32 protein-coding genes and 3 pseudogenes are annotated in these 44,743 nt (G+C 69.9%); 17 read left to right on the forward strand and 18 right to left on the reverse strand.

Annotated features, from left to right (window positions below; genetic code table 11):
• Window positions 1–195 precede the first annotated feature (195 nt).
• Window positions 196–333, reverse strand: a complete 138-nt coding sequence (locus AADR41_RS22750) for a hypothetical protein (RefSeq protein WP_342283230.1) — start codon at window positions 331–333, stop codon at window positions 196–198.
• A 234-nt stretch (window positions 334–567) separates the two neighbouring features.
• Here AADR41_RS22750 and AADR41_RS22755 point away from each other — a divergent pair, with 234 nt between their 5' ends.
• The gene (locus tag AADR41_RS22755) at window positions 568–843 is read left to right on the forward strand and encodes an ankyrin repeat domain-containing protein (RefSeq protein ID WP_342283231.1); all 276 of its coding nucleotides are present in this window, start codon (window positions 568–570) and stop codon (window positions 841–843) included.
• 106 nt (window positions 844–949) lie between these two features.
• Window positions 950–1,288, forward strand: coding sequence for a hypothetical protein (locus tag AADR41_RS22760; protein ID WP_342283232.1), 339 nt, complete (start codon window positions 950–952; stop codon window positions 1,286–1,288).
• A 411-nt stretch (window positions 1,289–1,699) separates the two neighbouring features.
• Here AADR41_RS22760 and AADR41_RS22765 read toward each other — a convergent pair whose 3' ends face one another.
• From AADR41_RS22765 to AADR41_RS22800, 8 genes are all read right to left on the reverse strand, one after another.
• Window positions 1,700–1,855 carry a hypothetical protein gene (locus AADR41_RS22765; RefSeq protein ID WP_342283233.1) on the reverse strand — a complete coding sequence of 52 codons (156 nt, stop codon included), beginning with the start codon at window positions 1,853–1,855 and terminating at the stop codon, window positions 1,700–1,702.
• A gap of 55 nt (window positions 1,856–1,910) precedes the next feature.
• The gene (locus tag AADR41_RS22770; RefSeq protein ID WP_342283234.1) at window positions 1,911–3,167 is read right to left on the reverse strand and encodes a cytochrome P450 family protein; all 1,257 of its coding nucleotides are present in this window, start codon (window positions 3,165–3,167) and stop codon (window positions 1,911–1,913) included.
• Window positions 3,168–3,255: 88 nt separating this feature from the next.
• Window positions 3,256–3,819: a restriction endonuclease gene (locus AADR41_RS22775; protein WP_342283235.1), complete on the reverse strand. Its 564-nt coding sequence runs from the start codon at window positions 3,817–3,819 to the stop codon at window positions 3,256–3,258.
• A 485-nt stretch (window positions 3,820–4,304) separates the two neighbouring features.
• The gene (locus tag AADR41_RS22780) at window positions 4,305–4,943 is read right to left on the reverse strand and encodes a hypothetical protein (protein ID WP_342283236.1); all 639 of its coding nucleotides are present in this window, start codon (window positions 4,941–4,943) and stop codon (window positions 4,305–4,307) included.
• Between the two features lie 397 nt (window positions 4,944–5,340).
• A complete protein-coding gene (locus tag AADR41_RS22785; protein ID WP_342283237.1) occupies window positions 5,341–8,274 on the reverse strand; it encodes a helix-turn-helix transcriptional regulator in 2,934 nt (977 codons plus the stop codon).
• Between the two features lie 179 nt (window positions 8,275–8,453).
• Window positions 8,454–8,726: a hypothetical protein gene (locus tag AADR41_RS22790; protein ID WP_342283238.1), complete on the reverse strand. Its 273-nt coding sequence runs from the start codon at window positions 8,724–8,726 to the stop codon at window positions 8,454–8,456.
• 143 nt (window positions 8,727–8,869) lie between these two features.
• Window positions 8,870–9,706: an alpha/beta hydrolase gene (locus tag AADR41_RS22795; protein ID WP_342283239.1), complete on the reverse strand. Its 837-nt coding sequence runs from the start codon at window positions 9,704–9,706 to the stop codon at window positions 8,870–8,872.
• Window positions 9,707–9,945: 239 nt separating this feature from the next.
• Window positions 9,946–10,842 carry an AraC family transcriptional regulator gene (locus tag AADR41_RS22800; RefSeq protein WP_342283240.1) on the reverse strand — a complete coding sequence of 299 codons (897 nt, stop codon included), beginning with the start codon at window positions 10,840–10,842 and terminating at the stop codon, window positions 9,946–9,948.
• A gap of 67 nt (window positions 10,843–10,909) precedes the next feature.
• On the opposite strand from AADR41_RS22800, the pseudogene AADR41_RS22805 reads away from it, so the two are divergent.
• Both AADR41_RS22805 and AADR41_RS22810 read left to right on the forward strand, forming a co-directional pair.
• Window positions 10,910–11,727, forward strand: a pseudogene (locus tag AADR41_RS22805) (IS5 family transposase).
• 78 nt (window positions 11,728–11,805) lie between these two features.
• Window positions 11,806–12,614, forward strand: a protein-coding gene (locus AADR41_RS22810) for an IS5 family transposase (protein ID WP_342283241.1) whose coding sequence is annotated in 2 segments (ribosomal slippage) — window positions 11,806–12,145 and window positions 12,145–12,614 — 810 coding nt in all. Because the reading frame shifts where the segments join, the coding sequence is not laid out codon by codon here.
• A gap of 5 nt (window positions 12,615–12,619) precedes the next feature.
• Here the strand turns inward: AADR41_RS22810 and AADR41_RS22815 are convergent.
• The 3 genes from AADR41_RS22815 to AADR41_RS22825 all read right to left on the reverse strand — a co-directional run bounded on the left by AADR41_RS22815 (window position 12,620) and on the right by AADR41_RS22825 (window position 14,571).
• Window positions 12,620–13,021, reverse strand: coding sequence for a DUF6896 domain-containing protein (locus tag AADR41_RS22815; RefSeq protein ID WP_342283242.1), 402 nt, complete (start codon window positions 13,019–13,021; stop codon window positions 12,620–12,622).
• 435 nt (window positions 13,022–13,456) lie between these two features.
• Window positions 13,457–14,041 carry a hypothetical protein gene (locus AADR41_RS22820; protein ID WP_342283243.1) on the reverse strand — a complete coding sequence of 195 codons (585 nt, stop codon included), beginning with the start codon at window positions 14,039–14,041 and terminating at the stop codon, window positions 13,457–13,459.
• A 62-nt stretch (window positions 14,042–14,103) separates the two neighbouring features.
• Complete coding sequence (locus AADR41_RS22825) at window positions 14,104–14,571, reverse strand: hypothetical protein (RefSeq protein WP_342283244.1); 468 nt, start codon at window positions 14,569–14,571, stop codon at window positions 14,104–14,106.
• Window positions 14,572–14,976: 405 nt separating this feature from the next.
• Here AADR41_RS22825 and AADR41_RS22830 point away from each other — a divergent pair, with 405 nt between their 5' ends.
• From AADR41_RS22830 to AADR41_RS22850, 5 genes are all read left to right on the forward strand, one after another.
• Window positions 14,977–16,479 carry an ankyrin repeat domain-containing protein gene (locus tag AADR41_RS22830; RefSeq protein WP_342283245.1) on the forward strand — a complete coding sequence of 501 codons (1,503 nt, stop codon included), beginning with the start codon at window positions 14,977–14,979 and terminating at the stop codon, window positions 16,477–16,479.
• 119 nt (window positions 16,480–16,598) lie between these two features.
• Window positions 16,599–18,938, forward strand: a complete 2,340-nt coding sequence (locus tag AADR41_RS22835; protein ID WP_342283246.1) for a leucine-rich repeat domain-containing protein — start codon at window positions 16,599–16,601, stop codon at window positions 18,936–18,938.
• Window positions 18,935–20,092: a hypothetical protein gene (locus AADR41_RS22840; protein ID WP_342283247.1), complete on the forward strand. Its 1,158-nt coding sequence runs from the start codon at window positions 18,935–18,937 to the stop codon at window positions 20,090–20,092. Before AADR41_RS22835 ends, AADR41_RS22840 begins: the two co-directional genes overlap by 4 nt.
• Window positions 20,093–20,197: 105 nt before the next feature.
• Window positions 20,198–21,064, forward strand: coding sequence for a DUF4132 domain-containing protein (locus tag AADR41_RS22845; protein WP_342283248.1), 867 nt, complete (start codon window positions 20,198–20,200; stop codon window positions 21,062–21,064).
• Window positions 21,061–25,947: a DNA-binding protein gene (locus tag AADR41_RS22850; RefSeq protein ID WP_342283249.1), complete on the forward strand. Its 4,887-nt coding sequence runs from the start codon at window positions 21,061–21,063 to the stop codon at window positions 25,945–25,947. The genes AADR41_RS22845 and AADR41_RS22850 overlap by 4 nt, the downstream gene beginning before the upstream one ends.
• 305 nt (window positions 25,948–26,252) lie before the next feature.
• Here AADR41_RS22850 and AADR41_RS22855 read toward each other — a convergent pair whose 3' ends face one another.
• The gene (locus AADR41_RS22855) at window positions 26,253–26,774 is read right to left on the reverse strand and encodes an NUDIX hydrolase (protein WP_342283250.1); all 522 of its coding nucleotides are present in this window, start codon (window positions 26,772–26,774) and stop codon (window positions 26,253–26,255) included.
• A gap of 207 nt (window positions 26,775–26,981) precedes the next feature.
• Between AADR41_RS22855 and AADR41_RS22860 the strand changes: the two genes are divergently transcribed.
• The 4 genes from AADR41_RS22860 (at window position 26,982) to AADR41_RS22875 (ending at window position 29,110) form a co-directional block, all read left to right on the forward strand.
• Complete coding sequence (locus tag AADR41_RS22860) at window positions 26,982–27,608, forward strand: hypothetical protein (protein ID WP_342283251.1); 627 nt, start codon at window positions 26,982–26,984, stop codon at window positions 27,606–27,608.
• A complete protein-coding gene (locus AADR41_RS22865) occupies window positions 27,605–28,051 on the forward strand; it encodes a hypothetical protein (RefSeq protein WP_342283252.1) in 447 nt (148 codons plus the stop codon). The genes AADR41_RS22860 and AADR41_RS22865 overlap by 4 nt, the downstream gene beginning before the upstream one ends.
• 72 nt (window positions 28,052–28,123) lie before the next feature.
• A complete protein-coding gene (locus AADR41_RS22870; protein ID WP_342283253.1) occupies window positions 28,124–28,627 on the forward strand; it encodes a phosphotransferase family protein in 504 nt (167 codons plus the stop codon).
• A gap of 30 nt (window positions 28,628–28,657) precedes the next feature.
• Window positions 28,658–29,110, forward strand: coding sequence for a hypothetical protein (locus AADR41_RS22875; RefSeq protein WP_342283254.1), 453 nt, complete (start codon window positions 28,658–28,660; stop codon window positions 29,108–29,110).
• Between the two features lie 262 nt (window positions 29,111–29,372).
• On the opposite strand, the gene AADR41_RS22880 is transcribed toward AADR41_RS22875, so the two are convergent.
• Together AADR41_RS22880 and AADR41_RS22885 are read right to left on the reverse strand one after the other, a co-directional pair.
• Entirely contained in the window at window positions 29,373–34,778 is a 5,406-nt protein-coding gene (locus AADR41_RS22880) for a tetratricopeptide repeat protein (protein ID WP_342283255.1), read from the reverse strand.
• The gene (locus AADR41_RS22885; RefSeq protein ID WP_342283256.1) at window positions 34,775–35,563 is read right to left on the reverse strand and encodes a hypothetical protein; all 789 of its coding nucleotides are present in this window, start codon (window positions 35,561–35,563) and stop codon (window positions 34,775–34,777) included. The genes AADR41_RS22880 and AADR41_RS22885 overlap by 4 nt, the downstream gene beginning before the upstream one ends.
• Before the next feature lie 320 nt (window positions 35,564–35,883).
• Between AADR41_RS22885 and AADR41_RS22890 the strand changes: the two genes are divergently transcribed.
• A complete protein-coding gene (locus AADR41_RS22890) occupies window positions 35,884–36,417 on the forward strand; it encodes a Pycsar system effector family protein (RefSeq protein ID WP_342283257.1) in 534 nt (177 codons plus the stop codon).
• Between the two features lie 20 nt (window positions 36,418–36,437).
• Here AADR41_RS22890 and AADR41_RS22895 read toward each other — a convergent pair whose 3' ends face one another.
• Together AADR41_RS22895 and AADR41_RS22900 are read right to left on the reverse strand one after the other, a co-directional pair.
• Window positions 36,438–37,136, reverse strand: a complete 699-nt coding sequence (locus AADR41_RS22895; RefSeq protein WP_342283258.1) for a Crp/Fnr family transcriptional regulator — start codon at window positions 37,134–37,136, stop codon at window positions 36,438–36,440.
• 98 nt (window positions 37,137–37,234) lie between these two features.
• Window positions 37,235–39,898 carry a leucine-rich repeat domain-containing protein gene (locus AADR41_RS22900; RefSeq protein ID WP_342283259.1) on the reverse strand — a complete coding sequence of 888 codons (2,664 nt, stop codon included), beginning with the start codon at window positions 39,896–39,898 and terminating at the stop codon, window positions 37,235–37,237.
• A 237-nt stretch (window positions 39,899–40,135) separates the two neighbouring features.
• Between AADR41_RS22900 and AADR41_RS22905 the strand changes: the two are divergent.
• The 3 genes and pseudogenes from AADR41_RS22905 to AADR41_RS22915 form a co-directional block, all read left to right on the forward strand.
• Window positions 40,136–40,890, forward strand: a pseudogene (locus AADR41_RS22905) (transposase); the annotation flags it as partial.
• A 198-nt stretch (window positions 40,891–41,088) separates the two neighbouring features.
• Window positions 41,089–42,255 (forward strand): IS630 family transposase, encoded by a 1,167-nt coding sequence (locus AADR41_RS22910; RefSeq protein WP_342283260.1) that lies wholly within the window; start codon window positions 41,089–41,091, stop codon window positions 42,253–42,255.
• Window positions 42,256–42,421: 166 nt separating this feature from the next.
• Window positions 42,422–43,261 (forward strand): annotated as a pseudogene (locus tag AADR41_RS22915) (IS5 family transposase).
• A gap of 8 nt (window positions 43,262–43,269) precedes the next feature.
• On the opposite strand, the gene AADR41_RS22920 reads toward AADR41_RS22915, so the two are convergent.
• Window positions 43,270–44,217, reverse strand: a complete 948-nt coding sequence (locus AADR41_RS22920; protein ID WP_342283261.1) for an SMI1/KNR4 family protein — start codon at window positions 44,215–44,217, stop codon at window positions 43,270–43,272.
• Window positions 44,218–44,743 lie beyond the last annotated feature (526 nt).

The raw sequence follows: 44,743 nt of genomic DNA on the forward strand, positions 1-44,743 counted from the left end.
ATTCCTGGTGGAACAGCGTGCGGCGTCAGATGCGGTGCATCGCAAGGCGGAGGGACGTCCACATACTGGATGTATGTGGACGTTCCGACAACGCGGCGAGGTGCCGTAGCTGACGTCGCACGCCCGCCAGGAATTGCGGGACAGCCCTTAGAGATCAACGAAGCCACACGTGGTCCTGGCGACGCAGCGGCGAATTCACGGTTTCCACCGATCAAGCTCACGGAGTCGATCGGCGCCTGGCGCGTGCATCATCTCCGTCGGCCACTCGCGGCCGGGAAACTGTTCGAGGGTCTCCGGGATCGGTCTGGCCCGGCCTTCTTCGTCGAGCTGCACGGCTTCCTTCTCCTTCGTGGTGTGGCGGGTCCTGCGGTGCCGGGCCCGTCCGAGCATGGCGCCGTCCCTCCCCTGCGCGTCTCGACCGGCGCCGGTGTCAGTAGAACTACGCAATCGGCCACGGAACCTCCCTGCTCATGACCAAACGGCCTGGTCACATGTACTACGTTCTGTCAGGTCCGGCTTCCGGCCTGCCGGGGTCCGTTGTCAGTGCGCCGTCCAGGAGTCCTCACCATGAGCGATGTCATGAGCGAATCCCTTTTTGCTGCTGTCGCGCCTGATCGTGGCGGTGACCCCGCCGAGGGTGCCGCACTGGTTCGTTCACTGATCGCCGACGGGGCGGATGTCTCGGCGCACGACGAGCAGGGCGCCACCACGTTGCACCGGGCGGTGAAGGCCCCGTACGGCGCCGAGGACCCGCTGCCTTACCTTGCGGTGATACGGGCGCTGCTGGAGTTCGGTAGGAAAAGGATATGCAGAGTTCCATTGAACTTCTGCATGCATACGTGAATAACCATCACGTTAATCACCGCATCCGTCCGGCAAAGAAGGCCAGCAGCGATGGCCTCCGGCAGAACTAGTTAACGTTTCCCTACTCGAAATACAGGAGAAATTGATGCTCAAGCGAACCATGGTGACCCTCACGACAGCCGTCCTCGGGTTGTCCGCTCTGACTGCTGCCCCCGCTCAAGCAGCCCCCATGGCCCAGGCCGATCCGCCCACCGGCTGTGTCACCTGGATCGAGTGGATCCATGACGGCAACAGCCACTACTACGGACTGGGCAAGGTGCAGTGCGACACTGGCACCTACCAGGCCAAGGTGGTCTGCCACGACCTGCAGTCGGGCGTGGGGTACGTCGCGTACGGCAACTACACCGTCGAGGCACCCGAGGTGGCTGCGGTCGCCTGCGGCCCCGGCAACATCGCGAAGAGCGTCCACGTCGTACCTGCGTAGCGGCATCCCGGACCTGCCGCTGCCGAAGGGCGGAGCGTCCACGCGAGCCGGCCCTCTGCCTGTGGGATTCGCAAGCCGTGCCGCCAATCACGCGGCGGCGGCCGCAAGTTGGGTTCCGGAACCCCGCCGAGCACCCTCTGCGGCCGAGAGAGGGGGCCGGGAAATGAAATCAGAGACGGAACGAAGGCTTGGGCGCGGTGGTCGGGCAATTCGAGACCGACAACGGCGGTGAGGACGCGCCCGCCCCGAGGCCCGGCCCGCCCTCCGGCTGGCTGGCTGGCTGGCTGGCTGAACCCGAGCCGCACGTCGCGCACCACCACGGCGCCCTCCGAGCTGGAGGGCGCCGTCGCCGTTCCTGGCCGGTGACGTTTCCGTGCCAGCAGCACCAGGTGAACCGGCCCGTTCCAGATTTCACGGTGCTGCGTTGCGCACGCGCATGCCCAGTGGGCGGTCTGCGGGCTGGTGGTGGTGTTTTCCGCCGAGCAGCCAGTGTGTGATAGGCGCGGTCGACGGTGCGGTGCCTTCGGCTGGGCTGTCCACGTCGATGTCGGGTGCGGTGGCGTTCACTGTGCGGCTCCTTGGGGGCATGTGTCAGCGGTGGCCATGGTGTTGGGGTGGTGGTTCATGGGCGGGCCTGGTTCAGGTGGGTGGGGAGGGTTTGGACGGAGTTGGAGATCAGGGATGGCACGGGCACGAGGGATTCGGGGTTGGTGGCGAGTGAGAGTCCGGGGTACGCGCTGAACAGGGCTTCGAGAGCGATCGCGGCTTCCATGCGTGCCAGGGGTGCGCCAAGGCAGACGTGGGGGCCACCGCCGAAGGCCAGGTGCCGGGACTGGGTTCGGGTGAGGTCGAACCGGTCGGCGTCCTGGCCGTGCTGGGCGGTGTCGCGGCCGGCCGCGCTGTAGGGGGCGAGGATGGCGTCGCCAGCGGGTACGGTCACGCCGCCTATGTCCAGGTCCTCGCGTGGGTAGCGGGCTAGGAAGTTTCCGATGGGGGCGTCCCAGCGCAGAGTTTCCTCGACGACGACGGCCCAGACTGAGGGGGCGGAGCTCAGCGCGAGATCGAGTTGGCCGGGGTGGGTGAGCAGGGCGCGCAGCGCGTTGGTGATGAGGCTGAGGGTGGTTTCGTGGCCGGCGGCGACCATCAGCCAGAGGGTGCCGGTCAGCTCTGCGTCGCTGAGGATGCCGGAGTTGTCCCTCTGGGCGGCGATCAGGGCGCTGGTGAGGTCGTCGCCCGGTGTGCGGCGCTTGTGTGCGACGGCCTTGTCGAGGAGTTCGTAGATGAGGTGTTGTGTCGAGAGGACTTCTTCAGGCTCTGCGGTGGAGTCGAAGATGGATCGGACCAGGCGCCGTAGCTGGGGCCGGAGCGGGCCGGGGACTCCGATGATGTCGCAGATGACGTTCATCGGCAGCGGGTAGGCCAGGTGCTCACGCAGGTCGACCGAGCCGTCCGGGCCGGTGCGCTCGGGCAATGCCTGGACGAGGCTGCGGGCGAGTTCGGTCACTTGCGGGCGCATGGCCCGGACACGTTCGGGGGTGAGGACCTGGGTGACGACGCGGCGCAGGCGGCGATGGTCGTCGCCGTCGGCCGTCACCATGTTGGTGATTTTGACCATGCCGGTCAGCGGCCAGTCCTCGGGAATCCGGTTGGTGCGGATGTCCGTCCACCGGTGCCAGTCCTTGCTGACCCGCGGATCAGTCACCAATTCTGTGACGAGCTGGTGCGTGGTGACGGCCCAGGCTTCCACGTCGCCGGGCAGGATCACCTTCACGACCGGGCCGAGCTCTCGCAGCCGTGCGGCTTCGCCCTGGTGGTCGGCGCCGGTCGGGTCCAGGCGCAGGACCGGGACATGCTGGGCAGTACGTTGTTGTGCCGTCATGAGCTACCTCCGGTACGCGGTGCGAGAGCGGGCGGGCTGGGCTATCGAACGGACGGGTCCAGGGCGGTGTCGCTGGTCGGCGTGAACGTCACGGGCAGGGGCGTGAGCCGGCTGCCCACGCTGCGAGGGTGTGGCGGTCGACGACGTGGAGGCGCTGCTGTTTGGCGAAGGTGACGGCTGGGGCTGTGACGCGGCCGTTGGTGACGATTACGGCGATGTCGGCGCCGTGGACCTGGCGGGCGGTGCCGTTGAGGACCTGGAGGTCCGTGGTGCCGACGGCGGAGCCGGCGAGGCCGTTGCGGCGGTGTTTGCACTGGATCACCCAGGGCCGTCCGTAGGGGTCGGTGGCTTTCACGTCGGCGCCCAGGCCGCCGGCGCCCCCGACGCGGAGCGCGTCCTGGCAGCCGTCACGGTGCATCAGGTCCCGTACCGCGTCCTCGAACCGGGAGTGGTGCAGGCCGTCGAGCTGGGCCAGCCCGTAGCGCTGGCCCTGCGTACGGACCGCTTCCCACCGTGCCCGCTGCTGCTTCTGGTGGAGCCAGACGCCGCCGGCCAGCACCGCGAGCACAGCGGTGACGGCCAGGATCCACCAGTGGGCCAGCAGCCAGTTGACCGCGGCAACCAGCAGGGCGACGGCCAGGACCGCGGCCATGAGGAGACCGACCAGTTTCTCGTCCCGGCGCTGCCGCCTGGCGGGGCTGCGAGTGCGCCGCCGTACCGGTCGGCGCCTGGTCGCCGCGGGCCGCCGCCTACGGGGGCTCACCGGCCGGCCTGCGTAACGCCGCTCGCCAGCTGCCCCAGGAAGCTCAGAATGCCCTGGCCCACCGGCCGGCGTGGGAGCCAGCAGGACACCCAGCGCCAGGACAATGACCACGGTCAACTTCTCGTCGAGACGGCTGCGGGAATGTGTCCGCCGGCGCAGCCGCAAGACGACGATGACTGCGAGCAGTTGCACCGCCACATTGATGGTCAGCAACATCAGACCCCCCATCAACCAGCCATCACCACGCAGGGTAGGCAGCGCGCTACCCCTTGGCCTTCTTGTGTAGCGGCGTCTCGGTGACGTTGGTGCCGGGTTACCGACGAATGGCACAAAGCCATCGGGCCTGGCCAAATCCCGCACGGCCGACTAACCAGTCAGCATGCGCAGGGAGACCTGTCGACACCGGCGGTGGTGACCAGCATCCGTACCACCTCGTCACCACCGCTGCCCTGGGCGAGGCAGTCCTCGGCCGCCCGGTCGGCCCACTCCCGCTCGTCGGGGAACACGAAGGACAGCGCCACCTTCACCGGCACCGGCGCCGCGTCGAACGCGGCCTCCGCGACCGCGCGCGCCGCACGGTGGTCCGCCCCGTCGGCCACCGCGAGCACGCCCCGCAGCAGCCGCCAACTCGATTCGCACTCGGCCACCTGGAACGAGGCATGTGCGGTGGTCTCGATGAGCCAGGTCCCGCTCCGCTCCAACCGCGGGTCGTAGTGGATTTCGTGCTGGTTGTGGGCCAGTTCATGCAGCCGCAGCATCGCGCGCAGCGTCCATATGACACCCTCGGCCGCCAGCCAGAACGGCACCGCGTCCCACGTCGCCTGCAACTGCAGCTCCGCCATGGACACTTCCACGTCCAGGTCGAGCACGTCCGGACGCTCACCGCTGCGGTACAGCGCCACCGCGCGCAGCCCGAGCGCGGCCATCGAAGGCGCCGCGTGCCGCACCCCCTTCTCCACCTGGTGGGCCGCGTACTCCCAGCCTCTGAAAGCGTCGTGACGGGCTCTTGTCACGCGCCTCGGCGAAGCAGCCCGCGGCGTCGAACGGCGGCACCGCCGCCAGTCGGCACGGCCCCCGCCCGAGCCGCTCGGTCAGATGGCCCGGATTAACCCGCGCCCGCGTGGAATACACCTTGCCGCGCTGCTCCTCGGTCCACACCACGTCACCGGCCACACGTTCCTCCCACAGCAATCCGCAGCAATCGAACTGGTTTCCCGCACCCGCACCCGCACCCGCACCCGCACCCGCACCGACAGTCTGGTCCGATGGCACTCCGACGTCCCGTCGCCCGTCCCCTGTCGAGCGAGGCTCAGTGAAACTACGCAACTCGACCCGCACTCCACGGCACGAAGGCCCTCCGGGACGCTCGGCCGAGGAGCGTCCCGGTACGCGTCCGGCCGACGGCACTGGTTAGGAGGGCGGCGGCGTGCCCGGTGCCGTAACCGTGTGGCGGGCCACCAGGGTGGCGAGGGCCGCGCGGGACGGGACGCCCGTCTTGCGGTAGACGCGGGCGATGTGGCTCTCGACCGTGCGCGGACTGAGGCAGAGCCGGGAGGCCACGGCCTGGTTGGTGAGACCCTCTGCGACCAGTTCCGCTATCTCCCGTTCCCGCGAGGTCAGCTGGGCCAGCCCGGCGGCCGGTCCGGACGGCTCCACCGACCCGTCCGTGTCACCCAGCACCTCCGGGCGCTGCTGGTCGGCCAGGGCGACCAGCAGCGTGGCCCCGCCCTCGGCGGCCTGCCGACGGGCACGGCGCCACATGACGGCCGCGCCGGCGCCGTCACCGGCGGCCCTGGTGAACACGGCGCCGAACAGCAGGCTCTGGGCCTCCCGGAGGGTCGCCCCGGACAGCGCGCTCTCCCGGGCGGCTTCGGTGAACGCCCGTGCCGCCGCGGCCGGGTTCCCGCGGTGCGCCTCGATCCGGCCGAGGGCGCGCAGCGCCGCTGCCCGGCGGGTCGGCAGGTCGATCCGTTCGGCCTCCTTCAGGGCGCGCTCGGCCGCGTTCTCGGCCTCCTCCGTCTCACCCACGGCCAAGGCGGCGGCGACAAGCATTTCCAGGAACTCGGGCAGCAGCGAGGGCTGCGATCGGGGCAGGTCCCTGCCGCCGCCCGCGTCCAGCAGGACGTCCCGTGCGCGGTGCGGGTCACCGGCGCCCATCGCGGCGAAGGCGAGCAGGGACCGTGCCAGCGTCGACCACCAGCTCTCGCCCGTGCCTTCCATCGCGGCCGCCGCTTCCTCGGCTGCGGGAAGCGTCTCCGGATCGCCCGGCGGGCGGGCCTGTATGAGGAACAGGGACCTTATCGCGAGGGTGAAGCCGAGCAGTTCGGTGCTGCCCAGGGACCGGGCGATGGCCGCGGCCTCGTCGGCCAGCTCCAGGGCCGTGGTGACCCGGCAGGTCAGGAAGTGGGCGTATGCCTTGCTCAGCAGGAGCTGCGACAGGACGTAGAACCGGCCGGTCCGCCGGGCGATCTCCGCACCGCGGTCGCTGTGCCGCTCGGCGTCCGTGTATCTGTCGAGCATCACCTCGGTCCAGGCCAGTCTGACCAGGGGCTCGCACAGCCCGGCGAGGTCGCCGTCGGTGAGCGCGTCCGCCAGCCCGGCCGCGGTACGGGTGAGCTTGTAGGCTTCGGCGATGTCGCCCTCGTACGCCTCGCTCATGGCGGCCAGGGTGAGGGCACTCATCTCGCCGAGTCCGTCGCCCAGCGTGCGGGCGCTCTCAAGCGTGCGGGTGAGTTCTTCGCGCACTTCGGGGAAGCGGGCGACGAACTGGGCGCGGCAGCACCATTCGATGACGAGTCCGATCCGCTGGGACGGCGAGGGGCCGGGCACCCGGTCAAGTTCGCGGCGGAGCAGGGCATCGGCCTCGGCGTAGCGTCCGAGTTGGCGCTCCATGACCGCGCACTGCACGACGGCTGAGGTACGGAGGGCGTCCACGCCGTCGGCGTCCTGTCCCGGCGTGTGGATCACCTGGTGGAAGAGGTCCCGGCTTTCCTTGAGCGCCCCGGTGGTGCCGAGCGCTCCGGCACGCATAAGCATCAGTTCCCGGCGCCGGTCGAGGTGTTCGGAGGTGTCGGGGAGGATGCCGAGGACGACCTGAAGCCAGTGGGCGGAAGCGGCGGGAGCGGTCAGGGCGGTCTGCTCGGCGGCCTTCGTCAGTACGGCGGCGGCCTGCGGATCCCAGCCGGTCAGTGACTGCTCGATGTGGTGTGCCTGCTCGATGGGGGGCGCGCCCGCGCGGGCCAGTTCGGCCGCCGCCCTGCGGTGGAGCTCCTGCCGCCGCCAGGGATCGGTGCTGTCGTGGACCAGCGCCCGGATCAGCGGGTGGCGCAGTGCCAGACGGCGTCCGTCCTGGTCCGTACGGATCAGATCGCGGCGCATCACCCCGCGCAGGGCCTCGACGACGTCGGGGACCGGCGAGCCGGTGAGAGCGGCGATGAGGTCGGCCGTGGCGTGGTCGCCGAGTACGGCGGCGGCTTCTACGGTGCCGCGCTCAATTGGGTCCAGAGGGGCGAGCTCGTCGAGCAGCAGTGCTTCCAGGCCCGCGGGCGGACCACCGTCCCGGACCGGGGGCCCGGGCAGCCGGGCGGTGCGATGGGCCGTCAGGAGCGCCAGGAAGTACAGCGGGTTGCCCTCGCTCGCGGCGTACATCTCGGCCGCCAGCTGCTGCGGCAGGTCGCGGGCCAGTTCTTCGACGCATTCCCGTTCGTCGAGCGGGCCGAGAGAGATCCGCAGCACCGCGCCGGTGTCGGCCCCGCGCGCCAGCGCCGTGGTGAGCGCCGCCGGGGCCTGGCGGTCGCGGCGCGACACGAGGAGCAGGAAGGGGGCCTTCACGGGGTGCCGCACGAGGTGGTCGACGAGTTCCAGGGACGCCGGGTCCGCCCAGTGCAGGTCGTCGAGGACCACGACGAGCCGCGCGCCCCGGATGCGGCGCAGTGCGTCCGCGGTGGCCCGGTAGAGGCCGAAACGGTCCCTGTTCCACGGCTCGCCCGAGGGCTCGGCCCTCCCCCGCAGCACCGGAGGGAGCTCCCGCAGCGACGGGAACACTCTGAGCACCCGCTGGTCGAGGTCGGCGAACCCGTCGGCGAACGGCTGGAACGGACTGTGCCGTTCGAACTCGGTAGCCCGGCCGCGCAACACGGCCGCCCCGCGGCGGCGGGCGAGCGTACTGAACTCCGCCAGCAACCGGCTCTTGCCGATACCGGCCTCACCGGTGATGTCGACGAGGGCCGGACCACCGGCTCCCATGTGCTGCAGGGCCGCGTCGAGCCGGCGGAACTCGGCTGACCTGCTGACGAACGGCACGCTGTTCGTGCGCCTGCCCGGTCCCCTGTACAACTCAACCACCACGATCTCCCTCGGAACGCCGCCACAGCACGCCAGGGCCCCGGTGGCTACGGCACGGCGCTGGGCGACTGTCGCCGTCAGACAGCGTTCTACAGCACGAGTACGACAACGCTGTCCCTTCGTGGCGGGCCCGGCCCAAGCCGGTCAGGGCGCATGGTGACCGACGTACGGGCAGCGCGTCACACTGCTGACCAGTCGGAGGTCGCTGCTGAGATCAGCGGCCGTGAGGTGAGCGGCCACCGCTGCAGCAGGACCGCCGAAGGATCCACCGACAGTGCAGGCGGGCCAGAAGCCGCAGGGCCGCCGACGAGTCTTCTTCCGGCAATCCGCATCAGCCGGAGGAGCAACTGGGCGTCCAGGGCGAGTTCCTGGCCGTCGCGCCGCACCGGCGATGCCGCCGGCAGCCGCCGCAGCGGGCGGGGCGAGGCGAAGACGGCCCGGAGGGCGGACATGGAAAGGGATCGACATCATGCTTCGGGCTCCGACGCTGGGGCATGCCTGACCGGTCGACCGAGCGCATCCGGGCGCGGATCAGCCGCGACCGGTACGGCGATGCGGTGTGAAGAGAGGGGATGCCCTCAGAGGCGGGAAGGGGTCAGTTCTGGTCGAGGCCGCCAGGGATGGGGGCGAGGGCCCAGTCGAGGGCGAGGTCAGCGACGGCTTCCCAGCCAGGCTCGCCGCAGGTGTAGTGACTACGGCCATCGAAGAGCTTGTACGCGGTGATCGCCTTGGAGCGCTTGGCGTTCTTCTCGTAGTTCTCGCGCTGGACGGCGGGCGGCAGGATGTTGTCGTTGCCGCCGGAGATGAACAGGAGCGGTGCGCGGTCGTCGTTGGCGAAGTCGTAGGTCGTCGTCGCGTTCGGAGTGAAGTTCGCGAACCCGCCCTGGAAGAGGATGCGGCCCGAGACCGGCACGGAATAGCGGTCGTAGACGGCCTTCGACTCCTCCACTGTGAGGTTGTTCGTGAAGGCGTAGTGGAATTCCTTCTCGGTGATCGGCACCGCGCGGCTCTTGTTGGCCGGGTTGTGCAGGACCGGGAAGGTCGCCTTGATCTCACTGAAGGGCAGCGCCTTCACACCCTTCACGGCGGCGCCGTCGATGGACACGCCGGCCGAGCCGTACCCGGCATCAAGGAGGAGCTGGACGAAGGCCCCGCCGAACGAGTGGCCCATGACGACCGGCTTCGTGTCGAGCGCGTCGATGACCTGCTTCAGCTGGTCGAAGACCTCGGTCACACCCAGGCCCGCCAGCGGGGAGGGGTCGTCGCGAAGGGCCTGGACGCCGGCGGTACCAGGCTGGATGCCGGGATAACCGGGGGTGATCACCTTGAGCCCGCGCTGCTCGTAGCGGGTGACCCAGTTCTCCCACGACAGCGGGGTCATCCAGAGGCCGTGGATGAGGACGACGGTGTCCGTGGCCGCTTCTCGTTCCATGAGTCTCACCCTGTTCTCTCCAGCCCAGGGGACTGTGCCCGCTGCCCGCCGGTTCGTCGCTCCGCCGCGCGCTCCTGCGCCGCGGCCCGTCGGCCTTCCGCCGACACAAAAACGCTATTCCGGCGGTGAAGGAACAGGAATGATCGACTCGCTTCCCTTCTATGCCCAAACGCTCGGCCGGTCCTTTCCCGACGCTCAGCTGGGTCGCGGTCGGCGGCCGACGCAATACCACCGGCCCTTCATCCAGGCCAGGCGCTACCGTTTCGGGCGGCGCGCCAATCCCGCGGGGCGGTGCCGTACTCGCGGGCGAAAGCCCTGGAGAACGCCGCCTCGGATTCGTACCCCAAGGCCCTGCCGATCGCTCCCACCGGCTCCGTGGTGGTCGCGATCCGGTCGGCCGCGCGCGCCAGGCGCAGCCGGGCCAGGTAGCGGGCGGGCGGATCTCCGGCCAGCCGTGTGAAGCGCGCCGCGAAAGCGGCCCGGGACAGCGAGGCGAGGCCAGCCAGTTCCTCCACGGACCAGGGCTGCTCGGGGTGGCGGTGGATGGCCCACAGGGCGGGCCCGAGGGACCTGTCGAGCGCCGCGGTCAGCCACCCCGGGCTGCCGCCGGCCCCGTCGGTGTCGGACCAGGCCCTCAGCGCCTTGATGAACAGCAGGTCCAGGAGCCTGGACGCCATCGCCCGCGACCCGGCGCTCGGATCGGCGATCTCGGCCGCGAGCAGCCCGGCGCTGAGCGGCAGCCACTCCAGACCGGGTTCGGAGCCTCGCAGTACGATCACCCGCGGCAGCGCCGCGAGCAGCGGGGAGGCCGCGCTCTCCTCGACGAGGAACCGGCCGCTCATCCAGGAGCCGTCTCGCTCGACCACTCTCAACCGGTGCTCGGCACCGGTCGCCAGCAATGCCATGTCCCCCTTCCCGAGCCGCAGTCGCGCCCCCGCGTCGACGACCAGCTCGACCGGCCCCTCCTCGACGAGGTGCACCACTCTCTCTCCTGCCCCGTGCCGGACGTCGGCCCCGCCCACCGCGCCTACCACGGTCAGTCCTTCGCCACGCAGGTGGATCAGATCGAGCACGTCGGACAGCGCGTCGACGGACGCGTCGAGCGGAGCGGCATGGTTATCGACCGGATCACTCATCTTTAAGAGGTCCTAACAGAAGCTATTGATCATGTGACTGTCGGCTTGGTTGCTCGTTGGTCCGTTCGTGGCGAAGAGGAACTCCCGACCGTGGATCGTTTCGGACGAACTGTGGTTGCTGATCGAGCCGTTGTTGCCGGTTTCGGCGCCGAAGCTGGCGGCGGGGCGGCCTCGGGTGCCTGACCGGCAGGCTCTGTGCGGGATTCTGTTCGTGCTCCACACCGGGATCCAGTGAGAATACCTGCCCCAGGAGCTCGGGTTCGGGTCCGGCATGACGTGCTGGCGGCGGCTTGCCGCGTGGAACGAGTCCGGTGTCTGGCACCGGCTTCATGCGGTCCTGCTGACGAAGCTGCGCTTGGCAAAGCAGCTGGACTGGTCGAGGGCGGTGATCGACTCCAGCCATGTCCGGGCCGCTCGACGCGGCCCAAAAGCGGGCCCAGCCCGGTCGACCGAGCACGTCCGGGCAGCAAGCACCACGTCCTCGTCGACGGGCAGGGCATCCCGCTCGCGGTGTCGTTGACCGGCGGAAACCGCAACGATGTTACCCAGCTGATGCCCCTGCCGGCGAAGGTCCCGTCCGTCGCCGGCCTGGTCGGCCGGCCGAGACGGCGACCGGACACGCTGCTGGCCGACCGCGGCTACGACCACGACAAGTACCGCCGTCTCGTCTGGGCCCAGGGCATCAAACCGGTCATCGCCCGCCGCGGTGTCCCGCACGGATCCGGTCTCGGCGTTCATCGCTGGGTCGTCGAACGCACCATCTCCTGGCTTCACGGCTTCCGACGCCTACGTGTCCGCTGGGAGCGACGCGACGACATCCATGAAGCCTTCCTCGGCCTCGCCACCTGCCTCATCACCCACCGACACGTCCAACGCCTTTGTTAGGACCTCTAACTGATCGTTTCAGAATGAGTTGAGCTGCGGGTCTTGTGCTCGACGATCTTGGTCGGCAGGGTGTCTGGGGTGCGTGCTGATCTTGTTCCTGACGACCTGTGGGAGCGGGTGGCTCCGCTGCTGCCGCCTGCTCCCGAACGGCGCCGTCGCCACCCCGGGCGGCTGCGCGTTCCCGACCGAGTGGCACTCGCCGGCGTCATGTACGTGCTGCGGACCGGTGTCGCGTGGCGCGATCTCCCCGCAGAGACCGTGGGCTGCTCCGGTGTGACGGCCTGGCGCCGACTGCGGGACTGGACCGAGGCCGGCGTCTGGCCACGCCTGCACGCCGCGCTGCTGGCCGAGCTTCGCCGCGCCGGCCTGCTGGACCTGGACGACTGCTCCGTGGACGGATCGCATGTCCGGGCCCTCAAAGGGGGGATCGCGTCGGGCCGTCACCCGTCGACCGTGCCCGCCCCGGCTCCAAGCGCCATCTGATCGTCGACCGGCACGGAACCCCGCTCGCCGTCACGCTCACCGGCGGCAACCGGCACGACGTCACCCAGCTCCTGCCGCTGCTGGACGCCATCCCATCGATCCGGGGGCTGCGGGGACGCCCCCGCCGCAAACCCCGGCGTCTGTACGCCGACCGGGGCTACGACTTCGACAAGTACCGCCGCCTGCTGTGGAAGCGCGGCATCAAACCCCTGATCGCCCGACGCGGCGTCGCCCACGGCTCCGGACTGGGCAAGGTGCGCTGGGTGGTCGAGCGCGCCTTCGCCTGGCTGCACCAGTTCAAACGGCTCCGCACCCGCTACGAACGACGCGCCGATCTGCACCAGGGTCTGCTCGAACTGGCCTGCAGCCTCATATGCCTCCGCCGCCTACGAACCTCATCCTGAAACGATCAGTTGGCTACGCTGAACCACCCCGGCCGCACCTCGGTCAGAAGCGGTTGCAGCGACCTCACTGCGGACCGCAGGTCGTCATCCGTGACGTCAACAGACTCCGGCAGGCTCAGCCCATACCAGCGCAGCCGCCAGAGGTCGAAGACTTCGCTCCCGTCGGCTGCGAAGTCCACATCGACCTCAGTGCCGTTGTCGCTGACGAAGCGGCAGCCTGCCCCGTGAACCGTGTAGGAGTATGTGCCGATGTGATCACTCCGGCTGATCCGGCGCGAACGGGCCAGGCCGAGGACATCTGCCAGTCGCTCAAGCGAGGGGATCGCCACCCTCATGGCCTCGTCAATCGCGTTCAGAGCGTGGACGTAACCGAGCACGAGGTCTCGTGCAGCCCCCACCCGTTCCATACGGCGTCATCCCCCTGAGCCCGTGGCTGAAGGGATTGTCCCATGGGGCCGCCAGCGTCTACGCAGGACGGCATTCTGAAACGATCAGTAAGTGGCCCTATCCGTAGGAGGTGCTTCCGCCCCTATCTATCAAGGAAGGGTCCGGCGCGGGGCCGGGAGGCACACCGGGACGCTCGGGACGCCGACACACGCTCGGCCCCGAAGGCGGAACAGGCTGGGCTGCGGACGGCCCGGACTTCGGGCCGTTCTCTGACCGAAGAGCCGCAAGGGGCTCCCCGACCGGTTTCAGCCGGACGGATCTATAAGAGGCCACGCGGATAAAAGCTTCAAGGTCTGCGGGCCGGCGTCCGCAGACAGGCCCAGCACGCCTCGGACGTCGCCGTTGCGGGCCAGACCGATCAGGCGTTCCAGCAACTGCCGGTCGAGGCCGTAGCCTCATCGCGCCCACCGGTGCAGGTACGCGGGCAACTCCACCTCGGATCCGGCCGCGGCCGCCACGACGCCCCGGAGCAGATGGGCCACGCCGAAGTCCTCGCCATCTGGGTCCGCGCAGGCGGCGGCGACGGGTTCGAGGGCGGGCAGCAGTCCCGGCAACTGCTGGACGCTCCAGGTGTGCCAGGCCGGCAGCTGGGTGCCGCCGGCCTCGGCGTCCTGTGCGCGATGGGCGACGAGGACCGGGCAGTGCTGATGGGCCACGGCCAGCCAGGCGTCTATGTCCTCGTTGAACCGCCGTACCCGCGAGGACGCGGCGAAGAACCAACTCGATCCCTCGTCGAAGTCGTCGTCTCCTTGGTCGGCAGGATAGTGCTCGGCAATGTGTATGTGCACGAACTGGTCACTTCCCACCTGCAGCCGTCGGCCGCCCTTCCAGGAAGGCTCCAGCGGTGGTGGCACCCGGGCCTCAATGGCGGCTCTCTCGTCGGCGGAGGGCTCGCGAGCGAACAGGACCTGGACTTCGGCCCATTCGAAGTAGGCGGCGTCACCCACGCCGAAGAACGGGAAGGAGTACGGAACGCTCATACGGGATCACTCTCGGGGCAGGGTGGGTAGGTGAGGGGCGCGCCGGCCGTCGGCCGGGACGGTCAGGTGGTGTACATCATCACGCCGAGACCGGCGTCGGCGGCCCTGGCGTAGAACGCGGTGAGTTCCTTGAGTTCGGCGGCGATGAGCCCGGGGACCTCGCCGGGCGGGGAGATCTCCTGCTCGTCCACCAGTTCGTCGAAATCGGCTTGTTCGACGACGACTTCGACGGCTGCCAGGTCAACGGCCGCGAGGCTTGCGGCGATCTCTGCCGCCTGCTCCGGCACGACCACCCCGAAAGCCGCGTTCTCCAAGGTCGGGCAGGCGACGCTTTCGGCGCCGTCCAGCGCGGCGTACAGCGGGTGAGGGGGCGAGTTCGGGTAGGTCTCGCCGGTGAGGAAGTTGAGCGAGAGGCCGAAGTGGGTGCGGAAGGACTCGGCCTTGTCGAGACCGTCGATGCTGCCGGGATTCTCCTTGAGGCCGCGGATCTCCTCGCCACTCACCATGTGCAGCCGGGTCGACTGTGCCATCGAGATTGCCTTTTCTGCCTTCGCCCGAAACGTGCGGGGCGGTAGGGATATCAGGGCATCACCTGGTTGCCGTCAGCGCCCCTGCCGGCAGTTGGTATGACGTGGCGAGCGTAAGCGCGCCAACGGGACATGGCCGGGGCGCGGCGCCCTGCGCCGACCGATCGCCCTTCCCGTACAGGCCCCAGTCCCTCCCCGGTCCCGACCTCGGCCCATGGGGCCGAGTACGTGGGGATTCCCCCACTACGTCCGGCGCCGGTGTCAGTAGAACTACGCAATCGGCTACGGAAACTCGCGGAACCGGCCTGATCGCGGCCTACGGCCGACTTTGATGTGCTCTACGTGGTGAAGGGCCGGTTGCCCGGCAGACCCGGCCCACTGTCAGAGGTACGTCCTACGGTCCTCACTGTGAGTGAATCGATGAGTGAATCCCTTTTTGCTGCTGTCACCCCTGCCCATGGCGGCGACGCCTCGGAGCGGGCAGCCCTGGTCCGTTCCCTGATCGCGGACGGGGCGGATGTCTCGGCGCGCGACGAGCAGGGCGTCACCCCGCTGCACCGGTCGGTGAAGGCCCCGTACAGCGCCGCCGACCCGCTGCCTTCCCTTGAGGTGATACGGGCGCTGCTGGAGTGCGGCGCGGATGTGCACGCCCTCGACAACCGCGGTGCCACCCCCGCCGAGTGGGCCGTGGCCTTGAACGACTCCGATCCGGCGGCCTGGGCGGAGCGCTCCGTGGAGGTGCTGGCGCTGCTCGTCGAGCACGGCGCCCGGCTGGACGGCCCGCTCGGTACCACCGGCGGGTCGTTCGCCCACCACAGCTGCGTGGCCGCGCCGCTCTACGCCTTCCTGCTCGACCACGGCGCACCGACCGACGCGGTCAACGATCGCGGAAACACTCCGCTGCACGCGACGGTCGGCTCGGCGCGACCGGGGCTGGTGAAGCTGCTGCTGGAGCGCGGCGCCGACAACGCCGCGGTCGACGGCCTCGGCCGGACTCCCCTGGGGATCGCGTTACGTCTGCCGGAGTACAGCATGGAGCAGCGGCAGGCACGGTCGGAGATCGTGACTCTGCTGGAGACTGCGGGTGCCCGGGCGCATGTGCGGTATCCCGTGGTGGAGGGCGGGCCGCTGCCCATCGACATGGAGGCGCTGCGGCAAGCGGCCGGGGTGATGCGGGCCGAGCTGGCCGAGGTGTGCGAGGCTGCTGGGATCCCCGACGACAGCGGCCGGCTCGCTGAGCTCGTGGAGCCGGACTTCGACAGCTACCAGGATCTGGCCTCCGCACTGCGCCACAACTGTCACCCTGATCTGCTGCCCTCGGTGCCCCGACTGTGCATCAGGGTGCTCGGCGAGTCCGGTACGACGCGAACGCTGACCGGTGACCAGCGGCTGGACACGCCGTTCTTCCACCACGGCGATCTGGTGGTGAAGGGCGGCGACTTGGACGTGGGGGCCCCCTTCGTGGTCACCGGCTCGCTGACGGTCGAAGGCGTACTGGCCGACTGCGGCCCGGATTCGGTGGTGGCCATCGGCGGCGGGGTGACGGCCCGAGGAGTGTTCACCGACGGCGAGATGTCCGTCGACGGCGACATCGGGGCCGACGTCGTCTACGGCTACTACAACGACCAGACGCTCCAGGCGGGCACCATCCGCGCCCGCCTGGTCATCGAGGACGAGCACGCGACGATCGCCTCGGTGGAAGCGGAGCTCCACTTCGACCTGGACGACTTCCAGCAGGGGTACGGCGACGGCGTCCAGGAGCAGTTGCGCGAGCTGCTGGTGGACGAGGTCTTCGCCGTTGACGAGGACGAGGACGAGGGCAAGGAAATGATGGACCCGCATCTGCTGTTCGCCCGGCTCCGCGAGGGTCTGCCGGTCTTCCGCACGGCTGCGCAAGCCGAGGCCCACTGAGCGCATGTACCCGTCGGCCCGGCGGCCCTCGCCCCAGCCGACCGCGCAGCACACCGCGCCTCGCGCTTCCCCCACCGAATCCGCCTTACCGGGCACTTCACCCCACGGAGCAACCACAGATGGCCGATGAAGAACCCCAGAGCAGCCCGTCAGTACCCCCCGCCCTCACCACGGTGCACTCACCGGCGGGGTACCGCGTCATCAGCGCCGAGGAGGCGGAGGAGCGGTTCCGGGTCTCCGCCGATGTCGGCTACCCGTACGCCGACTTCGCCGACGAGCAGGAGATCCGCCTGTACGAGGGCGGTCTGCACGTCGCGGGTCATCTGGAGCCGGAGGGCGGCAGCGACTGGGTGCCGTACAACACCGTCGTGGACGGTGATCTGACCGTCGACGGTGACCTGGTCTGGTGGGACGACCTCGGCAGCAACTTCTTCCTGGTCACCGGGGCTCTGCGGGCGCGCAACGTGCTGCTGTCCGGCTGCCCCGACGTGGTGGTGCGTGGTGACCTGGAGGTGGCGGGCGGCGTCTGCGGCTCGTACGGGGAAGACGGCGGTGTGCTCGTGGTGTGCGGGCGGACCCGCGCCCGGATCATCATCAGCATGTTGTACTTCGGCATGACTTTCGCCGAGCAGCCGCAGGCACTGCTCGTCGCCGATCCCTATCGCACCAACTCCCCGGTGGACTTCACCGAAGAGGAGCTGGACACCGTCCTGCTGCCCGAACTCCTCGACGACCGCGGCACGGCCGACGCGCGGAAGATCGAGGAGGCCTTGCGCGAGGGACGGCAGGTGCTGCGCGCCGGGGTCCGGCCGAGCCATCTGGCCGCCCTGGAGGAGCTGGACGCCCTGCTGGCCCGGGCGGAGGAAGTGACCGAACTCGACCTGTCCGAACGCAAGCTGAGGCACTTCCCCGAGCAGCTCCTCTCCTTCCCGAACCTGCGGGTCCTCTCCCTGGCGGGCAACGCCGAGCTCAAGACAATCGACCCGCGCATCGGCGAGCTGGCCGCCCTCGAAGAACTCCACCTGGCCGGGACGGGGCTGACCGGGCTGCCCGAGTCCATCGGCCGGCTGCGGAAACTGCGGCTGCTGGACATCTCCGACAACGCCTTCACGGCCCTGCCAGAGTCCCTTGGTGACCTGGACCGTCTGGAGGTGTTGCGCGCCGCGCATCTGACGTGCCCGCTCCCCGACGCGCTCGCCCGGCTGCGCACGCTGCGCGAGCTGGACCTGTCCCGCCAGCGCCAGGGCCGCTACTACTGCGACACTCTGGTCGACTTCCCCCCGATCGTCACCCGCCTGACCGGACTGAGGAAGCTCGACCTGTCGTATGTCTGGCTGTCCTCCGTCCCCGACGAGCTGCTGAACCTGACCGAACTGGAGGAGCTCGACCTCACCGGCTCCCTGTCCGCCCGGCTGGCGCGGCTGCCCGACCTGGCCCGGCTGCCACGCCTGCGCGTCCTGCGCATGAACGGCAGCGCCCCGGGCTCCAACCAGCCCCCTCCCAGCCGGGACCTGCTCTCCGGCATCTGGGACATCACCACCCTCGAACACCTGGAGATCGACCGCTGGGGCAAGGAAACGTTCGACGGCCGGAAGGCACGCACCGCCTTCCGCGCGCTGCCCGACGACGCGTTCACCCACCTGTCGAACCTGCGGCACATCGACCTGTCGTTCAACGAACTCACCACCCTTCCCGAGTCGTTCTTCGGACTGCGCCGGCTCAAGTTCGCGGGCCTGCGGTACACCAAGCTCGACCGGCCCACGCTGGAGCGTCTGCGCGAGACGTTTCCCCGGACCCGGCTCGACCTGCGGGACACCGGCACCAAGGAGGTCATCCACGACCCGAACTGGCAGGCCGTGCACGCCCTGGTCAGGACCGGCGCCGAGAAGCAGGCCGCACAGGACCACGCGGCGGCCGTCACCGACTTCGAGGAAGCCGTCGCGCTCTGCGCCCCCGGCACGTGCTACTCCGACTACGACCAGCTCTACGCCCACTACGGCCTGGTCGACGCCCTCGACCGGCTCGTCGACAACGCCCCGGACGCCGACCGCACCGAACCGACCGCCAAACTCATCCGGTACGCCGAGCAGACACTCGCCCTGATACCCGGCACGATCTGGCACTTCACCGACGAGGGCGCCTTCCAGGAAGAGGTCAAACGCCGCACCGGCAACGCCCTGGCCTGGCATCTGCTGCACAGCGGCGAACCCGAGCGCGCGCTCGCCGCCGCCGGGCAGGCCCTGTCGGTCGCCTCCGCCCCGGAGTACGACTTCGTCCGCGACACCCAGGTCCGCGTCCTGCTCGCCCTCGGCCGCACCGACGACGCCTACCGGGTGGCCGACCGAGTCCTCACCCGCGACCCGTCCTTCGGCGACTTCACCGACATCGCGGCCCTGTCCGAATTCCAGTCGTGGCGGCAGGCCCAGCGCACCCACCGGGCCCTCGAAGGCGGCCGATGAACCCCGGACCCGCCACACCGCCTGACATCCGGCCCCTCGACGAACTCGACCAGGTGCCCTGGGCCGAACTCAAGGACTGCTACGGCCCGGCGGCCGACGTCCCGGCCTGGCTGCGCGACCTGACCTCCCGTGACGAGGACGTCCGGACACGGGCATGGGGCCACATGGAGTCGCGCCTCTACCACCAGGGCGACGTCTACGAGGCGACCCCCCACGCCGTCCCCTTCCTGCTGCACCTGCTCGCGGACGAGGCGACGCCCGGCCGGAAGAAGCTCCTGTGGTACCTGTCCGCCCTGGTCACAGGTGCGGACGACAGGCAGTGGTTCCCGGACGGGTACGACACCGCCCAGACCGACGGGTGGCCGGTCGAGACCGCCGTGTACGAAGCCGTCCGGGCCGGGGTGCCGGCCGTCGTCGTACCGCTGCTGGACCACGACGACCCCGAGACGGCGGGTCTCGCGGCCATGCTCGCGGCCTGGTTCCCCGCCCACGCCCCGCTCACCCTGCCCGCGCTGCGCCAGCTGTGCGCGCGGCCGCTGCCGCGCCCTCAGCGAGCGACCGGGCTCATCGCACTGGGCCTGCTGGCAGGCGCCGCGGGAGACCGCTCCGACACGGCCCTGCTGGAGCGGACCCTGGCGAACGGCGACGAACCCGACCGCTGGGCGGCGGCCGTGGCCCTGGCACGCATCACCGCGCCCGACATCCCGCCCTCGGCCATCAGTGCCCTGACCGCCGAGCTGGGCGTGATCTGCACGGGCCCCGACGAGTACGAGATGACCGCCACCAGGACGCACTTCTGCTACAGCGACGTAAATGGGCTGATCCTGCGGACCCTGGACCGTCTCCCCCGAGGACGCCGGAAGGCCGCCCGGGACTGTCTCGTACGGACGCTGCTGCGGATCGAACAGCAGGACTCCGAGCTTTCGGAAGCGGCGGACTGGGCCACGACTCTGGCCTGTTTCGCCCTCACCAGACAGGTGAGCGGTCAGGTGAGCGGTGCCGCGGCGCTGACGCCGTTTCAGCGTGCCGTGCTCCAGGCGCTGCTCGGCGGCGACCGGATCTGGGAGTCGGGGGACCTCGGCATCCTCCTGTCGGAGGAGTACGGGCTCCCTGACACCCCGGACGCACTGGGGGCGTGGCTGGGCTCCCCGTGACAGGGCCGGTGCGCACGGCGCACCGGTGGAACGACGACCGCGATTTCTGCGGCATCGGACGCGGTGCGCGATGGATGGGTTCGTGAAGATGGAGGGTGGACGGACATGGGTTGGCTGACGGCGGGCGAAGGATATGAAGTGGCCCTGGTGGAGGGCAAGGTGGCCGCGCGGGCCACGACGGGGCGGTCGGCGGGAAAGCAGTTGAAGTCCCTGCCCAAGGCGCTCAAGGACCATCCCGAGGTGGACCGGCTGCGGCGCTTCGCCGAGTGGCTGGACCGGCACACCACCGCGTGCCTGGCGCAGGTGGACACCTGGATGGTGTCGTCGCTGCCGGTGCCGACGGTGCTGCTGGCGCGGGTGTGGCCCGACGAGGCGTGGCAGGTGGCGCTGCGCGACCTGGTGGTCGTCGGTGACGACCCGGACGAGCCGGGCTTCCTGCGCGACGCCACCGATACCGGTGAGCTGCGGATCGTCACCCTGGACGGCGAGACCGTACGGATCTCCCCGGAGACCGTGACCCTGCCGCACCCGGTGCTGCTGCCCGACCTGGAGGAGATACGGGAGTTCGCCGCCGAGCTGGGCGTGGTGCAGAAGGTCGAGCAGATCCACCGGGCGACCTGGCTCAAGCCGGACGCCCTCGCTGAAAAGGCCACCGAGGTGAAGGACTTCGCCGGGGGGAAGTTCTCCTCCCGGTACGGCCTGGCGGCGCGGGCCACTTCGCTTGGCTACCGGGTCTCCGGCGGCTACGCCACCAGCCGGGTGCGCGACGAGGCGCGGACCGTGGAGGCGTCGGTGTGGATCGGGGAGCCGTACTGGGACGGCGAGACCGAGACCGGCGCGCTGAACTGGCACGACGAGGAGGGCCGGGCGCTGCCGCTGCGCGAGGTCGGTCCCGTCGCCTGGTCGGAGGGTATGCGGATGGCCGCCGCCCTGTACGCCGGCCGTGTGATCGAGGAAGGCGCGGACGCGTGAGCGGGTCGACTGCGGCCGGTGAACTGCTCGCGGCCGGTGCGGTGTTGCCGCCGGGCACCGAGGGGGGTGAGCGTGCGGTTCCGCTGACCGCCCGCGCGTACCGGCATCCGGGTCTTGAGGCCCGTACGGTGGTGCGGCTGGTGCCCGGCGAGCTGGGCGCGGCGGAGGACCTGGCGGCCGGCTTCCTGGGGCTGGCGCCGGCGGGTGAACCCGAGGTCGTCGGACTGGGGCTGCGGCAGGCGCTCGGCTTCCCTGAGTGGGTGCTGGTGCACCATCCGCAGGACGGTCACCATGCGCTGGCCGTCGTACCCGAGTTGGAGCGCGCCGCCCGGCAGGCGAAGTCCAAGCCGAAGGCGGCTCTGGACGCGTGCAAGGAGCTGGCCGGGCGGCTGGCCGCGTCCGTCCCGTACTTCCTGCCGACCTTCTACGAGCAGGCCGGGCGGGTCTTCCTCGGCGTGGACAACGCCACGTACGCGGCGCAGATGTTCAACCGGGCCCGGAAGGCGGAGGCCGAGCACGGGCTGGTGGTGGACGAGGACCGGCTGGACGCGGTCTGCCTTGAGTTCGCGCTGGCCGGTGTGCTGCCGTTGAAGGCGCTTTCGGAGTATGCGAAGCAACTGGCTGCCCGGGTCCCGGCCGAGGAGGCGCTGCGGCGGTTCGTCCGGTTGTGTGTGCGGCGTACGGCGGGTGGTTTGCCGCCTTCGGGTGCGATGGCGGCCGATCTGCGGCGGCTGGCCAAGGCCGCGGGACAGGACGCGGGGGCGGTGGAGCAGGAGTACCTGGCCGAGCTGCTGGAGCTGCCGGGCACGATGCGGGCCGCCACCGCCTGGTGGAAGGCGCACCGCCCGGCCCTGGTCGCCCTCGCCCGGCGGGACGCCGCGGTGCGCGGCACCCTGCTGAACGCCATGCCGCAGGGCGACGAGGAACTGCTGGACCTGTGGCTGGAAATCCTTGAGGACTCCAGTGCCGCGGCCGGCCTGGGCGACGGTGAGGTGCCCGAGCAGGAGCGGCCCGCCGACGGTACGGCGGGCTGGTTCCGGCGCTTCCTCGCCGGGCGGGGGTCGGGCTGGCGGGGTTGGACGCCGCTGCCGCGCCTGTGCGCGCTGACGGAGCGGATCGCCGACCGGTTGCGGGCGGAAGTCACCGCTTCCGGTGAGGCGCTGAGGGCGCACCCGGACCTGGACCTGCTGGACCTGCTGCTCGCCCTCAGGATCCCGGTCGCCGACCCCGAACCGGACGCGATGCTGGGCCTGAAACGCTGGGCGGGCGGCGAAGCACAGCGCGACCTGCTGGCCCTGGCGGCCGACACCCGGTTCCGCCCTGCCTTCCGCCGCGCGGTCGAGCAGCTCAGCAACCAGTACGACCGCGACATGGTGCTGATGCTGGCCCAGTCGCCCGGCGGGCGGCCGATGCTCGCCGAGTGGGTCCGCGACGTTGCCCGGCGCACCGTCGACGCGAGCCTGCCGGAGTTCCCCGCCGCTGTGAGACGCCTGTCGTGGCTGCCTGGCGAGGCACTGGCCCTGGCCCCGGACGAGGTGCGTCAGGCGGTCGGGACCGACCGCGGCGGCGCGCTCGCCCGCACGCTGCGAGCGGGACTGATCGACGAGTTGGGCTGGCCCGCCTGGGAGCAGACGGTCACCGAGCTCGCCACGAACAAGACAGACCGCGACAACCTGGTTGTCGCGGACGCCTGGCCGTACCTGATCGTCTCCAACCTCACGCAGGCCCGGGTGCTCGGCGCCGACGGCACCGTGCTCACCCACGACCTGCGGATTCCCGCCGGGGAGATCGACCGATGGAACACACCTGGCTTCCACTACGCGGACGGCGAGCTGCTCGTCCACTGGAAGTCGCCCCGCGGCCTGTGCGGGTATTGGCACACCGCCGCCGACCGCATACAGCTCCTTCAGGGCGGCGAACCCCACGGATCGTCGGTCCGGTGGCCGCACATCCTCAGCAGCCCGACCCTGCCGTTGCCCGGCGGCGGGCGGACCACCGGTGAGGGGGTGCTGCACCGGGGCGACACGACCCTGCCCGGCAACCGGGCGGTGATCAGCGACGGCACGTCGTACTGGGTCTGGCAACAGGTGGGCGACAGTGGCTGGTACGAGTACGATCCGGCCACCGGGGAGTACGGCCGCAGGGCCATGCCCGGCTTCCTCACCGACGCCGTCCGCGACGCGCCCGCGGACAGTACCTACGTCGACGGCTGGCTGCTGCCCGCGTTCACCGACGAGCCGGCCCCGGTGGGCGTGCCGGTGGGCGGCCTGCTGGGCTGGCGCGTGGTGTGCCTGCCGGACGGGTCGCTGCGCGGCGAGGACCTGGCCGGGCGCTCGATGACCGTGCCGGGCGGCTCCGACGGCCCCGGCACACCGGCCCGCGCCCTGACCCTGCCCGGCGACGACCGGGCCCGGGCACTGGTGCTGCGCTGGTCGACGATCCGCCTGATCGACCCGGACGGCGTCATCACCGCCGAGTTCGAACTGGGTGGCGAGCCCGGGCTCGACGCGGCGGGTACCACGCTGCTGCCGCCACTGCGCTACTGGCACTGCCTGCGCCCCCGCGACCCGGAGGGCTCGGCCGTCCTGCGCCGGATCGACCGCGACACCGCAGCGGCGCTGCTGAAGGTGGCGGACGCCGCCGGTGAGCACGAGGGCCTGCACGGGGTGGTAGGCGAGCTGCTGCCCGGCATCACCGACACCGCACTGGTCACCGGGGTGGCCGGGGTGGTGCGCCGCGCCGCCGAGCAGCAGGCCACGCTGGGCAGGGTGGCCGCCCGGCTCGCCGAGACGCTGGGGGACGAGAGCCCCCAGGACGAGCCGGCCGGCCCCTCCGACGAGCTGCTCGTCGACGCACTGAGCGGCCTCGCCGACGGGTCCTACTGGCCGGACGGCAACAGCGCCTTCCACAGCCTGATGACCATCGGCCAGGCAGTACGCGGCGACCTGCAGCCCGCCCCGCAGACGGGATCCGCCGTGCGCACCCACCTCGACGGGCACCGCCTGCCGGACGGCAGGCCCCAGTGGGACAGGCTGCTCGACCAGTGCGCGGCCGTGGCCTTCCGGGCGGCAGCCCCGACCACGCGGCCCGAGCACCGGGACGCCCTGCACCAACTGCTCCGCGAACTCGACGCTCTGGGGCTGGCCGCAGCCGCCGAAACCCCCCGGTGGCGCCGGTTCACGCTGCACCTCGACGCGAGCCACCTGACCAAGCCCGGCGGTGAGCCGCGCGACGGTACCTGGCTGGGGCTGCTGCCACTGGACGGCGGCGCCTTCCTCGCCGTCGTGGACAAGGAGGACTTCGACGAGAAGCACGGCTGCTCCTTCACTGCGCTGTTCCACGATCCGTCGGGCCGCTTCGAGGTGCCCGCTCCGTACACGGTGCGGTCCTCCGGACCGGTCGGCGAGGCCCGGAACGCGGGCTGGCCGGCAGCGTTCCTGTCCGAATCCGACGCACGCGGCCCCGCCCCGGCGTTCCCGGAGGCGGCGATACGGGAGTTCGCCCGGCTGACCGGAGTCAGCGAGGGCAAGGCCGCGCTGGTGGTGGCGGGCATGCCGTACTACGGGCATCACGCCGCTTCCGTACCCGGCAAGGTGCTCACCAGGCTCGGCCTGAAGCAGGTCGACGTCGACGTCGCCCTGGAGGACCTGCGTGACCCCGGCGCCCGTGTCCGGCGGGAGGTCGTCGCGGCGCTGCTGCCCGCCGAGCCCGCCCGGCTGTGGACCGACGGTCCGGACGTCGCCGCCGCGGCCGAGGTGTGGCTGCGTGCGGTGGGACGGCGGCCCGCCGCGCCGGCGACGCTGGTCGCCGAGACCTCGAAGGCACTGGGGACCGGGTGGGCTCCCCGCCGGGCGCTGCCCGCGCTGCTCGACCCGGCCGGCGCGCCGGAGCTGAGCTGCGACCTGGCCTGGAGGGTCAGCGACTACGGCGTCAAGGAGGCCGACCCGCACGCCGTCGGCTTCACCCGCAGCGTGTTCCCCAGCACCATGACACTGGTCGCGTGGCTGTCCCACCGGCTGCCTGCGGGAGACCCGGTGCGCGCGGCCCTGCCCGGCGCACTGGCCGCCGTCCGGGACCGGCTCGCCCATCCGGGCCTGATGCTCAACCTGGGCGGCGAGTTCGGCGCCGGCGACCTGGACAAGTTCCGCACGACGGCCGGTACGCCCACCGAGACCGGCGAGGACTGGGAGCGGTACGGAGCCGTGGTCCTGGCCGGCACCCGGTACCTGTACCCGGCGGTCCGGCCCGCCCTCCTGGACGCGGCCGGGACCGACTCGTACCTCCGCGTCCTGCGCGGTGACCGGCCGTCGTCCGAAATCGAGACGGCGCTGCGGCTCGCCCGGGACCCGCGGTTCGAGGCTGTGCTCGCCGACCCGGGCGGTCCGGTCGCGGGCGAGCGGGACGAGGACGGCACCTGGTGGCCGCAGGACCCGACCCGGTCGGTGCCGGACCTGGTCGCCGAGGCGGCGAAGGAGTACGGCCTCGGGGACGACGCCGCCGTGCTCTACCTGATGCTGCTGGCGATGCCCGACCCCACCGACCGCAACGCGGCGCGGTGGACCGGGTGGAAGCCGGACAGGCTCAAGGCCGCCGGTGCCGAACTGGCCGCCACCGAGCTGGTGGTGGAGGCGAAACGCCCCCGGGCCGGGCGCTCGCTGTTCCTGCCCGGCGGCTGGGTGAACCTCGCCAAGCCGGCGCTCCCTGTGGAGCAGTGGAAGCTGCCGCTGTTCGGGCACCTGGTCAGCGGCGAGAGGGTGCCCTTGGACGTACTGGTTCCGGTCGACCCCGCCGCCGACCTGTACCGCAGGGCCTGGCAGCGGGTCCGGGACGGTGACGGGCCCCGCTTCGAGGAGCTGAAGGTGCCGCGCCGCAGGGGCCGCTGAGCCCCGCCGGGGCACGGGTGCGGCGCCACACCCGCGTCCCGGCACAACCAGCGATGCAACCCGAACACCCTTGCAGTGATGAGGACTTCATGATCGATCCAGCCGAGCAGACGACGACTGGCCCGTCCCGGTACGCGCCCGGCGCCCGCCCTGGCCCGGCTCGCCGCCCAGTACGAGGAGATCGTCCGGCTCCGCGAAGCGACCGCCGGGGAATCCAAGGTCAGGCGCCTTCCAACGCCGCGAACCGCCGTCATCGGCTCCTGCAGCTGATGCTTGCCCTGAACCGTGGCGACCCGCATCGCCGATCATCCAGCCGCTGGCTCGCCCGCACCGCTGCCGATTCCGGACTCCAGATATCGGCGCAGAGCCTCCCGCCCTCCCGGGACGAAGAGCCATTCATCAGCGACCGCACGCAGTTCGTCCACTGTCATCCAGTCCTGCCACTCGATCTCGACCGGGTCCGGCACCAGAGCCTCCGGCACTACGGCCTCATGCACCCCGAGCCAGATGGGGCTGATCCCTGCGCGGCAAAGGAACTTGAACAGGAACCTCACCGGCACACGAACGCCCAGCTCTTCAGCCAGCTCGCGGACTGCCGCCTGCTCATACGACTCGCCCACGTTCACGGCGCCGCCGACCATCACGTCGTAGTAGCCCGGGAACCGGGACATCGTCTCGGCCCGCCGCAGCACCAAGATCCGCCCCTCGCGATCACGACAGATCGTCGTTGCAATGCGATGCGGCCAGTTCTCACGCACCGCCTCATCTCGGTCGACGACTCCCAGCACGCGGTCATGCTCATCGACATGCTCAACCAGTTCACGCATGGAGGCACGATGTCAGCCCCCACTGACAACGCTGCCCGGCGAGCACCGAAGGCAAGTGATCCGCACCACAGGACATCCCGCGGAATGCAACACGCTCGACGATCGGCGTCGCGAACGGTGCCTTGAAGAGCGACCTGCTCAATCGCCACACGAGGTGATCCGCACACGGTCTCTGCGGACACAAGACGGACCCTGGCGTACTTCATCGTGCGCCGGCCGCGCGGACTGATCGCCGCCGCACTGCAGTACTCGCACGTCTCCACCAAGGTCACACTCCGCTACGCCGGGGAGGGCGACACCTCGTGGCTGGAGGGCCTGGCGGTCGAGAAACTGGAGATGGTCATGGAACAGAACGAAGACGACTGGACCCGGATCCAGGACGGCGAGCACGTCAGCGGGCCGTCCGCCGACGAGTACCGCTACCGGCTCTCCGGCGTCGCGCGGTTCTCCGGACGCGTCGTGCGCTCCGTCCGCAGCGTCGAGCGGCTACCCGGCCAGGCCGATCCCGGCATCCACCACGGCGACGCCATGACCTGCGTCCACCGCGCGGAGACCGCCGAGTGCCGCCGAGAGAAGCTCGCCCTCGGACTGCCGGCGGACAGCGGCCCCGACGGGTCGTTCTGCCGCAGCTCGTGCACCAACCTGGTCTACACCGACCGCGACATCGCCCAGCTCCACAGCAAAATCCCCGCCTGGGAGACGACGGCACACGATCCCCTTGCACCGCAACCGCGGCGCGCCCGCGCCGCCGCCCTGGCCGCACGAGCCCGCACGATCATCGAGGACCACGAGGCGATCCGGCCCGCCATCAGCAAGGAGGGTGACGCAGCATGACGCGCAGAAGCAGGGACAAGGACGCCGAACGCACAGCGATCCGGGCCGCCGCTGCCCGCCTGCTCGCCGGCACGCCGCTGCGGTCGACGACCGGGAAACTCACCGGCAGCGAGCTGATCGTCGAAAGCGGCCTGCGCAGGGATGTCGTCTACGGCGACCACAAGGACCTCGTGGAGGAGTTCCAGGCCCAGGCCAGGGCCCGGTCCTACACACCGGATGCAGTCCAGAAGGTCGCCGAGGAGAACGTCGTACTGAAGCAAGAGCTCAAGGACACCAAAGCCGCGCTGGCCACAGAACAGGAGAGGAACTCGGCACTGGTGCGGGTCACCGCCGAGCTGTCGCTCGAACTGGAGCAGGCACGCGCCGAACTCGAATCCGCACAACACGTACCTCGGCTGCCCGGGGCACGTCCCCCGCACCTTCCCCCTCGGCGGCGCCGGTGACCTGGCCCTTCCCGAGCTGCCATCCGCGATACGGTGCCCTGGCAGACCGCGCCCAGGGAAAGGACGACGCTCATGGAGTTCCGGCCCATCACGCGGGCCCCCGGGGCGTTCCAGCAGTCCGTGACCCCTGAAGAGATCGAGGCGATCTGCTGCCGCGCTTTCGGAACGGACACCGAGGTTGTTTCGGCGGCCGAGCTCGGCACCGGGATGTACAACACGACGTACCGTGTCACCGTCGCGGGCCGCGAGCGTGCGGTGATTCTTCGGATCGCCCCGGAACCGGAGTGTCAGTTCACCTCGGAACGCGCCTTGATGCGCAACGAGTACGCCAGCCTGCCCTACCTCGCGGCGCTCGCACCGCTCATGCCACGCGTCCTCGCGGCCGACTTCACCCACGAGATCATCGGCCGCGACTACATGGTGCAGTCGCTCCTCGACGGCATCCCGGCGACCGAGCACCTACGCACGTACCCGCGCTCGACGTGGCCGGTGTACTACCGGCAGCTTGGCGAAATCGCACGGCGCGTCCACGACGTCCGGGGCCCCGCGTTCGGGCCCATCACCGGTCCGGGATAGGGCAGGTGGAGCGAGGCGGTCGCCGCCTCCTTGGAGGACATCGCCGCGGACCTGGAGGGCGTCGGCCTCGACGCCTCCGATGTCCGCAAGGTCATCACGGCAGCACACCACCACCAGCCTGTCCTCGACGAGATTGCTGAGCCGCGGATGCTGGCTGGGGATTTGTGGCTCCCCAACACACAGCTCGATCACCAGAGCCTGGAACCCGTGATCACTGGCGCGTACGACTTCGACCGGACGTGGTGGGGCGATCCGGCGGCCGACTGGACCATCCGCATGGTGCTGGCCAAGTCCGACGAGCGGCAGGCGTTCTGGGAGACCTACGGACCCCTGAACCGGTCCGAAGACGCGCGATGGCGTCAGAAGATCTATGAAGCCCGGCACCTCGGCGCCATCCGCCTTGAGCGGCACCGCCTCGGCAACCATGAGGGCGTTGATGCAAGCTACGACTCCATGGCAGTCATCCTCGCCACCGTGGGCTGACGCGCCAGAGGTTTTCACCGGTCTTGGGACAGTTTGTACAGCTCGGCGAACAGTCCGACCGCGTCGAGCAGGGAGTCGAATGTCCCGGACTCCACGATCCGGCCGTGGTCGAGGACGATGATCCCGGGTCCGCAGCCAGCGCCGCATTCACCGCGTCGGCGAGGTCCAGGTCCAACGCGGTGTTGCGGACACGGCCGACGCCCCCGGATCCTGGTAGCGCGGAGCTGAGTATTCGCCGAGTTGGTGTGCGTGGGGTTCCCTGTCACCAGTGGCGGCCCATTTTCAGGCCTCGCTCGGCCTTGGCCAGTTGGCTCCGCGCGATCTGCAGGCCGACGGCGTTGGCGTCTTGGTTGAAGTTGACGGCGAGGCTGGTGGCCATGCCGTTTGCGTAGAACTCGACGGCCCGACGGTTCACCGTGAGGGCCTCCGCGTACTGCTGGACATCCACCAGCAGGCCTCCCAGCAGGATCACTGCCGCGCCCTCTCCACGCCGGTCTCCGGTCTCCTCACAGATCGTGAGGTACTGCCGGACCAGCGGGAGGGACTCCTTCAGGTACCGCTGGACCAGCGGGTGGGACGGCTGCTGCTGCCCAACGGTCATGAACTCGTGGGCGAGGTGGTACAGCACCTGGCCCTCGGAGGCACGGCCCAGGATCAGGCCGTGCAGTGAGGCGGCCTCCAGGCCGAAGGAGACGGCCGGCCTCAACTGACCTGCTTTGAGGAGTGTCTTGCTCAAGTCGAGCTGGGCGGTGCCCTGGCCACGCCGATCGCCGGTCGCGGCATGCGCGGCCTCGGATTGAAGGTAGGCCATGGCGGCTTCCTCGTACCGTTCCGCTGCCGCGAGCGTGCGGCCGAGGAGGTAGCAGGCTCTGGCCTCGCTGTCCCGATCACCCACGCCCGAGGAGACATCGGCCGCCCGTCGGCGGGCCGCGATGGTCTCGTTCGGCCGGTCCAAAGCCTCATGGGCGCGCGCGAGGTTGAGATAGGCCGAGCCCAAGGTGTCGGTGAAACCGAGCCTCAGCATGATGTCGGCACACCGCTCGTAGAGGGGGACGCTTTCCTCGTGCCGTTTCGCATCATGGAGGACCTCGCCCAGCGCGTAGAGCACCACCGCTTCACGGCGCTCGTCGCCCGACGCCCGGAAACAGTCGATGGACCGCCGCGCGGCGGCGATGGATTCGGTGATCCGCCCCACCGGCGACAGGGCATTGCTCAGGTTCTCCAGTACGTCTGCCTCACCGTGCACGTCGCCGTGCTCGCGGAAGAGGGCCGCCGACCGTGAACAGACGGTGATGGACTGCTCGTACTGCCCGTCGCTCAGCAGACCGAAACCGAGGTTCGACAGGGCCTTGGCCTCGCGACGGCCGTCGCCGAGCCGCTGGTAGAGCTCAGCGGCCCGCCTGCTGGCGACGACGGATTCCTTGTACCGGCCCACCCGGCCGAGGTCCGAGCCCAGTTCACCCGTCGTTGAGGCTTCCGAACCGAGGTTTCCCGTGACGCGGAACACCTCGATGGCCCCTCGACGGGCGGTGATGGCCTCCTCGGTGCGGTCGAGTGCCGTCAGCGCGGTCCCGAGGCACTGCAGCGCCGCGCCCTCACTGTCGCGGTCGCCGGTCTCGCGGCAGACGGCGGCGGCCTGCCGGCAGAGGGCGGCGGCTCGCTCGAACCGTTTCATGCGGACAAGGGTGACGCCAAAGGTGAAGAGTGACTGGCCCTCCGTGTGACAGTCACCGGCCTCGCGGCAGAGCGCGAGTGCTCGCTCCAGGGCGGTGATGGCCTCGGTGGGCCGTCCGGCCTCGTACAGACGGATGCCGAGGATCTTCTGCATCGTGCGTTCACGTGGGCCGTTGCCCGCCGTGCGGTAGCGGTCGATGGCCTGCTCACAGGCGGTGATGGCCTCCTCGTGCCGACCCGCCTCCGCCAGCGCGTTGCTCCGGTTGGTCAGCGCGCCGGCTTCGCCGTTGTGATCGTCCACCTCGCGGAAGAGGGCGGCGGCCTTTCCGCATGCCCCGGCGGCCTCGGCGAACCGACCCGCCTCAGCGGCGGCGCCGCCCAGGTTGATCAGTGCCGTGGCCTCGTTGCGGCGGTCGTCGGCCTCGTGCAGAAGGGCGGCGGCTCGCGTGGAGACGGTGACCGATTCCTCGAACCGGCTCAGCTTACTCAGGGCCGCACCGAGCATGCAGAGCACCCGGCCTTCGGCCCCGCGTTCACCAGTCTCGCCCAGGAGGGCCGCGGACCGCTCATAGGCCGTCACAGCCTCCTCGTACCCCTTCAGCTCGCACAGGGCGTCGCCCAGGTTGCGCAGGGAGTCGGCCTCCATGCCGCTCCTGCCCCTCTCACGGTAGTCGGCGACGGCCTCCCGGGTGGGGGCAAGCGACTCCTCGAACCGGCCCAGTCTCAACAGCGCGTTACCGAGGTTGTGCAGCATCGCGCCCCGCGCGGCGCCCACGCTGTTCTCCTCGAAGACATCGAGGGCGCGCCGACAGACGGTCACCGCCTCCTCGTAGCGCTCCGCCGACGTCAGAGCGTAACTCTGGTTGGTCAGTGCCACAGCCTCCAGGTGCCGCTCACCTGTTTCCCGGTAGACGGCCGCGGCCCGCCCGGAGGCGTCGGCGGCCTCGCTGGTCCTTTCCAGTTTGGCCAGACCGCCGCTGAGGTTGGCCAACGCGGCAGCCTCCAGACCGAGATCGCCGATCTCGTGGAAGAGGGCGGCGGCCCGCCCATGGGCGGTGACCGCATCCTCGGTCCGCCGCATCTCGGACAGCGACCTGCCGAAGTCCAGGAGCAGTTCCGCCGCGCTTCGCCGGCCGCCGGTTTCGAGGTGGACGGTGACGGCCCGTTCCACTGCCGTTCCGGCCTCCTCGGGCAGCCCCAGCTCGGCAAAGGTCTTGCCGACAGTCGCCAGCGACGTGGCGAGGGACGAGAGGTCGGTGCCGGGGGCGGCCTCGTCCAGTTGCCGGCACAGGTCGGCGGCCTCCTGCCGGGCGGCCCAGGCCTGCTCCCAGTCGCCCGCCCGGGCAAGGGACATCAGCTGCCGGGCGTCCCGGTGTCCGGGGAGGTCGAGGGTGGGGTGGGCGACGGCCAGCTGCTGGTACAGGTCGATGGCCTCCTGGGCGGCGGCCAGGGCCTGTTCCTCGCGGCCCAGATCCCACAGCCGGCTACCGAGGCTGTTCAGCGAGTCCGCCAGGTGGAGGCGCTGGTCGCCGAAGCCGTCCTCGACCAGCTGCCGTTGGATGTCCACGGCTTCCTGGACCGGAGCGAGCGCCTCCTGCTCACGCCCCAGCTCCGCGAGGAACCTGCCGAGATTGAGGAGGGCGAGCGTCAGATCGGGCTGGTAGGCGGCGGGATTCACCTCGGCCAGTCGCCGGAACAGGTCAGCGGCCTGCTGGCTGACGCTCAAGCCATCCGCCAAGCGACCCAGATCACGCAACGGGCGCGCGAGATTGGCCAACGCCGCGGCCAAGTTGTGGTCGTTGGCGCCCGGGTTGCGGGCAGCCAGTCGCCGGAACAGATCCACGGCCTCCTCCGTGGCGGCCAAGGCATCTTCCTTGCGACCTGCTTCGTACAGGTGCAGACCGAGGTTGCCGAGCGCCGTCGCGAGGTCGCCCCGGTGGGCGGCGGGGTTCCTCTCCGCCCGTTCCCGGTCCAGGTCGGTGGCTTCCTGGATGGCGGCCAGGGCCTCCTCCTGTCGACCGTGGCGGTGCAGCTGGTTACCGAGGCTGGTCAGCGACCTCGCCAGGCCGGTCCGGTAGGTGGCGGGGTCGGCCTTGGCCAGGCGGCGGCTGATCGCCACAGACTCCTCGGAGAGGAAGAGCGCGTCCTCCAGTCGGCCCACGTCGGACAGTCGGTCACCGAGGGTGGCCAGCGAGGTCGCCAGGGTACTGAAGCGGCCAAGGTGGTCGGGGCCAGCCCCAGTCTCGGGGCCCTCCTCGTCTTCGGCGAGCTCCCGGTACAGGCGTACGGCCTCTTCGGCCGGGGCGACCGCCTCCTCTCTGCGGCCGGCGTTGGTGCGGCGCCACGACAGGGTGCCGTACAGCCAGGCCCGCTCGCCGGGGTCCGTCGTGGTGGCCAGGCGGTGGGCGGTCAGCACCTCTGTGATCGCCAGGATGCCGATGTCCAGGTCGACGTCACGGCCGGACATACGGCCTTCGACGGCTTCCAGCACGGTCAGCAGGCCGGGATCCAGCAGGCCGCCCTCCGTGCCGCTCGGGCCGCCTGTCTCGGCGAGCGCGGCGAGCGTGGTCAGAGCCGGGCTGCCGGCGGCGATCACGAGGCCGGGATCGGTGCGCAGGAGCGGGTACAGGACGTCCTCACGGACGTGGCTCCAGCGGGCTGCGGCAGACGCGAGGAAGGTCACCGCGCGCGGGGCGATGACCGTCCGGAGATCGCCTTGCGCGGTCAGGGCGCGGGGGACATTGCTCGTCCAGGGGTCGGGTTCGTAGGAGGTGATGTCGTGCCCAGGTGTGAGCAGGCCGAGGAAGTCCTCCGCGAGCCGGTCGGGATAGAGGGGTTCCAGGACCAGCGCCCGGTCGGCGGGCGGGTAGCAGAACCGGTGGTCCTTCAGGAGATACCCGGAGTGTTCGGGCAGGTCCAGTTCCTGCAGGGCCCGCTTCCCCGTGGTGTGGCTGACCGCTCCGGTGAGTACGGCGGTGAACACGGTCTGAGCCATGACATCGGGGTCGGTCCGGTAGGTCTGCCCTTCCCTGCCAGCATCGTAGAGCCGCTGCCATGCCAGGCGTTCACGGTCCAGCAGGTACGCCGACAGCTCGTGCGGCTCGGTGAACGACGGCTTCTTGCCGTGTGCGTGGGCGTCGACGGCGACCAGCGCAGCCATGTGCAGGTTCAGCGTCAGGCCGAAGTCCCGGTTGTCGAGGGAGCCCGGCGGCTGGATCTGCGCGGTGTCCCCCAGGCCGTACAGGTCGTTGGCGCCGTAGCGGTCACGGGCGGCGGTGAACATCTGCATCCGGTCCGCAGCCAGCGAAGGAAGCAGCAGGTCGTCGGCAGCGGCACGACGTTCGCTGAGTTCACCGCGGAGTGCCGCGAACCATCGGACGGTCCGGCCGATCAGCAGGATCCGTGTGGGCCGCTGCCGGTTGAGGGCGGAGTGGGACAGCAGGCGTTCCAGTTCGCTGTGCGCCCACCGATCGGCGTAGTCGACGATGAGGAGCACTCCAGCCTCGGCGTCTGCTTGCGCGGCTTCGTCACCCGACGGTGACGGTCCGACGAGGACACCCCGGAATCCCGCCTGCAGGACCTGCCATCGCTCGGCCGCCGGCAGTTCCGGGCTCCGGGACCGTTCGGCGAACTCCGTGGCGAGGCGGGTCTTGCCCTGCCCGCCGGGAGCGTGCAGCAGCAGGACCGACACTCGCGCGTCCCGGGCGTCCCGCCACTGCCGCAGCCGCTCCAGCTCGGCTTCCCGGCCGATGAAGGGCACGACGTGGCTTCGTGCGTCCAGCAGGCGGCTGGGCTGCGTCATAAGCCACTCGGACACGGGAGTGGACGGGGCGGGGAGTTCCTCGATCGCGGGCAGGCGGTTGCCATAGACGTTGGTGACCGCTGCCTTGCCGCCGTGCCCGACCACGATCGCACTGCCCTCGCCGCTGCGCAGGTAGTTGACGCTCGGTCCCGGGCCCTCCGCCTCGTGCTGCCCGGGAGAGTTCTCGGTCACGGCCGGTCACCCGCGGTTTCGGAGCCCGGGAAGGGCGGACCGCCGGGTCCGTTGGTGACGTTCGCGCTGGACCCGTGGCCCACGGCGATCGCGCTGCCGTCCCCGCTGCGCAGGTTGCCGACGGTGGGCCCGGAGCCCGGTGCGGTCTCCTGCGGATGCGGCTCCAAGTCCAGCTGCCGTACGTCGGCGCCCGGGAGCCAGATCCAAGCCTCCCCCCGGTGCTCCTTCTCCTCGACACTCACCTGCCGGAACTCATCCGCAGGAATACTGGTATACGTCTCCCGTACGACGTCGAAGACGGTCTCCGACACCGCGACGGCCAGGCAGGCGTACGGCGCCCGGTCCAGAGCGGTGCGCAGCGCCGCGCAGTCGCGGATGCGGCTGATCTCGACCGCGGCCCGTCCGATGAAGCCGTTGGCGCCCAGCGCCACCGGGCCGAAGTGGACGGCCGCTCTCAGCCGGAGCCAGGGCTGCCGCTGCCGGCCGAAGTTGAAGGTTCGCAAACCGGCGTCCAAGGCGCGCATGAACTTGTCGACCAGGGCGGGCTCGGAGGCATCTGCGGGCAGGACGGCGAACAGCGAGTCCCCGCCCTCCTGCGTCTCCCATACCTCGCGGTCCAGCTCGGCGGTGGCGGCCGCCTCGTCCAGCAACCGCACGATCGCTTCCTGGAACTGCCGCTGTGTCTCCGCGTCGACGCCGCCGTATCCCTTCGCGTCGACCGTCAGCAGCGGCCTCCGTCCGAACGCCCGTACGTCACCCGGCCCGTCCATACCGTTCCCTGTCATGACACCTCTTGGTACACGAACTTCGGAGGGGAGGTTTACGCATTTTCTCAAATGCCCTTCAAAGCAACGGAGTTGCTCCACAGTCACTCGTCGGGGATGCCGGCGCCCGTCCGCTCCCCCGAAGGCGGGCGCCGGCACACAGCATTCGTACACCCGTGTTCGGGTGTGAACCCTGTGGAAGTACGGGTTGCCGAGAGATACGAGGGTTTCCGAAGTCCGGAGAACCAAGTGGAGAGATCCCGCACAAGTGACTGGTCCGGTCGGGACGTTCGTCCGCTTACTGGACGGACCTTGTTCTCGTCGACCGGAGGAGAGACCTCATGGCACCGCCCGGGCAGGCGGCCAGCGGCCGCCCCGCGCAGTACATGTTCACCGCGCTGCAGACGACCCACCAGCACGCGGACGCGAAGGCGGGGATCCTGGCGGCGGCGCAGGCGGCGCTGGCCGGGACAGCGGAGGCGTGGATCGGCCGGGCAATACCCGCCTGGGAGCGGGGTGGCGCGGCTGGGGCGTTCGCCGGAGTGTCGCTGGCGCTGTTCGTTTGCGGTTTGGTCGGGGGCGTGGTGTGCCTGGCGGCGACGCTGCGGCCGCGGATGCTGCGGGGCCCGGCCGGGAACAGGTACTGCTTCGTCCAGCTGGCGTCGGGCCCCGACATCGTGCCTGCCGATCCGCCGTCCTCGGCCGACGCGGACCGGGACGAGGCCATAGATCGCCGGGAGTTGTCGCACACCGTGCGGTTTCTCGCCCAAGTCGCCGTTCGCAAGTACCGCTGGCTGTCGGGCGCGGTGGTGTGCACTGCTGTCATGGGGGTGAGCGCGGGGCTGAGCGCGACCCTGCTGCCGGTGCTGACCTGACGTCGACTCGGCTACGGCCGTCAGGGGCCCAGGTCCGCGAGCCGTTTGAGGCCGTCGAGGTCCAGGATCGTGGTAGTGCGGTAGCCGGTCTTCAGTAGACGCTCCCCGCGCAGTTCACTCAGCACCTTGTGGATGGTCGTCTCGGCGGCGCCGACCATCGTGGCCAGCTCCGGCTGTGTCAGCGAGCAGCCGATCACCACTTGTTCGGCCCGAGAAGATCCGTAGCACTCGGCGAGTTCCACCAGCAGGCGGGCCAGCCGCACCTTCGCTGGATAGCCGCGGAAGTCGAGCCGCCGACGATTCGCCCAGCGCAGCCGGTTAGCGGTTATCCCCATCAGGGCCATCGAGATCTCGGGGCTGCTCCGCACCAACTCCCGCAGCACGTCGGCTGGCAGTTTCCGGGCGGTCAGCGGGCCACAGGCGATAACCGTCGCCGAGCGCGGCGCTCCGTCCATGGTCGCCATCTCGCCCACGATGTCCCCAGCGGCCCTGACGGCCAGCAGCGAAGTTTCGCCGTTCTCCACGGTCGCGGTGACCTTGACGAACCCGCACAGCAGCAGCAGCGCGTGCCTGTCGTGCCACCCTTCCCTCAGCAGCACGTCACCCGCTTGGAACCGGACTTCAGTACCCAGGCCGAGCAGTTCCTCCCGCGCCGGGGGTGACAGCACTCCCAGCAGACTGCGTTCGGGCCACTCCTCGGACCGGATGAGAACAGCCACGGGCATCCCCTGTCTTCCGATCACAGGACATCATCATGCCAGCTTCCCCGGAAGGGGTTCCGCCAGAGCGACCGCGTATGCCGTCACTTCCTAAGTGGTCAACGTCGGAAGTCCTTCGGGGGTTGACGCAGAGTGGGACCTCGGCGGGGCCTCGACCACATCTGCACGCCCACGGACGGGCTGGGCCAGCAGGAACCGCTTGAAGGCGGCGACGGGCGGGGTGTCTGGCCCCGATGTCCCTCCTCCAGCCCCGTCCGCGAACGCGTTCTGAGGCCGGAGGCAGGCCGGGACCTCTGCCACGACGCCCGGCGCACCTGGCCAGCGGCCAGGTTTCGCATGCCCAGGTCAGTCCCCGGTTCCGGCGCTCCTGTCGGCCCACGCCTGGTACCCGGGTGGTCCACTCTGAGGTCCTGGAGTGGTGCGAAGGCGGGGTCGATGGCCAGTGCCCGTTGGACTTCCCGCCATGCGTCGGACTCTCGGCCGAGTGCGAGCAGAACCCGGGCGTAGGTGTCATGCAGATACAGGTGGTCGCCGCCGTCGGCGCACGCCACGCCCTTTTCGATCAGCCGGAGGGCGTCGGTGAGGTCCTTCGGGGTGGGGGCGGGGTCTTCGGCATGGATGATTTCCCAGGCGAGGAAGTTGGTCGCGTAGCGGACGACCTCGCGCTGGAACTGTCCCTCGTCGGTGAAGTGGAAGATCTGCCAGACCGGCGGCACCAGCCGCATACAGGTCTCGGCGACGGCGAAGCCGTCGCGGCGGTGCTGGGCCCGGTACTGCTCGGTGCCCTCGTCGCCGTGGCCGACCTTGGCGTGGATCCACATCTTGCCGTAGTAGGCGTAGAGCAGGCCGTAGGCGGAGTCGGCGTCGCCCTCGGTGTACTGGGCGATGGCCTTGTCGTACTCGGCGAGTGCCGCCGACCATTCCCCTCGGCCGCGAAGCGCGTTGGCCTGTGTGATCAGGCTGTCGGCCGCCGTTGCCTGCTCGCGCTCGGAGTCGCTGTCGACGCCGCGCTGGTCGCGGAAGTCGATGCGCGCGCCGGGGTAGGCGTCGGCGACCCGTCGGCGGACCTCTCTGGAGAGGGCGTTGTAGCGAAGGTCGATCTGCTCGACGGCGGGCAGGGTGAAGAAGCCGTCGGGCAGCTCGGTCAGCCCGTTGAAGGACAGGTCGATCCTCTTCAGGCTCTGGAAGGCGCCGATTCCGGCGATGACGTCGGCGGTCATCGGATCACGCCCGCCCCTGTCCCCCGCTCCCCAGCGGTCGATCGGTCCCCAGCGGTCGATCTCCAGCTCCTCCAGCGCGGGCAGGGGATTCGCGAGCACGGGCCGCAGCAGCTCGTGCGGCGGAACCGGTACACCTGTGTGGTCGGTGAGTCCGCTCAGCTTCAGCACCCGCAGCTTGGGCAGCCGGGACAGGTCGGGCAGCGGGGTCTTCACCAGTCCGAGGGCATTGTCGAGGTCGAGTTCCTCGAGGTTGGTCAGGCGCAGCAGTGTGGCGGGGACCTCCTGGAAGAAGTTGCCCCTGAGCTCGAGCTTGCGCAGGTTTGGGAAGCCGGTGAGGGCTTCGGGGAACCGCTTGAGGTACCTCCAGCTCCTTCCCGCCATGGAGATTTCTTCCAGGCTGGCCAGGCCCTGCATCGATGCCGGGAACACCAGGTTGGTCTGGTTCGCCACCAGCCGGCGCAGGTGTATCAGGTTTCCGGCCGTCTCTGGGAGCGCGAAGGTTGTGGTGTCGGGCAGTGCCTCGCCGGTGTCGGAGGGCTTGCTGGACAGTTCTGAGACATCGAGTTCCTCTAGCGTGGTGAGCCGGCCGATGGTGTCTGGCAGCCTGATCGGCCGGTGGGTGGGCTCGGTGGAGAAGTCGTAGGTGGTGTTGCCGGCGATCCGTAGTACGCGCAGCCTGGACAGTCGGCCGATGGAGGCGGGCAGTTCGGCCAGGCCGCAGTCTCGTACCGACAGAAGTTCCAGGTCGGTCAGGGTGCCGATCTCGTCGGGGAGTCGCCCGATGGGGTTGCCGTCCAGGACGAGTGTGCGCAGCCATGGCATCTGCAGCACCTCGGCAGGGAACTTCTTGAGCTTGCGTTCCGACAGATCGAGATGGAGCACCCGGTCGGCCCGGGCACGCGCGATGTCCGCCAGCGCCGCATCGTTCGCGGTCCGCGCACCCGGGCGCAGGACCGGCAGTCCGGCCCGTAGCCGTTCCAGGAACTCCGGGACCTTGATGCGCTTGTATTCCGGGTCGACGACCTCGGTGACGAACGACTCCACGATGTTCTCGCGCCTTGCGAAGTCCGCGTTGTCATCGTTGCCGTAGTTGTCCACCAGGCGAGCGCCGGGGGCGGAAACGCGGAGATCGTGGTCGTAGTTGATGACCCATGGGGTCTCTACGGTGCAGGTCTCCAGGATGCCGTGGTTGTATTCGCCGTAGACGAGATGGGTGAAGGTGCCGTCCTGGATGTAGATTTCGCAGTCGCCGCCCTCAAGGGTCTCGGCCCGGGTGGTGCCGCCGACGTAGAGCCCCGGCAGAGGCTCGTAGAGCTCGATCGGGCCGGACACGGTCAGATCGCCGGTGATCACCACAAGGTCCACGTCGTCCAGATTCCCGATCCCGGCGACGGCGTGGAGGAAGTCCCCCTCCAGTACCAGATCGCCGTCGAAGAGCAGGACATTGTCATAGTCGCCCTCGAAGGAGGCGGAGAGAGCCTGCACGAGGCGAGTGTCGGCCTCTGCGAAGGAGAGGCATTCGGGTGCGGGGCTGTTGGTCATGCGAGCGACGATAGGACACGGGTATGACAGTCCTTCAATGTCCTTCTGCCCGTCGGGCGCACTCGTCGCGGCGCGCGGATCGTGGTAGCCGAACGCGCGCTGTCGGCTATCAGCCTCAGGCTTTCATGAGGCTTGGTGTCCGGCAGGCGGCCGGGGAAGCAGAAAGCGCCCCTGACCTACGGCGATAGGGCTTACTGGGGGGGTCCTGCAGGTGGTAGTGGAAGAGGCACTTTCCAGGTGAAGGAGAGCGGCGGGTCATACCCGCGTGTCCGGGTCGAGGGTGGTGGCCGCTCGGTGGTCTCGCAGGCCAGGTCGTTGCTGCTGGTCGAGGCGGCTCTCAAGTCCGGTCTGGCGAACGCGATATTGGAGGCGTTGGAACCGTGGCGAAAGCCGCAGGCTGCACACGATTTCGGATGGATCCTTCTGGACGTCGCACTCGCGACAGCTCTGGGCGGGGGCTGCCTGGCCGGTGTCGGCCTGCTGCGGGCCGATCCGGTCGTGTTCGGCCCGGTGGCCGCCGATCCGACGATCTCCCCCGCCTGGTCTACGCCTTCGCCGCATCCGGACCGAAAGCCTTCGCGGCAATCCGCTCGACACGGCCCCGGGCTCGCCAGTGAGTATGAGCGTTGGCGGGTACGAGCAGTCCGGTAGCCGATATCCAGGTGATCGTGGAAATTGGCGGCGTGCTGGTGATCGCGTGGTCGGAAGAGCAGGACGCCGCCGCGACATGGAAGAAGACCTTCGGTCATCATCCGCTCGTCGCGTTCGTCGACCATCACCGGGCCGGGTCCGGGGCGCCAGTGGCCGCAGTGCTACGGCCCGGAAACGCGGGCTCCAGCACTGCGGCTGACTACGTCGCCACCACCCAGCTCGCTCCGGCTCAACTGCTCAAGCTCTGACGAGGACGGCAGGCGCTCATCCGTCCCGACTCCGCCGGTGGCACCCACGCCTACCGCGACTGTCCGTCGAGACGGGGCCGGTGGCTGTCGTATTCCTCGGAATGACAGCGGACGTCCAGGCCGGCGAGCTGCCGCCAAGCGGCTCAGGCCGCGCGGGCAGCTTCTGAGCAGGGGAGGTCTTGGCCGACTCCGGCACGGTGGGCAAGAGGTCATCCTGTCTGGCCGCCCGCGTCAGGCGGTGCGGCAGGCTCCAGCCGGTAAGAACCACTTCTGCTGATCGGCCTGCCTGCCTTGCCCGTTGCCACCGCCCGCGCGATATCGCTGACCGCCTCGCAGAGGCACCGGCTGAAGAAGATGGCCTACGCGCACAGGACTCCCCACAAGGCCCGGATCCGAGCGCACGTCGTGCTCCACGCGGCACGGGGCCGTTCCAACGCCTGCATCGCCCGCGAGACGGGCCTGCATGTGGACACCGTGCGGACCTGGCGAGGCCGCTTCGCCGACGAGGGCATACCCGGGCTGGCCGACCGCCAGCACCCCGGCCGGCCACCCTCGTTAACCGCCCTGCAGACCGCCCAGGTCAAGGCCCTGGCCTGCCAACTACCCGCCGAGACCGGCACGCCGCTGGCCCGCTGGTCGTGCCCGGAACTGGCCCGCGAGGCCACGGCGCGAGGCATCGCCCCGGCCCTGTCGGACTCCACCGTGCGCCGCTGGCTGGCCCAGGACGCGCTCAAGCCCTGGCAGCACCGCTCCTGGATCTTCATCCACGACCCCGACTTCGGCCGCAAGGCCGCCCGTGTGCTGGACCTGTACGCCCGCACCTGGCAGGGCGAACCGCTCGGACCGGACGAGTACGTCATCAGCGCGGACGAGAAGACCTCCATCCAGGCCCGCTGCCGCTGCCACCCCACCCTGGCCCCCGGACAGGCCCGGGCGATGCGCGTCAACCACACCTACGGCCGCGGCGGCGCGCTAGCCTACCTGGCCGCCTACGACGTCCACCGCGCGAGGGTGCTCAGCCGCACCGATCCCAGAACCGGCATCGACCCGTTCATGAACCTGGTCACCCAGGTCATGAGCCAAGAGCCCTACGCCAGCGCAAAAAGGGTGTTCTGGATCGTCGACAACGGCTCCTCCCACCGCGGGCAGAAGGCCGCCGACCGCTTGACCAGTGCATTCCCGAACGCGCTCATGGTCCACACCCCCGTCCACGCCTCCTGGCTCAACCAGGTGGAGATCTACTTCTCCGTCGTCCAGCGCAAGGTCGTCTCGCCCAACGACTTCACCGACCTGGCCCAGGTCAGGAACCGGCTCCGAACATTCGAAGACCGCTACAACGCCACAGCACAGCCGTTCCAGTGGAAGTTCACCACCTCCGAGCTGGACGATCTGCTGGCCAGACTCGACCGACACACCGCCGATCACCAGGAAGCATCCTCCGCGCAGCCAGCTACATGATCAACCCCCGAAGGACTTCCGACGTTGACCACTAAGTCTGGTGATCTCGTGGGTGCTATGGCTTAGTGGTCAGGCGGATAGGCGCGGTTGGGGACACTGGCAGCAGGAACGGGCACAGGCGCGGTGATCATGGAGTTGCGACGCTCTGTGATTACCGAGGAGACCTGTGCCCGTTCTGCCGTCGTGGCTGACTGAATCGCTCTGGGACCAGTTCGCGGTCCTGCTGCCCGCGCGGCCGGTCTACCATCCGGACCATCCGCTGGGCTGCCACCGCAGGCGCATCAGCAACCGGATCGTATTCGACAAAATGCTGCAACTGCTGTGCTTCGGCTGCTCCTACGAGGCGATCGCCGACACGACCTGCTCGGCCACCACCACCCGCAGCCGCCGCGACGAGTGGATACGACTGGACATCTTCGCCGAGTTCAAACGGATCGCACTCGACTCCTACGACCGGATCGTCGGCCTCGTCCTCGACCAGATCGCCGTGGACGGCTCCATCGCCAAGGCCCCCGGAGGCGGCGAAGCAGCCGGGCGTTCGCCGGTCGACCGCGGCAAACAGGGAAACGTTCTGGCATGACGGATGGTTACGGCATTCCCCTGGGCAGGGTCCTGGCCGGAGCCAACCGCCACGACTCCCCGCTGCTCGCCCCGACTCTGGACCTCCTGGAGGGCCTCGGGCCGCTGCCCGACGACGTGACCGTGCACCTGGATGCCGGCTACGACTCCGACAAGACCCGCGCCGTGCTTGCCGGACGCGGTCTGCACGGCCGGATCGCGCCCAAGAGGCGAGAAGGCGCCGGTCCAGGCCAGTCGGAGGTGGCGCGTGGAGCGTACCCACGCCTGGCAGAACACCTTCCAGCGCCTGGCCCGCTGCTACGAGGGCCGCACCACCGTCAGCAACGCGTTCTTCGATCTCGCCGACAGCATCATCACCGTACGCAGCGTCATCCGCCGGGCATGGACCACCCACCGCTGGGACGAACGCCCGCACCGCCGCCCATGAACCAATGGCTACCCGGGCACGATCGATCCATCCGGCCGGATCCTGGTCCACGGGCCGGTGCGGCTGGTGTCCTTCGAGGCCACGATGACCTCGGCGACGCCGCCGCGGAATGGCCGTACGGCCCTGAACTCGGCGCCGTACGGGATGCGCCAGGTGCCCGACCCGTCTATCAGGCCGTATGTGCCGTGATCACCGCCCCACATGCCGGGCCCCACCCAGACCAGGTCGAGGTCTTCGGCCGTGTACGCGGCCTGGCCGTAGGAGCCGCCCAGCGATGTTTCGAGCAGACGGTAAGGATCTGGCTCGTCCATGCCGGCCATGCGCGACCGCCCGTCCGGCTTGCCGCAAGCCATTCGCAGTTCGGTCACCTTCGCATCATCCAGCCCAAGGATGTTCTGCTCATGCCGGCCCAGCTCCGCGCTGAGCCATTCCGTGAACGTGCCCACCGTCTCCACGGGCCCGCCGTCCTCGACGACCCACACGGCGATCTCATCCTCGCCATTGGCCGGACCGAGCGAGTAGCCCTGGTAGCCGGGTAGGTCGTAGCCGGCGAAGAACGCGTGCAGACACCGGGTTGGCTGATCCTTGACCGGGGTGGGGAAGGTCCCGTCGGGATCCGGCTGGTCGACCGACTGGTTGGCCATGGCCTCGGGCGGAAGGAACGCAAACCCTTCAACGTCGTCGCAATAGCCGAGCATGGGATAGCCGACCTCCGCCACGAAGGCGCGGTAGTCAGCGGGCAACAAGTGCTCAAGATCAGCCCCCCGCGGGTGCTCCACCGTGCGTGCGCAGCGCAGCTGGGCCGGGGCGTAATGCAGCCCCCACCCGAGCCCCCTGCCGACAAGCAGCCTCTCGAACTCCCTCCAACGGGCCACGGCACTCGTGGCACCGCCAGCCAGCTCATTCACCACGGTCGGCCCAGCCCCGGCCCCATCAATGTGCAGATCATCAGACATGCCCGCATCCAACCAGCTCCCGCCGACAAATCTCCCCGTACCGACCCCCTCACCACACACTTACGCAGACAGTTACGTGCTTTCACTGAGGAAGCCCCCAGCAGCCCCGCAGACAAGATCCGTCAGTTTCACGCCCCCGCCGCCGTCTCACCATTGTCCGTATGCGCCCCGGGCGGTTGGACACGGTTCCACCTCCTGGGATGTGGCACGGTCGGGAGGGCAGGAATCTGCGGGGGCAGGCCGGGTTTGGGGGTTCTGGTCGGGTCGTGGTGCGGCTGGGCGGCTGCTGCCGGCGGTGAGTGCTGTGGGTGTGTGGCGGTTTCGGGGCCGTGGTTGTCAGTAGATGTACGTAACGGGTTACGGATTTTCCGGGTGGGGGTTCGCCGGGGCCGGTGGGTGTCGGTGGGGGCGTCTACGGTGCCGGTCATGAGTAATGGTGCGCGTGAGGGTGGTTCGGCAATGGCTCTGTCGGAGGCGGGTGCGTGGTGGTCGGATCCGGGGTTGCTGGTGAACGGTGATCCGGATC

The organism is Streptomyces sp. CLV115 (assembly GCF_038448545.1).
Classification (GTDB): Bacteria; Actinomycetota; Actinomycetes; order Streptomycetales; family Streptomycetaceae; genus Streptomyces; species Streptomyces sanglieri.

Excerpts from the sequence above, each read along its gene's own strand:
- AADR41_RS22755 (WP_342283231.1), top strand. The coding sequence starts at position 568 with ATGAGCGATGTCATGAGCGAATCCCTTTTTGCTGCTGTCGCGCCTGAT.
- AADR41_RS22760 (WP_342283232.1), top strand. The coding sequence starts at position 950 with ATGCTCAAGCGAACCATGGTGACCCTCACGACAGCCGTCCTCGGGTTG.
- AADR41_RS22770 (WP_342283234.1), bottom strand. The coding sequence starts at position 3,167 with ATGACGGCACAACAACGTACTGCCCAGCATGTCCCGGTCCTGCGCCTG.
- AADR41_RS22775 (WP_342283235.1), bottom strand. The coding sequence starts at position 3,819 with ATGGCCGCGGTCCTGGCCGTCGCCCTGCTGGTTGCCGCGGTCAACTGG.
- AADR41_RS22790 (WP_342283238.1), bottom strand. The coding sequence starts at position 8,726 with ATGTCCGCCCTCCGGGCCGTCTTCGCCTCGCCCCGCCCGCTGCGGCGG.
- AADR41_RS22795 (WP_342283239.1), bottom strand. The coding sequence starts at position 9,706 with ATGGAACGAGAAGCGGCCACGGACACCGTCGTCCTCATCCACGGCCTC.
- AADR41_RS22800 (WP_342283240.1), bottom strand. The coding sequence starts at position 10,842 with ATGAGTGATCCGGTCGATAACCATGCCGCTCCGCTCGACGCGTCCGTC.
- AADR41_RS22815 (WP_342283242.1), bottom strand. The coding sequence starts at position 13,021 with ATGGAACGGGTGGGGGCTGCACGAGACCTCGTGCTCGGTTACGTCCAC.
- AADR41_RS22820 (WP_342283243.1), bottom strand. The coding sequence starts at position 14,041 with ATGAGCGTTCCGTACTCCTTCCCGTTCTTCGGCGTGGGTGACGCCGCC.
- AADR41_RS22825 (WP_342283244.1), bottom strand. The coding sequence starts at position 14,571 with ATGGCACAGTCGACCCGGCTGCACATGGTGAGTGGCGAGGAGATCCGC.
- AADR41_RS22835 (WP_342283246.1), top strand. The coding sequence starts at position 16,599 with ATGGCCGATGAAGAACCCCAGAGCAGCCCGTCAGTACCCCCCGCCCTC.
- AADR41_RS22840 (WP_342283247.1), top strand. The coding sequence starts at position 18,935 with ATGAACCCCGGACCCGCCACACCGCCTGACATCCGGCCCCTCGACGAA.
- AADR41_RS22845 (WP_342283248.1), top strand. The coding sequence starts at position 20,198 with ATGGGTTGGCTGACGGCGGGCGAAGGATATGAAGTGGCCCTGGTGGAG.
- AADR41_RS22855 (WP_342283250.1), bottom strand. The coding sequence starts at position 26,774 with ATGCGTGAACTGGTTGAGCATGTCGATGAGCATGACCGCGTGCTGGGA.
- AADR41_RS22865 (WP_342283252.1), top strand. The coding sequence starts at position 27,605 with ATGACGCGCAGAAGCAGGGACAAGGACGCCGAACGCACAGCGATCCGG.
- AADR41_RS22870 (WP_342283253.1), top strand. The coding sequence starts at position 28,124 with ATGGAGTTCCGGCCCATCACGCGGGCCCCCGGGGCGTTCCAGCAGTCC.
- AADR41_RS22885 (WP_342283256.1), bottom strand. The coding sequence starts at position 35,563 with ATGACAGGGAACGGTATGGACGGGCCGGGTGACGTACGGGCGTTCGGA.
- AADR41_RS22890 (WP_342283257.1), top strand. The coding sequence starts at position 35,884 with ATGGCACCGCCCGGGCAGGCGGCCAGCGGCCGCCCCGCGCAGTACATG.
- AADR41_RS22900 (WP_342283259.1), bottom strand. The coding sequence starts at position 39,898 with ATGACCAACAGCCCCGCACCCGAATGCCTCTCCTTCGCAGAGGCCGAC.
- AADR41_RS22920 (WP_342283261.1), bottom strand. The coding sequence starts at position 44,217 with ATGTCTGATGATCTGCACATTGATGGGGCCGGGGCTGGGCCGACCGTG.